We start from the raw sequence: 56,948 nt of genomic DNA, 5'->3' as shown, positions 1-56,948 counted from the left end.
CGCTCAAGCGGATCGACGACGGCCGCTACGGCCTCTGCGTGGACTGCGGCGCGTCCGTGCCGGAGGGCAGGCTGGAGGCCCGCCCGGAGGCCGCCCGGTGCGTGCAGTGCCAGTCGAGGAGGGAGCGCCGCCGCTGACGGCGGCCGGCGGGTGCACCCGCGCGGCGAGCCGCCCTCTGGGACGTTCCCGGGACCTCTTCAGGAACGTCCTCAGGGGCGGCGGGCGCTGGCCACCAGGTGGATGCCCACGGTGTCGTCGTCGTCCGGGTGGGCCTCGAGCTCGGTGCGGACCAGCCAGTTCAGCGCGCGCGAGTCGGAGGCGAGCACGTGGTCGACCGCCGAGGGGGACAGCACGGTCCGGGGCCGGATCCACTCGACCTCCAGCCCGGCCTCGGTGAGCAGCTCCCTCAGCTGGGTGCTGCTGAAGCACCGGGTGATGCTCCCGTCGGGCCAGGGCACGAGCATGACCTCGCCGGTCTGGCGGAGGTGGGCCCAGTAGTTCTGCTCGGCGAGGATCGCCATGCCCAGCACCAGCGAGTCGACGCAGACCAGCGCCCGGCCGCCGGGGCGCAGCACCCGGGCGATGTCGGCGACCGAGGACTCCGCCATGAGCTCCAGCGACATCGCCCGCTCCTCGGCGAGCACGGCGTCCACGCTGCCGTCGGGGAGGAAGCGCAGGTCGTCGGCGCGGACCTGGCGGACCCGGCCGGCGTCGCGGAGGACGGGGCCGGCCTCGGCCGCCAGCGCCCTGCGGAAGTCGATCACCTCGATCACCCGGTGCCCGGCCCGTGCCGCCTGCGCGGACCAGCGGCCCTGGCCGCGCGAGAGGTCGAGGACGGTGGACGGGGTCCGGGGCAGCCAGCGGCTCAGCTGCTCGGCGACGACCGCGCGGTAAAAGGTCCAGTACGGCCCGAGCGTTCCTGAGCCGTTCAGCTCTTCGGCCGGGATGGGCAGCACAAGCGGCTCCTGGCGTCGGGGTTCTCCGGTGGTCTGAAGCTACCTGCCGGTACGCATGTTTTTCCCCGTACCGGGTCGTTCGTCACCTTCTATCTTGCGGGAACAGACAGAAGTGCGGGCGTGTTGCCAACGAACAGCGCAGATCCTTTCGGGAGGTTGGCCAGCGAATGCTCGCCTTGATCGAAACCGTCGCCCGCCCCGGTGGCCGGTCGTTCCCTGACGAGCGGGTATTCTCCGCTCAGTACGGTGTCCCGCGCGAGCCGGACTCCGGAGATATTAAGGGGGTGGGTCCGGTCCCTGCGACAGACGCGGAGACTCTGGAGCAGCGGAGCCAGCGGTTCGAGAGGGACGTGCTGCCCTATCTCGACCAGCTCTACTCCGCCGCGCTCCGGATGACCAGGAACGCCGCCGACGCCGAGGACCTCCTCCAGGAGACCTTCGCGAAGGCCTTCGCGTCCTTCCACCAGTTCCAGGAGGGCACGAACCTCAAGGCCTGGCTCTACCGCATCCTCACCAACACCTTCATCAACAGCTACCGCAAGAAGCAGCGGGAGCCGAAGCAGTCGGGCGCCGAGGAGATCGAGGACTGGCAGCTGGCCAGGGCCGAGTCGCACACCTCGGCGGGGCTGAAGTCGGCCGAGATCGAGGCGCTCGAGCACCTTCCCGACAGTGACGTCAAGGACGCGCTGGCCGCCCTCCCGGAGGACTTCCGGATCGCGGTCTATCTCGCCGACGTCGAGGGCTTCCCCTACAAGGAGATCGCCGACATCATGGGGACCCCGATCGGGACCGTGATGTCGCGGCTCCACCGCGGACGCCGGCAGCTGCGGACGCAACTCGAGGACTACGCCCGGGAGCGTGGCCTGGTTCCTGCGGAGGGTGCACAGTGAGCTGTGGAGAGCACCACGACACCGACTGTCGTGAGGTCCTGGACAAGGTCTACACCTACCTCGACGGTGAGCTCGACGAGGGCAACTGCGTCGACATCCGCCAGCACCTGGACGAGTGCGGCCCCTGCCTGAAGGAGTACGGCCTGGAGCAGGTGGTCAAGCAGCTGGTGGCCAAGCACTGCGGCTGCGAGCAGGTCCCCGACGATCTGCGCGCCAAGGTCCTCAACAGGATCGACCAGGTCCGCAGCGAACTGAACACCTGACCTCTAGGATTCCCGTACGACAACGGCCGTACGGGCCGCACGGGGCGACGTCGGCGGATCCTCCTCTCCCGCGGTGAGGGGGCCTGGCCGCGCCCCGGCCGCGGCCCCGCGACGAGAACGGGGAGCGGCATGCGGATACTCGTCACCGGAGGGGCGGGGTTCATCGGGTCCAACCTGGTGGACCGGCTGCTGGAGGAGGGCCACGAGGTCGCCGTCGTGGACGACCTGTCCTCGGGGAGCCGGGCCAACCTGGCGGACGCGGTGCGCAGCCCCCGCTTCAGCCTGCACGAGATGGACGTCCGCGATCCCGCGCTGGCCGGCCTGGCCGAGGAGTTCCGGCCGGAGGCCGTCTGCCATCTCGCCGCCCAGATCAGCGTGCGCAAGAGCGTGGCGGACCCGGTCCACGACGCCCGGCTCAACGTGGAGGGCACGGTCTGCGTCCTGTCCGCGGCCCGGCGGGGCGGCACGCGCAAGGTCGTCTTCGCCTCCTCCGTCGCGGTGTACGGCAGGCCCGCGGTCATCCCGGTGCCCGCCGGCGCGGCCACCGACCCGCGCTCGCCGTACGCGGCCTCCAAACTGAGCGCCGAGGTCTACCTGGCGACCTTCAAGGCGCTGCACGGCATCGACTACACCACGCTCGTGCTCTCCAACGTCTACGGCCCCCGCCAGTCGCCGGAGGGCGAGGCCGGCGTCGTGGCGATCTTCACCGACGCGCTGCTCGGCGGGGCCCCCACCGTGGTGTACGGCGACGGCACGCAGACGCGCGACTACGTCTACGTCGACGACGTGGTGGACGGCTTCGTCCGGGCCTGCGGCGAGGCGGGCGGCGGCGGCCGCTTCAACCTCGGCACCGGGGTGCAGACCACCGACCGCGAGCTGCACGGCCTCGTCGCGGCGGCGGCCGGGGCGCCCGACCGGCCGGGCACCGCCCCCGCGCGCCTGGGCGACCTGCCCGCGATGGCGGTCGATCCGGCGCCCGCGGCCGAGGCCCTCGGCTGGCGGCCCCGGACGGATCTGGTCACCGGGCTGAAGAGCACCGTCGAGTGGGCGAGGAGCCGCCGGGCGGCCGGATAGACAAACTCCCCGTGCTGGGCTGGTTACGCTTTGCTTGCGATTGTCGGTCCATCCCGCCGGAACCGGCCCGCTTCTGTAGCCTGAGACACGAAATCAACGTGGAGGCAGCGCATGTCGAAGGAAACGGTCGTCCGGGCGCACCCGGGGATCTGCTGGACCTGAACACGCGCCCGTAGGACCCGTAGGGTGGCCGCATTGCGTGGACTGCCATGGTTTGCCAAGGTCTATCTCGTCGCCGTGATCGGGACGGCCTTCGGGCTGCTCGTCCACGGGGTGATGGAGAGCAGCCGGACCGAGCGGCTCGACTGGTCCACCCTTCTGGTGCTGGCCCTGCTGTTCCTGGTCTGCGAGTCGATGCCGACGCTGCTCAGCGTCCGGCAGGCCGCGGTCTCGGTCAGTTTCTCGGCCGCGCTCGCCGCGGTGGTGCTGGTGGGGCCGGAGGGCGCGGCGCTCGTCGGCATGACGGCCGTGCTCAGCGTGCGGCCGGGACTGCCGCTGGTGAAGCGGCTGTTCAACGGCGCCCAGTTCGCCATCTGCGGGTACGGCGCGGGCTGGGTCTACACCAGGCTCGGCGGCCCGGTCGCCGTGCCCGACGCGGCGGGGACCGACTTCAGTGACCTGATCGTGCCGTTCGCGGGGGCCGCGGCGGTGTTCGTCCCGCTGAACCTCGCCCTGATCGCGGTGGTCCTGGCGCTGACCGGCCAGGCCGACCAGGTGCCGCTGCGCGGGCTGGCCCAGTTCCTGGTCTCCTACCTGGGCTACGCGACCTTCGGCCTGCTGATCGCCGGGCTCTGGGCGACGGTCGCCTCGATCGCCGCGGTGCTGGTGCTGATCCCGCTCTTCGTCGCCCGCTGGGCCTTCGGCCAGTACCTCGCCCAGCAGCGCTCCTACGACGCCACGATCGCCGCGCTCTGCCAGGCGGTGGAGACCAAGGACTACTACACCCGCGGCCACTGCACCCGGGTCTCCCGGGCCTCCGGCATGATCGCCGAGGAGATCGGGATGGGCTCGGAGCGGCTGCGGGCGATCCGCTACGCGGGCATGCTGCACGACGTGGGCAAGCTGGGCGTGCCGACGAAGGTGCTGCAGAAGGAGGGCCCGCTCACCGAGGAGGAGTTCGCCGCCATCCAGCTCCACCCGATGCGCGGGCTGGAGATCGTGCGGGGCATCGACTTCCTGGACGAGGCCTTCGCCGGGATCATGCACCACCACGAGCGGCAGGACGGCAAGGGCTACCCGATGGGGCTGGCCGGGGACGAGATCCCGGAGTTCGCCCGGATCATCGCGGTGGCCGACGCCTTCGACGCGATGACCTCCGACCGCTCCTACCGCAACGCGCGTCCGGTCGAGGTGGCCGCCCAGGAGCTGCGCAAGGGCGCGGGCACCCAGTTCGACCCGGTCATGGTGGCCGCCTTCCTCAAGGCCCTGGAACGCCACGGGTGGGAGGCCCCGCGCCCGGTGGCGGTCCCGCCGGCCGGCGGCGCGGTGGAGACCACCACCAAGGACCACGACGACCCGACCAGCCCGATCCAGGTGGTCTCGGACGCGACTTCGGGGACGGAGCGGTAACGGGACCTCCCGTCCGCAGGCCGAGGTCCCCACGCTGGAGGTAATCGATGACCACGACGACCGGCACGGCCGTTCCGCACGCCCGCGCGTTCCGCCGGCTCGACTCCGGGCAGCTTCTGCTCATCTCCGCGGCCGGTCTGATGGCGGTGGCCGGGGTGGCGTACACGGCCGCGGCGGGGCTGCACCAGCCCGAGTTCGCGATCGGGTTCGGCGCGCTGATCGCGGCGGGGGAGCTGGCCAGGCTCACCATGCCGGGCAACCGGGAGGTGGCGCCGATCGGGGCCGCCGCGGCGCTCGGCTACACGCTCCTGCTCGACATGGGCGACACGCCGGCGACCCACTCGTCCCTGCAGGTCATCGCGGTGCTGGCGGTGGGGATGGCGGCCGGGGCGCTGCCGCACCTGGCGGTCGGGCGGCCGCCTCAGCTCGACGCGATGGCCCGGCGGCTGCTCACCGGAGCCCTGCTGGCCGTCGCCTACCGGCCGCTGGCCGGATCGCTGCAGGCGACGACCCTGCCGCCCGAGGGGAGCTGGACGCCCGCGCTGGGCGTGATGACCGGGCTGATCCTGGTGACGGTCCTGGTGGACGTGCTGCTGGCGGCCGTCATCCGGGCCGAGCAGGTGCGCGCCGCGTTCCGGGTGGCCGTCCGCGACGAGCTGCGGATGGCCGCGCCGCTGGGCGTCGCCGTGGCGGCCTCCGGCATCCTGCTCGCGCTCGCCTCGCACAGCATGGACATGGCGGCGCTGCTGGTCTTCGCCGCCCCGCTGCTGGTGACCCAGGTCGCCTTCCGCAAGTACGCCGGGATCCGCGCCACCTACCTGCAGACCGTCCGGGCGCTGGCCCAGGTCACCGAGGTCGCCGGATACGTGGAGCCGGGTCACTCGCGCCGGGTGAGCCGCCTGTCGGTCGCCGTCGGGCGGGAGCTGGGCATGGCGGAGCCGGAGCTGCTGGAGCTGGAGTACGCCGCGCTCATGCACGACATCGGCCAGCTCTCGCTCCGGGACCCGATCCCCGGCGGCGCGACCGTGCTCACCGACCCGGAGCAGGCTCGCCGGATCGCCGAGCTGGGCGCCGAGGTGATCCGGCAGACGGGCGTGCTGGACCGGGTGGCGGAGATCGTCCGCCGGCAGTGCGATCCCTGCGACCGGATGCCCCCGCTGTCGAGCCGCATCATCAAGGCCGCCAACGCCTACGACGACCTGGTGGGCGGCTCCACCGACCGGGACCGGGCCCACGCGGCGCTGGAGCGGCTCCGCCTCGGCAGCGGCGGGGAGTACGACCCGGACGCGGTGGAGGCGCTGGCGCGGATCGCCGGCCGCCTCGCGCGCTACTGAACCGGCCCGCTCCGGGCGTCTCCGCGAGGTGCCCGCCCGATCGCACCAAGTGATCAAAGCCTGGTCATACGGCTTGTCGCACAGGGGTTTCCGGTTCCGCGCATTGTAAGTTTCCTACAGCTTGCGCTGCTGTGATCAGTGCCGTCAGGGGAAAGGCCGGGTCGAGATCCCGGGCTTAGGGTGGAGCGGTCGAAAGGGGCCACTACGTGTTCGAGTCTGTCCTGGTCGCGAACCGCGGCGAAATCGCCCGGCGTGTCATCCGTACGGTCCGCCGTATGGGGGTGCGGGCCATCGCGGTGTACTCCGAGGCCGACGCGGACCTGCCGTTCGTGAAGGAGGCCGACGAGGCGGTCCTGCTGGGACCCGCCAACCCCCTGCAGAGCTACCTCGACGCGGACAAGGTGCTCGAGGCCGCCCGGGCGACGGGCGCGCAGGCGGTCCACCCGGGGTACGGCTTCTTCTCCGAGAACGCGGGCTTCGCCCGGGCGGTGGCCGAGGCGGGGCTGGTCTGGATCGGCCCCTCGCCCGAGGCGATCGAGCGGATGGGCGACAAGATCAACGCTCGCAACCTGATGGAGGCCGCGGGCGTGCCCGTCGCGGCCGGGACCAGGGAGCCGGTCACCGACCTGGAGCGGGCCGTGGCCGCCGCGGCGGAGATCGGCTACCCGGTCATGGTGAAGGCGGCGGGCGGCGGCGGCGGCATCGGCATGGGCGTCGCCCGTGACGAGGCGGAGCTGGCCCGGGCGTTCGAGACGGCGGCACGGGCCGCGGCGCGCTTCGGCGCGGCCGGCGGAGACGGCGCCTCGAACGGGCCGGCGATCCTGCTCGAGCGCTACATCGAGCGCGCCCGCCACGTCGAGGTGCAGATCCTCGGTTTCCCGGACGGCACGGTCGTCGCGCTGGGCGAGCGCGACTGCTCGGTGCAGCGCCGCCACCAGAAGGTCGTGGAGGAGACGCCCTCGCCCGGCATCACCCCGGCGCTGCGCGAGCGCATGCTGGCGGCGGCCGTACGGGCCGGTGAGGCCGTGGGATACCTCGGCGCCGGGACCGTGGAGTGCCTGGTCGACGCCGACGCGCAGGACTTCGTCTTCCTGGAGATGAACACCCGGCTCCAGGTGGAGCACCCGGTGACCGAGCTCGTCACGGGGGTGGACCTGGTGGAGCAGCAGCTGCGCATCGCCGCGGGAGAGGCGGAGCCCTTCTCCGTGGCGCCCTCCGGCCACGCGATCGAGTTCCGCGTCTACGCGGAGGACCCCAGGCGCTTCCTCCCCGGACCGGGGAAGATCGACGTTTGGGAGGAGCCGTCCGGGGAGGGGGTGCGGGTCGACTCCGGTTACGCCGCGGGCACCGCGGTCACGCCGTTCTACGACCCGCTCATGGCCAAGCTCTGCGTGTACGGCCGGACCCGGGACGAGGCCCTGGAGCGGGCCCGCAAGGCCGTCGCGGGCTTCCAGGTCGAGGGCCCGAAGAACAACCTGCCGTTCTGCGCGGAACTGCTGGAGCACCCCGAGTTCGCCGCCGGCGACTACGACACCGGGCTGGTGTCCCGGATGAGGGCCTGATCCGCCCCCGCGGGCGGAGGGTGCGCGAGGGCCCGCGGGACGGGCGCGCACGGCGCGGCGCGACCCGCGCGGACCGGAGCGAGCATGAAGACCGACAGCGAGAGTGAGGGAGTTTCCGGTGGCTGAAGTACGCGCGGAGATGGTGGCGAACGTCTGGAAGATCCTCGTCTCCGAGGGCGACACCGTGGCGGAGGGCGACACCCTGGTCATCCTGGAGTCGATGAAGATGGAGATCCCGGTCCTCGCGGAGGACGACGGAGTGGTGGCCCAGATCAAGGTCGCCGAGGGCGATGTCATCCAGGAGGGCGACCTCATCGCCGTCATCGAGTAACCGTCCGGGACCGTCCTGCCCGCGTGGTGGACCCGGGGCCGCCGGGTCTGCGCGGCCGGCGGCCCCGGTGAACGGCGGGCGGCCAGGACGCTTGCGAGGAGGCGGAGCGGTCAGCGGGCGGTTCCGGCGAGGAAGCGCTCGCGGTCCACGACCACGCGCTCGATCGTGCCGGTCGCGACGGTGGTCTCCCTGCTCCGGGCGGTGAAGCCGAAGACCAGACGGCGGCCGTCGACCTCGGTGAGCTCGGCGGCGATCTCGACGTGGGCGCCGATCGGGCTGGCCGCCAGGTGGTCGAGGGCGACCCGGGTGCCGACGGAGGTTCGGCCGGGCTCCAGGGCGTCCGCGATCGCCCGGACGGTCGCCTGCTCGGCGAGGGCGAGCAGGCGGGGCGTGCCCAGCACGGGGACGTCGCCGCTGCCGACCGCGATCGCGGTGTCCTCCTTCTCGACCATGATGAGGAGCCGGGCGCGCAGACCGGGAGCGAGCATCATGCGGGCCAGCATAAGGTCTGAGCCCCGGTCCCGCGCCGTCCTCCGGTCGCCGCGGGTGCGCGGGCGGCGGGTGCGCGGGCAGCGGGTGGCCGCGTTCGCCGGACGGCGCTCCCGGGCAGGTCCGGCACGTCCTTCCCGGACCGGGTCGCCGAACTTGACGTGCAAACTGTATAAATAAAACTGAAGCTTGGACTTTTGTGTCATGCTGCCGCTCGCGCCCCACGAGCGGATCAAGCGACGTGCAGCTCTTCGTTATGCTGCCGTAACGCTGCCGCGATGCAAATCCGCTTTGTTGAAGAGCCGGGGGCTGGGAGTGGAGAGGGTTACGGGGGAGCCATGGTGGCCCAAGGCACGACGCTGGCCGGGCGGTATCGCTTAGACACCCGCATCGGCGCCGGCGGCATGGGCGAGGTCTGGCGGGGCGAGGACACCGTCCTGGCCCGCACCGTCGCCGTGAAGGTGCTGCTCCCCGGGCGCACCGACGATCCCGGCTTCCTCGTGCGCTTCCAGGGCGAGGCGCGCGCGATGGCGACGATCAACCACCCCGGGGTCGTCGACGTCTACGACTACGGCGTCCACGAGGTGCCCGGCGCGGGGGCGACGGCGTACCTGGTGATGAAGTTCGTCGACGGCGAGCCGCTGGACCGGCTGCTCGGCAGGCTGGGCAGCATCGCCCCCGGCGCCGCGCTGGAGCTCATCGCCCAGGCGGCCTCGGCCCTGCAGGCCGTGCACGACCAGGGCATCGTCCACCGCGACATCAAGCCCGGCAACCTGCTGGTCCGCTCCGACGGCACGCTCGTGCTCACCGACTTCGGCATTGCCAGGGCGGACACGGCCAGTCGGCTGACCGACGCGGGCATGGTGCTCGGCACCGCCGCCTACTGCGCGCCGGAGCAGGCCGAGGGCGCGCCGGTCACCCCGGCGGTGGACATCTACGCGCTGGGCGTGGTCGCCTACGAGTGCCTGGCCGGGCAGCGCCCCTTCGACGGCGACAGCCCGGTCACGATCGCGCTCAAGCACATCCGCGAGGCCCCGCCGCCGCTCCCCGAGCACATCCCGCCCATGGTCCGCGCCCTGGTGGAGCGGGCGCTCTCCAAGGACCCGGCCCGGCGCTTCCCCAGCGCGGCGGCGATGAGCGACGCCGCGCGCCAGGCGGTGACCGGCCCGCAGACCGGAGCGAGCGCGGTCGCGCCGATCCAGGCCGGGCTCGCGCCCGCTCAGGGGGCCGTGACGCGCCGGGACGAGCCGATCCCGCAGACCGGCTGGAGCGCGGCCGCGCAGCCGACGTCCGGCTGGCAGGCGGAGACGGCGGCGCCCGGCGCGCAGACCGAGCTCTCCCCCGGCCGGCGGGGCCGCCGGGCCGCGCGGCGGCCCAGGCGCCGGGGCGCCCTGCTGGCCGCCTCCGCGGGCGCCGTGGTGCTCTGCTCCGCGGTGGCCGTGGTGACGATCAACGGGATGGCGGTCGGATCCGAGGAGCCGTTCAGGAACGATCCCGGGGCGAGCGCCTCCGCGGCGGCCCCCAGCTCGGCCAGGCCGACGAAGTCGCACGCCAAGGGCGACCGCAGGCTGCGGGTGACCCCCACCCCCGCCGAGGAGCGCCCGGTCGTCGTGGAACCCGCGTCCACGCCCACGCCCACGCCCACGGAGGAGGAGACCGCGCGGCCCAGCGCCACCCCCAGCACCGGGCGGCGGACCCCCACGCCGACCCCGAAGCCCTCCAGCCCGTCGCCGACCCCGGCGGTGAAGAGGAAGGTGCCGAAGGTCATGCACATGGAGCTCGCCGCGGCGCTTCAGCAGCTCAAGAACGCCGGGTTCAAGGCGCAGGTCCGGCAGGACGGCGGGCCCGACCCGGAGAAGTGCTGGATGGTCTCCCACCAGAATCCGCTGGCGGGAGACATGTGGGACCCCCGCAAGCCGGTCGAGCTCCTGGCCGACGCCGTACCGTGCTCGGGCGGCACGACGACGCCGACCCCCTCGCCGACGGTCAAGGTCACCAAGGGCTGAGCCGCTCCCCGGCCGTGTCCGGGAGCCGGGTCCCCGGCGGGGACCCGGCACGGGGCCGGTCAGACGCCGGTGGTGTTGCGGGGGTAGGCCACCGACGGGTCGGTGGCGATGTTCACCATGTACGGCACGCCGGAGTCGAACGCGCGGCGCAGCGCCGGACCGATCTGCGCCGGGTCCGTGACGAGCTCGCCGCCGCCGCCCAGGGCGGTCACCACCTGGTCGTAGCGGCACTGCGGCTGGAGCTCGGCGGCCACGTCGTAGCCGTAGAGCATCTGCATGGGGTGCTTCTCCAGCCCCCACATGCCGTTGTTGCCGCAGATCATCACGACCGGCAGGCGGTGCCGCACCAGGGTGTCGACGTCCATCAGGGAGAAGCCCGCGGCGCCGTCGCCGAGCAGCAGCACCACCTGGGAGGAGGGCCGGGCCAGCCGGGCGGCGATGGCGTAGCCCAGGCCGGTGCCCAGGCAGCCGTACGGGCCCGGGTCGAGCCAGTTGCCGGGCCGTTTGGGCTCGACGTACTTGCCCGCGAAGGAGACGAAGTCGCCGCCGTCGCCGATCACCACGGCGTCGTCGGCGAGCAGCCGGTTCAGCTCGCCGTAGACGCGCATCGGGTGGATCGGGTCGGCGTCGGCGGCCAGCAGCCCGGCGTCCTCGGCGATGGCCGCCGCGGCGGCCCCGGAGAGCCTCTCCAGCCACGGGGCGTAGGTCCGGGGGGAGACGCCCGCCTCGGCGCAGGCCGCGGACAGGCCCCAGAAGACCAGGGACAGGTCGCCGGCCGCCGCCCCGGAGGGCTTGACGTGGGTGGCGATCTGCGAGGGAGCGTCGGCCAGGTGCACCACCTTGGCCAGGGGAGCGCCCTCCTTGCCCCCGAACCAGCCGTAGCCGAGCCGGAAGTCCAGCGGGGCGCCCGCCACGATCACCAGGTCGGCCTGGGCGAAGGCCAGTCCCCGGGCGCGGGTGACCAGCAGCTCGTGCCCGGCGGGCAGGATGCCGCGGCCCTGGCCGTTGGGCACGACCGGCAGGCGGTACTCCTCGGCGAAGCCCCGGGCGACCTCCTCGGCGCGGTCCATCCACACGTCGGAGCCGAGCACCAGCACCGGGCGCTCGGCCTCGGCGAGCAGGCGGGCGATCTCGGCCAGGGCGTCCGCGTCGGGCTCCAGCGGCGAGGGGGTGAGCGTCTCGGTGTGGTGCTCGGGGGAGGGGGCGAACAGGTCGTCCATGTAGAAGTCGAGGAAGACCGGGCCCCGGTGCGGGGCGATGGCCGTGCGGAAGGCCATCTCGACGTCCTGCCCGACGGAGTCCGCGCCGGAGCCGGTGAAGGAGAGCTTGGTGACCGGTGCGAGCAGCGGCGGGTGGTCCATCTCCTGGAGCGCGCCGGAGCCCCAGCGCGAGCGCGGCGCCCGGCCGCCCATGACGACGACGGGGGAGCCGTTGAAGTGCGCGGTGGCCACCCCGCTGACGCCGTTGGTGATGCCGGGCCCGGCGGTGAGCACGGCGAGACCGGGTCTGCGGGTCAGCCGGGCGGTGGCCTCGGCGGCGAAGACCGCGCTCTGCTCGTGCCGCACGTCGAGGATGGACATGCCTTCGTGGACCGCCCCGTCGTAGAGCGGGAAGACGTGCCCGCCGGACAGGGTGAACATGGTCTCGATGCCGTAGGCCTTGGAGACGGCGACCGCGATGTCACCGGCGTGCTTGGGGGACTCCATACCGCGAAACCTACCAGTCGGTCACATAGTCGGACAGGGGAGTTGCCCGGGGGGCTTCACGGCCTTCTACCTCCCCAGATTCCCTCCCGTCACACCCTTCTCCGCCGACATCCGCTGAACGGATCGTGACACCCCCATTACCCGGCGCCGGAGCACCGGGCGGGCTACGGGGAGGGGGCGAGGGAGCGCCGGAAGGCGGAGGGGTCGAACGCGCCGCCCAGCATCGGGCTGAGCCCCGCCCGCGCCACGCGGGCGAAGGCCTCGCGGTCCAGCCCGCCGGCGTCCTCCGGGAGCACGCCCGCCAGCGGCCGGGCGGCCAGCATCTCCAGGTCGGGCACGTTGCACCGCTCGGCCGGCCCCGGCTCCGCCGGCCATGCGCCGATCACCACCCCTGCCAGGTCCAGGCCGCGGCCCGCCAGCGCCTCCAGCGTCAGCGCGGTGTGGTTCAGCGTGCCCAGCGCGGCCCTGGTCACCACCAGCACCGGCGCGTGCAGCATCCGCGCCAGGTCCGCGATCGTGAACCCCTCCTCGTCGAAGCGGACGAGCAGCCCGCCGGTGCCCTCCACCACGACCAGCCGGTGCGACTCGGTGAGCTCCCTGATCCGTACGGCGGCCTCGGCGAGGGAGACCGGGGGCAGCCCCGTCACGCGCGCGGCGGCGGCGGGGGAGAGCGGGTCGGGGAACCGGGCGAGCTCGAACGTGGTGCTCACCCCGGACAGGCGGATGACGTCGTCCAGATCCCCCGGCTCGTTCTCGCCTGTCCCGGTCTGGGCGGGTTTGACCACCGCGACCGAGGAGCCGCGTTCCAGCGCCAGCGCCGCCACGGCGGCCGTGACGACCGTCTTCCCCACCCCGGTGTCGGTCCCGGTGACCACGAGAATGCTCACGGGCCTCACCCTACGGGGAGGACGGCGGGCAGGCCGGTAGGGACGTCCCGGGGCGCCCGCGCCCCCCGCCTCGTCAGGAAGCGCTCGCCGGGGAGCCCTCGTCAGGGGCGGCGCAGGCGGGTGACGAACTTGTAGCGGTCGCCCCGGTAGAGGGACTGCGCCCACTCCACGGGGTTGCCGTCGGCGTCGAAGGCGTGCCGGGTGAGCAGCAGCATCGGCAGGCCGACGTCGACGCCCAGCACCTGGGCGTCGTACGGCGTCGCCAGCACGGTCTCGATGACCTCCTCGGCCTCCGTCAGCCGCACGTTGTAGGCGTTGTGCAGCGTCTCGTACAGCGAGGAGTGCACCTCCAGCTCCCGCCGGAGCCGGGGGAAGCGGCGGGCCGACAGGTGGGTGGTGTCGATCGACATGGGCTCGCCGTTGGCCAGGCGGAGCCGGTGGATGCGGAGCACCCGGCCGCCGGGGTTGATGGCCAGCCGGCGGGCCAGGGGCTCGTCGGCGGTGACGTAGCTGATGTCGAGGATCTTGGTGTCGGGCTCCAGGCCGACGGTCCGCAGGTCACCGGTGTAGGAGGTCAGCTGGAGGACCTGCGCGACCTTCGGCTGCGCGACGAACGTCCCCTTGCCCTGGATGCGGACCAGGCGGCCCTCGACCACGAGCTCCGACAGCGCCTGCCGCACGGTGGTCCGCGAGGTCTCGAAGCGGACCGCCAGGGTGCGCTCCGGCGGCAGCGCGCTGCCCGGCTGCAGGCTCTTGGTCAGCGCCAGGAGGCTCCGCTTGACGTCGTAGTACTTCGGGATCCGCGGGGACTCGTCGGTCATGGGAGCTCCTCGCCCGCCGGGGCGGAGCCCTCGCCGCCGGCCGTGCCGCGCCGGCCGGCCCGCTCGCCGTGTTCGCTCACATGCCCACCTTCGTCTCGGCAACGGCGGTGAGCGCACTCAGGGTCACCGCGAGATCATCGGAACTCAGATTGGCCCGCACGGTCAACCGCAGGCAAGAGCGGTGGACCGGCACCGAGCGCGGCCGGGGGCATCCGGCGCGCACTCCGTGTTCCGCACAGGTGGAGGCCGTCCGGAGTGCGGTCTCGGGACGGCCGAGGACGACGGGGACGGCCGCACCTGCCGGTTCGCGGGTCTCCAGACCGGGTTCGGCGGCCGCCGGGGCCGGCTCCTCCGCTCTGGTTCGCACACGTCCGGGCAGTTCGGGCTGATGGTGAAGGATAGCCGCCGCGGCAGGTGCGGCGGCAACGCGGGCCGGGACCGGCGGCACCGGAGGAGGGCGCGGGCGGCGGCCCACCGGAGCGCGGGCGTCTGTGCGGGCCTGCGGCGCGCCTCCGCTCCGGGCGCCGGAGGGCGTCACCGATGTGACCGTTCTCACAACCGCCCGTTCACCTTCCGGACCCGCCGCGTACACGAAGTCCGCCGGCCGATTCGCCTCCGGGCCGGGGGAGAACGCATGATGCACACGTGCCGACTCTTAGCGACCTGGCGGTCCGTCACACCGCGCTCGACCACGCGGACCTCGAGTGGATGCACTCGCTGGTCTCCGACTGGCAACTCCTGGCCGACCTGTCGTTCGCCGACCTCATCCTGTGGATCCCGCTCAAGGACGGATCGGGATGGGTCGCGATCGCGCAGATGCGGCCCACCACCGGACCGACCGTCTACCACGACGACGTCGTGGGAACGATCATCGCCAAGGGCGAGCGCCAGCTGATCGACACGGCCTGGGACGAGCGGAGGATCTGCCGGGAGGGCGACCCCGACTGGTCCACCGGGGTCCCGGTACGGGAGGAGACCATCCCGGTGCGGCGCACGTGCGGCGGGGAGCCGGAGTGCGGGGACGCCGGGCACCGCTACCTGGGGGTGATCCAGCGCTCGACGAACCTGTCCTCGGCGCGCACGCCCTCCAGGCTGGAGCTGACCTACCTGCAGAGCGCCTCCGACCTGGCGCAGATGGTGGCCGAGGGCCGCTTCCCGTTCTCCGGCGCGGAACCGATCCTGGTCCGCTCGCCGCGGGTCGGCGACGGCCTGCTCCGGCTCGACCGGGCGGGCCGGGTGACCTACGCCTCGCCGAACGCCCTGTCGGCCTACCGCCGGCTGGGCCTCACCGCCGACCTGGTCGGCGCGGAGCTGGGCCGTACGACCGCCACGCTCTGCTACGCGGACGAGCCCATCAACGAGAACCTCATGGTGGTGGCGAGCGGCAAGGAGCCCCGGGAGACCGAGGTGGAGTCGGGCGGCACGGTCGTGCAGCTGCGCGCGATCCCGCTGGTGGTGGGAGGCGGCCGGATCGGCGCGCTGGTGCTCATCCGCGACGTGACCGAGCTGCGCCGGCGCGAGCGCGAGCTGATGACCAAGGACGCCACCATCCGGGAGATCCACCACCGGGTGAAGAACAACCTGCAGACGGTGGCGGCGCTGCTGCGGCTGCAGGCCAGGCGGTTGCAGGTGCCGGAGGGGCGGGAGGCCCTGGAGGAGGCGGTGCGCCGGGTCGGGTCGATCGCGATCGTGCACGAGACGCTGTCCCACACGCCCGACGAGCAGGTGGACTTCGACGACATCGCCGACCGGGTGATCGCGATGGCGAGCGAGGTGTCGGCGCCGGAGGCGCAGGTGACGCCGCGCCGGATCGGCTCGTTCGGGGTGCTGCGCTCGGAGATCGCGACCCCGCTGGCGATGGTCCTCACCGAACTGCTGCAGAACGCCGTCCAGCACGGGCTGGCGCAGCGGCCGGGGCGGCTGGAGGTGACCGTGTCGCGGGGACCGGACCAGCTGGACGTGGTGGTCTCCGACACCGGCGCGGGCCTGCCCGAGGGGTTCGACCTGGAGGCGACCACGAGTCTCGGCCTGCAGATCGTGCGGACGCTGGTGGTGGGAGAGCTGTCCGGGCGCCTGTCCATCGCGCCGCGTCAGGGGGGCGGGACCGAGGTCACCCTGGTGATCCCGCTTCCCCGCTCCGACGCCTGGTCCGAGGGGATCGGCAGGGCGGGCCTGGTGTGACCCCCGTGCCGGGTCGCGGTCCCGTGGGGGTGCGCCGCGGGTCCCTTCCCGGCTCCTGGGCCCCGGGAAACGCTCCGGGACGGTGCCGGATGCTCCCGGGAGAGCAGTCCTTCCCATGGGCCGGCCCCCGGTGCCGTGTGTTTCCGGGGGCCGTGGGAGACTGCGGGAGGACTTCCGCGAGAGGGCCTGCAGGGCCTCCAGGCGGTCCTGGGGCCTTCCTGGGCCTTCGGGGTGGCTAGGCGGTGAGGCGGGCGCGGGCGCGGGCGGTGCGGCGCTTGAGGGCGCGGCGCTCGTCCTCGCTCAGGCCGCCCCAGACGCCGGCGTCCTGGCCGGACTCCAGGGCCCACTTCAGGCACGCTTCGCTCACGGTGCACGTGCGGCAGACCTGCTTGGCCTCTTCGATCTGCATCAGGGCCGGCCCGGTGTTGCCGATCGGGAAGAACAGCTCGGGGTCCACGTCACGGCAGGCAGCTCGGTGGCGCCAGTCCATGCGTCCACTCCTTCGTAAGAGGAGCCCCTTGCGCGGCTCCGTCGGTCGGCTCACTTTGTGAACGAATTCACTAACAGGCGCGAGCAGTGGCCCGGTCCAGGTTCGGTCCGGGTCGCTCACGGTGATCGCCGGTGGCCCAGGAGTGAGGGTCGCCACTCAAAGGTCCTACGTTCCGACGTCACTGCTGAGATTGTCAGCCGCCCAGGATGCGTGCAAGAGGTTTGAGCGAAGGTTTTCGTGGTGAGGAGTGTCGGATGCGTCACACAATGACGATCTGTAACCTGCTATGCCATTACTTGTAACGCATTGGGGATAGATCGGAAGGTCACCGTTTCGACCTCTCCGAGGTAGTCGCCGTCCAGCTGGAAGGCCACCGGGCGTTCGGCGGTGAGGGTGAACTCCTTCTCGTCGTGGAGTTGCACCAGGTGCCGGCCGGTGGGCAGGGTGTCGCGGGCGCCGATGATCTGGTTCAGCAGGGGGACCATCGTGGGCAGGCCGAGCCGCTGCAGTCCCAGCAGGTCCAGGCCGGTCTCGAAGCTCGCCCAGGGCGTCGGGCAGACCGGCCGGGGGCCGACGTAGGTCCAGGGCGAGGTGTTGGAGACGACCGCCATGAAGATGCCGGAGGCCGGCGGCACGCCGGGCCCGGTCAGGCGCATCGCGGCGTGACGCTTGTCGGTGGACAGATAGTGGCGCAGCGCGGTGTTCACGTAGCGGGTGGGCGTGGCCCTGCGCCCGGTGCCGCGCAGGCCCTCCACCGCCCGGATGACCTCGGCGTCGTAGCCGAGGCCGCTGCAGAAGGTGAAGTAGCGGCTCTGGCCGTCCCATACGGCCTGGCCGAGCCCGACCGTCCGGCGCCGGTCCGCGCCCACCGCCTCCAGCACCAGGCCCGTCGCCTCGACCGGATCGTTCGGCAGCCCGAGCGCCCGCGCGAAGACGTTCGCGCTCCCGCCGGGGATCACCAGCAGCGCGGGCCGCTCCGCCGCGACCTCGCCGTCCTCCGCCTCCAGCAGGCCGTTGACGGTCTCGTTGATCGTGCCGTCGCCGCCGAGCACCGCGACCACGTCGAACCCGTCCGCGTGGGCCGTGCGGGCCAGGTGGGCGGCGTGCCCCCGGTAGCCGGTCTCCTCGACGGTCAGGTCCATCGTCGCGCCCAGCGCCCTGATGAGCACGTCCCGCGTCCGGTGGTTCGTCGTGGTCGCCTTGGGGTTCACCAGCAGCATCGCGCGCATGGCGCCAGCGTATCCATCAATAACGGTACAGAGGCTCTGAAAGGGGGACCTATCGGAGTCAGCGGTAAGGTTGGCCTGTGCCGAACCGCCCGCCGACCCTCACCGTCGCCGCCGTCGTCGCCGCCCTGGAAGGGCTCACCGCGCTGCTGCTCGGCGGCTACGTCGGGGTCGAGACAGTGATCGGACAGCCGGACGACGTGCTGAGCTCGGTCTTCGTCGCCGGGTTCGGCCTCCTGGTGGGCGCGATCCTGCTCCGGGTGGCCTGGGGCCTGCTCCGGGCGGAGAAGTGGACCCGCAGCCCCGGCGTGCTGACCCAGATCTTCATGATCCCGGTCGTCGTCACGTTGTTCCAGTCCGGTCAGCCGGTCTTCGGCGCCGTCCTGGCCGCCGCGGTGGTGACCGGACTGGTCTCACTGCTCTCCCCGCCGACGACCCGGGTCCTGTACGGGGACACCAAGCCGTCGGACGGCGTCTAGGAGCGCGCGGGCGGTCACCGGGAGGGCCGCGGCGGCCCTGCCCCGGGCCGGACGGCGGCCCCGGACGGGGGGAGAGGGGCGACGGCGTCAGTCCTCGGCCGTCAGCCCCTCGCGGAGCTGGGTCAGCGTCCTGGCCAGCAGCCGGGAGACGTGCATCTGCGAGATGCCCAGCTCGGTGGCGATCTGCGACTGGGTCATGTTGCCGAAGAAGCGCAGCAGCAGGATGCGCTTCTCGCGGGGCGGGAGCCGCTCGAGCAGCGGCTTGAGGGACTCGCGGTACTCGACGCCCTCCAGGGAGTCGTCCACGATGCCGAGGGAGTCGGCCACCGCGGGCGCGTCGTCGTCACCGGAGTCGGGGGCGTCCAGGGAGACCGTGGAGTAGGCGTTGGCCGACTCCAGACCCTCGAGCACCTCCTCCTCGGTCATCTTCAGGTAGGCGGCCAGCTCGGCGACGGTGGGCGCCCGGCCCTCCCGCTGCGACAGCTCGCTGATCGCCTTGGTGAGCGAGAGCTTCAGCTCCTGCAGGCGGCGCGGCACACGGACCGCCCAGCCCTTGTCGCGGAAGTGCCGCTTGATCTCGCCCACGATGGTGGGCGTGGCGTAGGTGGAGAACTCCACCCCCCGGTCGAGGTCGAAGCGGTCGATGGACTTGATCAGTCCGATGGTGGCGACCTGGGTCAGGTCGTCCAGCCACTCGCCGCGGTTGCGGAACCGGCGGGCGAGGTACTCGACCAGGGGCAGGTGGAGCTCGACGAGCTCGTCACGGATGCGCTGGCGTCGCGGGTCGTCGGGGGTCAACTCCGCCAGTTCGCCGAAGAGCGTGCGCGCGCGCACCCGGTCGGGCACCGCGTGATCGCTGGTGGCCATGGCACGAGTCCTTTCCGTCACGCCGGCCTCGCCGCGCCTCGACGCTTGCGGAGCACGATGGCCATACGGTCGGGGGAGTCGGTCACGGCGTCCACGTCGTCCGCCAGGGCGGTGAGCACCATCCAGGCGAACTCATCGCGCTTGGGCGGGGAACTGCCCACCGTGCTGACCTCGACCCGGACCGCCATCTCCTGACCGGTCAGCTCGAACTCGGCCGTCAGGTCGGTGCCGGGAACGGCCTGGGTCAACAACATCGCACACGCCTCGTCGACCGCGATCCGGAGATCCTCGATCTCGTCCAGCGTGAAGTCCAGCCGGGCGGCCAGCCCTGCGGTGGCCGTACGTAACACGGACAGATATGCGCTCACAGCCGGCAGCCGGACGCTCACCACGTCACGGATCCCGCCCGCGTCGACCGCGGGCGCCTCGGTGTGCTCAGTCACGTTCCTCCTTGCAAGGTCGCTGACTGCAACCTACCGCCCCCGGGTGGCCGTTGGCCCGATCAGACGCGCGATCCGGATGATTTGGAACGGGAAAAAAGGACGTTCCGCGAGGTGGGAGGGGTGATGCGCCGACGCTCCCGGGGGTGCCGGCGCACCGTGCCCTGTCCGGCCCGAAGGGCCGGCCGCGGGTCCGGTCGCGCCGGCGGCCGGGCAGGCTCAGGCGGCCTTGGTCTCCCAGAAGATCTTGGAGATCTCCTCGATCTTGGCCAGCAGCTCGTCGGCCTTCGAGGCGTCCACCGTGCCCTTGGCGGCGGCGGCGCCGGCCAGCTTGGTGGCCTCCCAGAACAGCTGGTGCAGCTGGGGGTAGGCCTCCAGGTGCTGGGGCTTGAAGTAGTCGGTCCACAGCACCCACAGGTGGTGCTTCACGAGCTGGGCCCGCTCCTCCTTGATGATGAGCGCGCGCGTGCGGAAGACCGGGTCCTCGTTGGCGGCGTACTTCTCCATGATGGCCTTGACCGACTCGGCCTCGATACGGGCCTGGGCCGGGTCGTACACGCCGCAGGGCAGGTCGCAGTGGGCGGAGGCGACGTGCCTGGGGCGCAGGAGTCGTGCGAGCATCGGGAATCCTTCCTTGATGCTGAGATCAGCATGGTCCATCACCGACCTTACTCGCCCGCCGAGGGCCGCCGCAGAAGGGGGCTGACGCCCGTGAGAGTGCGTGTCGAAGGGGATTCCATGCTCCCCGCGCTCCGCCCCGGCGACTGGCTCTGGGTACGGCGCGGCGCCCCGGTCCGCCCCGGCGACCTGGTCCTGGCCCGCCTCCCCTCCGAGGAGTCCCGCCTGATCGTGAAACGGGCCGCCTGGCGCGACGGCGACGGCTGGTGGGTGGAGAGCGACAACCAGCGCGCCCCCGGCCGCAGGGACAGCTGGGACTTCGGCCCCGTCCCGGTGCTCGGCCGGGTGGTGGCGCGCTACCGGCCGCCGCTGTCCTGGCCGACCTTCTTCCGGGCGCGGTAGGCGGCGACGTTGGCCCGGCTGGCGCACCGCTCCGAGCAGTAGCGCCGGGACCGGTTGGAGGAGGTGTCGAGATAGGCCCGCCGGCACGGTGGCGACTGGCACAGCCCCAGCCGGTCGGCGCCCAGGTCGGTGACGATGGTGGCCAGGCCCATGACGGAGCCCACGACGTACTGGTCGGCGAAACGCCCGCCCTCGGTCAGGTGCAGGTGCCACGGCTCGTCGTCGTGCCGGGTGATCTGCGGGTGGACCGGATGCCGGCGGAGCAGGGCGTTGAGCCGCTCGACGACCTCCCGCTCCTGGCCGCCGGCCGCGGCCTCGAAGACCGCCACCAGCTCCTCGCGCAGGGCGCGCAGGACGTCGAGGTCCGCGCGGGTGAGGCGGGCGGCCTGCCGGGGGCGCCCGCTCTCCTGCAGGAGGACGCGCAGCCCCTCCAGGCCGGCGAGGCGGTCGGGACTGTTGACGAGCATCACGGCCAGCTCGGCGTAGGAGATCAGATCCACCGGGGGTTCCGTCGGGTGTCGGGGTAAGGGTCCGTCCAGGCTTCGGGCATTACGTGTGAGCAGTTTAACTCCGTGTCAACAAAAGTCTGCATCCCCTGTCACCTGCCCGAGTCTCATAATGTGGCACAATCGAGCAACGGGTGACCCCCGAACCCTCCAGGCGACCGTTCCCAGAGAGGCACGTCCCGAGCTGCTACCGAAGCCGGGCCAGAGCTTCCTGCGGCGCCTATGGAATCGTCCGTCTGACTAACTACAGGGGTCGCTGTGGCCATCTCGCACTCTCCCGTCTCCATCGAAGCCCTCGATCTGGATCCCGCCTTCGCCCTGCACCGCGGCGGCAAGATGGAGATCCGCTCGACCGTCCCGGTCCGCAACGCCGACGACCTGTCCCTCGCCTACACCCCGGGCGTGGCCAAGGTCTGCACCGCGATCGCCGAGGAGCCCGAGCTCGCCGCCGACTACACCTGGGTCTCGAACGTCGTCGCCGTCGTCTCCGACGGCACCGCCGTGCTCGGCCTCGGCGACATCGGCCCCGCGGCCGCCATGCCGGTCATGGAGGGCAAGGCCCTGCTGTTCAAGGAGTTCGCCGGCGTCGACGCCGTGCCGATCTGCCTCGACTGCACCGACACGGACGCCATCATCGAGACCGTGGTCCGGCTCGCCCCCTCCTTCGGCGGCATCAACCTGGAGGACATCAGCGCGCCGAGGTGCTTCGAGATCGAGGACCGGCTCCGCGAGCTCCTGGACATCCCCGTCTTCCACGACGACCAGCACGGCACCGCGATCGTCGCGCTGGCCGCCCTGAAGAACGCCGCCCGGCTGACCGGCCGCGACCTGGGCGACCTGCGGGCCGTGGTGGCGGGCGCTGGCGCCTCCGGCGTCGCGGTCAGCCGCATCCTGCTCAACGCGGGCATCGGCGACATCGCGGTCGCCGACTCCAGGGGGATCGTCTACGAGGGGCGCGAGGGCCTCAACCCGGTGAAGCAGGCCCTGGCCCGCGACACCAACAAGGCCGGCCTCCGCGGCACCACCGAGGAGGCGCTGGCCGGGGCCGACGTGTTCATCGGCCTGTCGGGCTCGACGACCTCCGAGGAGGCCATCGCCTCGATGGCGCCCGACGCGATCGTCTTCGCGCTCTCCAACCCGACCCCCGAGGTCCACCCCGAGGTCGCCAGGAAGCACGCGAGGGTGGTCGCCACCGGCCGGTCCGACTTCCCGAACCAGATCAACAACGTGCTGGCCTTCCCCGGCGTCTTCCGCGGCGCGCTCGACGTGCGGGCCACGACCATCACCGAGAACATGAAGGTCGCCGCCGCCGAGGCGCTGGCCGCCGTGGTCGGCGACGACGAGCTCTCGCCCGACTACGTGATCCCCAGCCCGTTCGACAAGCGCGTCGCCCCCGCGGTCATCGCCGCGGTCACCGCCCAGGCCCGCGCCGACGGGGTCGCCCGCCGCTGAGCGCGGCCACGCGGACCCTCCGCGCACCCGCGACCCGGCCGTACCCGGTCGCGACCCGGCGACCCGACGGCCCGAGCACGCCCTCCGCCCACCAGGCGGAGGGCGTGCTCTTTTTTTACCGGGAAATCACCGAGCCTTTACGGAACGTGATATAACAAGTCCCCTCCGTTACCTTTGCCCTCCCGGGCGGGGTACGCACGCGTACGGGCGTGCGCGGGGGGCGTCATTCGGATGCGCACGCGCCCCGCGCACGCCGTCCACCTCCGAGGCGAGGAGAGCGATGGCACACCGGACGAACCGGCCGTTCCAGGAGACCGGGATGCCCCGGACGGCCGCCCGGCCCGAGGTCGGGCAGGCGTTCCCCCGCACCTGGCACGAGGGGGTCGCGAGCGCCACGGCGCTGTGGCGGGCGGACGTGGAGCGCCGCAGGTTCCTGGTCGACTCCACCTTCGCCATCGGGGCCGGTTCGGTGGGAGCGGTGCGCTGGCTGACCCTCCCCGCGGAGGCGCGCCCCGTCGCGGGCGGCACCCGGCGGGTGGGCATGGCCGACATCGCCGCGATCCGGGAGGTCACCCGCTCCTTCGGCGAGCTGGACAACCGCTACGGCGGCGGCCGGATCCGCTCGGCGGTCGTGAAGTACCTCGACACCGCCGTCGCGCCGCTGCTCAACGACGGCTCCTACGCCGAGGCCACCGGGAAGGAGCTGGCCTCGGCCGCCGCGGAGCTGACCCGCCTGGCCGGCTGGATGGCCTACGACCTGGAGCACCACGGGGTGGCCCAGCGCTACCTGATCCAGGCGCTCCGGCTGGCCCGTGGGGCGGGTGACCACGGCCTCGGCGGGGAGATCCTCGCCGGGATGAGCCACCAGGCCGTCTACATCGGGCAGCCCGCCCACGCCCTCGACCTGGCCAGGGCCGCGCAGACGTCGGCCCGGCGGGCCGGGATCGCCTCCCTGCTGGCCGAGGCGCACGTGCTGGAGGCGCACGCGCACGCCGCGCGCGAGGACCGCGCCGGGTGCCGCGCCGCGCTCCACGCGGCGGAGCGGGCCTTCGAACGGCGCCGGGCCGGCGGCGAGCCCGCCTGGATCGCCTACTTCGATGAGGCCTACCTGTCGGCCAAGATGGCCCACTGCTTCCGCGACCTGGGTGACGGGCCGCGGGCCGTACGGCACGCGCGGCGGTCGCTGGAGATGGACGGGCGGTTCGTGCGCGGGCGGATGTTCAACCTGTCGCTGCTGGCGGCCGGCCTGCTGGAGTGCGGGGAGCTGGAGGAGGCCTGCACGGCGGCGGGGCAGGCGCTGGATCTGGCCGGTGGGCTGCAGTCGGCCCGGACCCGCTCCTACGTGGCCGATCTGCGCGCCCGGTTGAGGCCGCACGCGGCCGAGCCCGCGGTGGCGGAGCTGGAGGAGCGGATCAGGGAGCTCAGGGCCGCCTGAGCGGGACGGTCCCCGGCCGGGGCGGTGTTCCGGCGGGGGACCGAGGAGAGCCTCCGGGCAAACTGGGGTGTCCGGGCAGGGGAAAGGGGGCCCGGCGGAGAGCCGGGCCCCCTTCTCATCCGGGGCGCGAGGCGGAGCCTCGGGCGCGTCTCCTACTTGAGGAGCTCGCCCTTGTCGCCGACGATCCGCGCGTTGCGGACCTCGGTGGCCTTGCGGTAGATCCCGGCGGCGTCGCCGTCGATGTACGGCGAGCTGATGAAGTCCACCCGGTCGTTGCCGTCCTGGTCGAAGAAGGCGCTGGTCACACCGTTGACGTAGCCGACGCGCTTGGTGTTGGCGTACTTGATGATCCACGGGCCGCCGTCGGCGCCGCCGGTCATCGAGCAGCGCAGCGCCAGGTGGTCGTTGATCTTGTAGGCGTTGGAGGTGTAGGCGCGGGTGTTGGTCTTGCCGTAGCAGTACTTCATGGTCACGCCGGTGAACGGCTTGTCGCCGTCGGGGTGCGGGTCACCCGGGTAGCCGAAGGCGTGGACCGGCTGGCCGGCCTTCTGGTTCCAGGCGAAGCCCTGGCCGCCGACGTTGTCGCCGAGCCTGCCGACGTCCTTGACGAGGCTCTCGTAGACCACGTAGGTGGCCTTGTAGTACTTCCGGACCGTGCCGGGCTTGACCCACTTCTGGACGTAGTAGCGGGTGACGGTGTAGTTGCCGCCCTTGTCGGAGGGGGTGCCGAGGTAGGTCTCGGTCTCCGGGAAGTGGGCGGCGGCGGCCTTGAGGGCGGCCTTCTTCTCCTCCGCGGTCTTGGCGGCCTGGACCGCCTTGAAGGCGTCGAAGGCGGGCTTGGTGACGTGCGCTACCTCGGGCTCGCCGAACTTGTGGCCGTTGCCCTTGCCGGTCCTGGCCTTCCGGTAGGTCTCGGCGCCGACCTCGCCCCGCTCCAGCACGGCGCCGGGGTAGTCCGGGCCGACCGGCTGCGCGTCGGTGTTCCTGCCCTCGGTGAAGTAGTCGTCGAAGGTCGCCGGGTTCAGGCGGCCCTTGTCGTACTCGGCCTTGGTGACCTCGGCCGGCACGACCTTCTTCACGCCGGGGAACTTGTCGTACTCCGTCTTGGTGACGACCTTGCCCTTGTCGTCGCCGAGCTGGATGCCGTTGTAGACGGCCACGAACGCGTAGTCGTGGTCGAAGTCCTCGTAGACGGCGAAGTTGTAGTGGGTGAAGGCCGTCTGACCGACGTAGAGGCCCCAGGGGGCCTTGCCCTGGTAGTAACCGGGCACGAAGACCCACTTGTCCATGACATCGCGGTTGCCGTCGATGTCGTAGACGCAGTGACCGGCGGTGGCGACCAGGTTGCGGTAGGCCGACTGGATCGAGGTGGCCGAGCACCAGCGGTGCTCGCCCTTGCTGTCGAGGAAGAACACCTTGCCGACGGTCTTGGGCAGGTTGACGTTCTTCGCCTTGGCGGCCTTCTGCCCGCCGGTGGGGGCCACCGCGCCGGGCTTGCCGTCGGCCTCCACGCCGCCGCTCGCGGCGAGCTTGGTCCTGGTCACGGCCTTGGCGTCCCAGGTGTACTGCGTGGCCTTCTTCAGCGCGGCGCCGTTGGAGGCGAGCCAGAACCTGGCCGTGGAGAAGGCCACGGAGGTGGAGGCGGAGAGGGAGTCGTGGGCCGGCGCCGGGGCGGCCTGCGCGGGCGCCGCCGTGGCGGTGAGCCCGGCGACCGTGAGGCCGGCGGCGGTGAGGGCACCGCCGCGGACGAGGAATCGCTTTGCTCGGGGAATCACAGAGATCTCCATGTATCGGGAGTGCGCGCCCGGTCAGGTCACAGGCGTCACAGGAGGGTTCTGGAGACCCTACCGACTAGCGCCTTTACCTCACCAGGTGGGTTTTCTGGGAGTTCTGTTACTTTCCGCCGGATGTTTGTCAGACGGCCTCGGCCGGAAAAAGGCCGAGGGGCCCGGCAGAAGCCGGGCCCCTCGGGTGGAGCTGGGTGAGTCAGGGGTTTGGACCCCCTGACTCGGGGTTCCAGTAGCCGTGAGGCGACTAGAACTTGAGCGTGCCGGACCAGCTGTTGGCGGCGCGCTGGTAGATCTCGGCAGCCTCACCGTCGAAGTAGGCGGAGGTGCTGTAGTCGAGACGCTTGTTGCCGTCCTGGTCGATGAACAGGCTGGTAACACCGTTGACGTAGCCGAGACGCTTGGCGTTGCTGTACTTGATGAGCCACGGGGAGCCGTCGGCGCCCGGGGTCATCGAGCACTTCAGAGCGACCTGCTCCTCGACCTTGTAGGCCGGGATCTCGACGCTCTTGGCAGAGGTCTTGCCGTAGCACCACTTCGGCGTAACACCGGTGTAAACCTTGTTGCCGTCGGGGTGCGTCGCCGCCGGGTAACCGAAGACGAAGACGTTCTGCTGGGTCTTCTGGTTCCACGCGAAGCCCTGGCCACCGACGTTGTCGCCGAGACGGCCCACGTTCTTCACGTAGTCCTTGAAGATGTAGAAGTCGTTCTTGTAGAACTTCTTCACGGTGCCCGGCTTGATCCACGCCTGCACGTAGTAGTGCGTGATGGTGACGTTCGTCCGGTCGTCGAGCTTGACGGTGCCGGGGAAGTCAGCCGGGTTCTTCTGCTGGTTCTCGAGGTACTTCAGGCCCTCGGCGTAGGTGACGTGCTCAACCTCGGGCTCGCCGAACTTGTTGCCGTTGCCCTTGCCGACCGGAGCGTTCCGGTAGGTGGCCTGGGAGACCTCGACGCGCTCCACCACAGCACCCGGGTAGTCCGGGCCGACCAGCTGGGGCTTGCTGAACTTGCCCTCAGCGAAGTAGTCGTCCGCGGTGGCCGGGTTGAGGCGGCCCTTGCGGTACTCCTCGTGGGAGACCTCGGTGGGCTTGGCCTCCTTCTTGCCGGTCCACTTGGCGAAGTCGGCCGCGGAAACCTTCTCCGCGGTCCCGCCGCCGACCTGGATGCCGTCGTACACCGTGACGAACGCGTAGTCGCGGTCGAAGTCCTCGAAGACGGCGAGGTCGTAGTGCACCCACGCGGTCTTACCGACGTAGATGCCCCACGGCGTCTTGCCCTGGTAGTAACCGGGGACGAAGACCCACTTGTCCATGAGGGTACGGTTGCCGGCGACGTCGTAGACGCAGTGACCGGCGGTGGCGACCAGGTTGCGGTACTTGCCCTGGATGGAGGTGGCGGAGCACCAGCTGGGCTCGCCGTCCTTGGTCACGAAGAACACCTTGCCGATGGTCTTCGGCAGGTTGATGTTCTTGGCCTTGGCGGCGGTCTTCTTCTCCTCGCCGATGGGGGCAGCCTGGCCGGGCTTGCCGTCGATGGAGGGCTTGCCGCCCACGTCCATCTTGGCAGCGGTCTTGTGCTCCCAGGCGTAGGGCTTGGCGGTGGCGAAGTAGCTCGCCTCGCCGTTCTTCTGCTGCCACCACTTGGCGACCTCGACCGCCGCGGGGGCGTCCTTGACCATGGTGTCAGAGGCCCAGTCCGGGTTGGCCTGGGCGGTGCCGGCCAGACCGGCGGCCAGCAGACCGGTGGCGAGAACGGCGCCGCCGGCCGGGATGAGGATGCGCTTCAAGGGAAACTCCTTGGTCTGTCGTGGAACGCATCTTGCGTCCCATGCGTCAGTAAAGGGATAGCCAGAAACATACAGGCCCGATCTTGGAAAGTGGAAGCCACTTCGGGAGGGTCTGCGGGAACCCTCAGGCCCGATACCAATCCGTTACCTGATCAGAGGTTTGAGGCTCCTGTCAGCAAGGGCGGCGATATGGAGTGTTTTCGCAGATCACGGTGAGGGTGTGACGAGAGGTGCCGGAGCGGCGTGAGGGTCCGGTCACACCCGGTCATCGGCTCAATGTGACTCAGATCACATGGCAAAGATGGCACCGGACCGGGGTCTGCTACGTCTAAAGGAACTCAAAAGGGGCCCCGGCGGATCGCCGGGGCCCCTTCCGCGTGCCCTCCGAGCCCTCTGAAACCCCCTGCACGCCGTTCCGGCGGCCGGGCGGCCGGCCCTCACCCGGCCCGCTGGCTCGCCGCGTAACGGTAGACGACATAGGTCGACAGGGTGAAGTAGGGAGAGGAGATCAGGTCGGGGCGTCCGTTGACGTCGGTGTCCCAGGCGAAGCTGTTGACGCCGTTGAGGTAGCCCAGGGCGCGCTTGTCGTCGTAGCCGATCAGCCAGGGGCCGCCGCTGGCCCCGGCGGTGAACCCGCACCTGAGCGCGACGCCGTGCTCGACCAGGTAGGTCGGGGCGGTCCGCCTGCCGGTGCGCCCGTCGCACCACTTGACCTCCTGGCCGTCGAACGGCTTGGTGCCGTCGCGGTAGGCGTCGGCCGGGTAGCCGAAGGCGAAGGTGTACCTCCCGGTGTCGCGCTTGACCACCAGCCCCTGCCCGCCGACGTTGTCCTCCAGGCTGCCCACGGCCTCCATCACGTAGGAGCCGGCGGTCCTGCCCGCCTTCCAGCGGAACCCGTCGTGCACGGAGACGAAGGCGTAGTCGTAGTCGTAGTCGCCCCGGCCGACGAAGCTCTCGTGCAGGTTGAGGGAGTGGCCCACGTAGATCCCGTAGGGGGCGTGGCCCTTGTCGTAGCCGGGGATGAAGATCCAGTACTCGGCGGCCCTGGCCTGCTTGGCGTCGTAGGCGCAGTGCGCCGCGGTCGCCACGAGGTTCCGGTTGGGAGAGGCCACCGAGGAGGCGGAGCACCAGTAGTCCTTGTCGCCGATCCGGAAGAACACCTTCCCGACGGTGATGGGGGTGGTGCCCTTGTCCGGTGAGCGCTTCCTCGGCACGGTGGGCTCGATGAGCGGAGACGAGCCGGTGGAGGCCGCCGGGGTCTTCGCGGTGGCCGGGGCGCCCTGCCCGCCGGAGGCGGGGGCGGCGGCCGGGGTGGCCGCGACGGTGGGCGTGGGGGAGGCCGGGGGCGGGGCGGCGCTGTCGCTCGGCTTGACCTGGGGGAGCGCCGGGGTGCCGTTCTGGGTCTGCGCGAGCCGTGCCGGGCTCCAGTACTCGGCGATCCGCTTCATGTCGGCGGCGCTCCGGGTCAGCTTGATGGACGTGATGCCGTTCGGCACCCCGTCGTACGGCGTCGCCAGGGCGCTCCCGGAGAAGGCGGGCAACGCGGTCACACAGGCGGCGAGCAGGGCGCCGAGTGTGGTCGCGAGCCGCCTGACGCGGGGGGACATGAGGGGCGTTCCTTTCGAGACGGAGCCCGGCCTGGGCATTTAGTGGGTCATTTTTCCAGATCAAATGGGTTTTGGGCAGCTATGTGTGTCCAACGGCTCTACCACGCCGCCCTCCCAGGGTGCTCGCCGCGGCGTAAGAGGTCCGTCAAGACGGGGGAGGGGGCCCGGTGCCGCCGGGCTCCCTCCCCCGCGCGCACCGGCGGCTCAGCGCGGGAGCCTGCCGGTCCAGAGGTTGGCTGCGTGCCGGTAGATGCCGTAGGTCTCACCGTTGAAGTAGGGGGTGGTGACCTGGTCGTAGCGGTCGTTGCCGTCGCTGTCGAGCGTGAGGCTCACCACGCCGTTGAGGTAGCCCGTCCGCTTGCTGTTCTTGTACTGCAGCAGGAAGGGGCCGCCGCTGGCGCCGGGGGTGAAGGCGCATCTGACGGCCTGGTGCTCCTGGGCGTTGTACTTCGCCACGACGGGGGCGGCGGAGGTCTTGCCGTAGCACCACTTCATGGTGTGCCCGCTGTAGGGCCGGTTGCCGTCCAGGTGGGCGTAGGACGGGTAGCCGAAGGTGAAGACCTTCTTGCCGAGCTTCTGGTTCCAGCTGAAGCCCTGGCCGCCGACGTTGTCGCCGAGCCGGCCGATGTGGGCCACCTCCGTGACGTAGTGGCGGAAGACGAAGTACTTCGCGGTCGAGGTCTTCGCGATGTACTTCACCACGGAGTAGTGGGTGACGAGGTAGTTGCCGCGCGCGTCGACGTGCTTGTGGCCGGGGCCCTTGTAGGCGTCGTACTCCGCCTTGGTGACGTGCTCGACGCGGGTCTCCAGCTTGGAGCCGCTCCTCGGCCAGCGGGCCTGGTCCAGCGTGGCGCCGCGGAAGGTGACCTTGTCGTCCTTCAGGCCGTAGACCCGGCCGGGGACGCGGCTCCAGGCGTCCTTCGTCGTCTCGACCGCGACGGCGACGGCGCCCTTGTACTGCGGGCCGACCTGGTCGGAGGAGTCGACGCCCTCGACCTTGCCGAGGCCGCCCTTCTTCGTCCACTCGTCGTAGGTCGCGCGGTCGACCGCCCTGACCTCCTCGCGGCCCATCCCGCCCTTGTCGACGTGGGCCTTGTAGGCCTTGTAGTCGACCAGGCGCTCGGGCAGCTGCTTGACGCCGTCGTAGACGTTGACGAAGGCGTAGTCGTAGTCGTAGTCCTCGTAGACGGTGAAGTCGTCGTGGGTGTTGACCTTCGCGCCGACGTAGATGCCCCAGGGCGCCTTGCCCTGGTGGTAGCCCGGGATGAACACGAAGTTGTCGTAGGGCTTGTTCGTGTCGGTGTCGTAGACGCAGTGGCCCGCGGTGGCGACCAGGTTGCGGAACTTCGACTGCACCGAGGTGCCGGAGCACCAGCGCTCCTGGCCCTTGTGGTCGACGAAGAAGACCTTGCCCACGGTGATCGGCAGGTTCACGTTCTTCGAGCGGCCCGCGGACTTGCCGCCCTCGCCGGTCGGCGCGACGGTGCCGGGCCGGCCGTCGGCGGCGCCCTTGGCGGAGCCGAGCTTGCGCAGCCGGCCGGAGGCGGTGGAGTCGGACACGTAGGTCTTCGCCGACTTCAGCCTGGAGGGGGTCCAGTAGCCCGCGATGGTCTTCGCGTTGCCGGACGGGGTGAGGGTCGTGGTCTTGGCGTCGGGGTCGGCCGAGGCCGGCGAGGTCGCCGTGGCGGTGCCGGTGAGAGTGGCGCCGGCCATGGAGGTGGCCACGAGAGCACCTCCCAGGGGGAGGGCGAGGTGCTTGACTCGGGGGTTCAAAGTAGCTCCTTCTGTGTCATGGGCGCTCGGGATGCCCACGCGTACGTAAAGAGACAAGAGGAGACCGTACTCAGCGAGGATCGTGTAAAGGGGTAGTAATCCGGCATCGGTATGGTCCGTTACTGCTTCGTTATTTAATGGTGGGAACCAAAAGATCCTGATCGGCGTCGGATAATGCCCATATCTCCGGCATCCCGGAGGGCCCGCTGTACGGCCGCGCTGAACTGCGGAGACGCGGAGCCGCCCGGGGGCGGGGAACGCTCCCTCCCCGGAGGGCTGGAACCTTCCATCTCCCCGGACTCCGCCGCCCCGGGGCAACCCATCCGCCTGCGGCGCCCGCCCCGCCGTCAACCCCGGTGCGGCCCGTGCAGGGGAAGGGGAGGGGCGCGGCTGCGCGCGTCCGGCGGCCGTGCGCATGGTTCGGCGGCCGTGTGCGAGGAGGGCCCCGGTCCGTCGGGGACCGGGGCCCTGGAGGGCGGCGGCCGGCCGAATGGCCTGGCGGCCGGCCGCCGCCCCCCGTGCGGTGTCACGCGTGCGGTGTCACGTGTGCCGTGAGGGCGTCACGAGGTCCAGCGGTTGGCCGCGACCTTGTAGACCTGGTAGGTCTCGCCGTTGAAGTACGGCGAGGAGATCCGGTCGTAGCGGTCGTTCTTGTCGGTGTCCCAGGCGACGCTGTTGACGCCGGACAGGTAGCCGGTCCGCGTGGAGCTCTTGTACTTCAGCAGGAACGGCCCGCCGCTCGCGCCCGCGGTGAAGGCGCACTTGAAGCCGACGTGCTCCTGGATGTTGTACTGCGGCGCGGCCGGCATGGCGCCGGTCGTGCCGTAGCACCACTTCATCGTGCGGCCGGTGTACGGCTTGTCGCCGTCCGGGTGCGCGCCGGCCGGGTAGCCGAAGGAGAAGACCTTGTTCTTGACCTTCTGGTTCCAGGCGAAGCCCTGGCCGCCGACGTTGTCGCCGAGCCGGCCGACCTTCTTGATGACGGGCTTCCACTTGCCGCCCGTGCCCTTCTCCCAGTTCACCTTGAACCCGGAGTGGACGTTGACGAAGGCGTAGTCGTAGTCGTAGTCCTCCTTCACCACGAAGTCGTCGTGCGCGTTGAACCACTTGGCGGCGTAGATGCCGTACGGGTTCTTGCCGTCCCACGCCTGGTCGCCGTCCCAGTAGGACGGGATGAAGATCCAGTTGTCGTAGAACCGGTTGGTCTTGACGTCGTAGACGCAGTGCGCCGAGGTGGCGACCACGTTGCGGTACTTGCCCTGGACCGAGGTGCCGGAGCAGTACTTCCAGCTCTTCGGGTCCCTGGGGTTGGCGCCGGGCAGGGTGAAGAAGGCCCGGCCGACCGTGTTGGGCAGGTTGACCTGCTTGCTCTTGGTGCCCTTGCCCTGCGGGCCGATCGGCGGGACGGATCCGGCCTTGCCGTCGGGGCCGGCGGCCGGGGAGGCCTTGCCGCCCCTGACGCTGAGCTCGAGGGAGCCGGTCGCGTCGGTCGCCTGGCGCATGCGCTCCGGCGACCAGAACGAGGTCGCCTCGGCGGGGGTCTCCGACGCGGCGGAGGAGACCACGTCCTTCGGCGCCGTGAAGGAGGACGCCGTGGTGGAGGCCGTGGTGGAGGCCGTGGCGCCCCCGGCCGTGCCCGCGGTGGCGCTCGCGCCGGCGGAGGTGGCGCCCATCGCTCCGGCGACCAGGAGGAGGCCGGTGAGGGGGACGGTGAGGCGCCGTGCTCGGGAATTCAATGGAGCTCCTTTCGTCTTCGGCGGCGGGCGGGACGTCCCGCCGCCGGGGAAAGCGATCGGAACGCTACTGAACGGGTCGCGAGTTGGGCGATGAATTGACGAGAAAAAGCATGGGACGGTTCCGTCCGATGCGATCCCGTTATTGAAATGCTTTTTCGTTATCATTTAACGAATAAGTATCTCCGCAGCTCAGCGCGGCTGCGGCGAGTTCTGCGAGGTGTCTTCCGTATCATCGGCATCATTCATCGGCGGAGGTTTCCCGAGTAACTCGGCGCACTTCCGCACTATCAAACCGAACGGCGTTCTGGTTGGATGTGGCGCATGAGCGTGGACCCTCGAACCCCTTGCCTCGTCGGCGTCGCCCAGCACACCGTCCGCGACCAGCCGGGCCCGGAGCCGCTGGACCTGTGGGAGCTGGTGGCCCGCGAGGCCGCCGCCGACGCCGGAGCCCCCGGCCTGCTGGAGCGCCTCGACTCGATCCAGATCGTCTACACCGAGTCATGGCAGTACGACGACCCCGTCGCCAGGCTCGCCGAGCGGCTCGGAGCGCGGCCCCGCCACCATGCCTACTCCTCGGTGAGCGGCACGGCCCCGCAGACGCTCCTCGGCGCGGCCGCCGCCGCCATCGCCGCCGGGGAGATGGACGCCGCCCTGGTCACCGGCGGTGAGGCGCTCGCCACCCGCCGGGCGCTGCGCCGGGCAGGGGAGAAGCCCGCGTGGAGCCACCGCGCCCACCCCAGGCCCCCCTACGGCTGGGAGCGCCCGCCGCACCCGGCCGAGATCGCCCACGAGTTCTTCATGCCGGTGCACACCTATCCGGTCATGGAGAGCGCGCGCCGGGCCGCCGCCGGGGAGTCCATCGAGGACGAGATGCGGGACCGGGGACGGATGATGGCCCCGATGAGCCGGGTGGCGGCAGCCAACCCCCACGCCTGGCACCGGCGGTCCTGGACCGCCGAGGAGCTGGTCACCCCCGGCCCGGACAACCGGTTCGTCGGCTGGCCGTACACCAAGCGGACCGTCGCCTTCATGGACGTCGACCAGGCCGCCGCGCTGATCATTGTGAGCTCCGGCCTCGCCGACCGGCTCGGCGTCCCCGCCGAGCGCCGGACCTACCTGCGGGGCTGGGCCTACGCCGAGGACCCCTGGGAGGTGGCCGCCCGGCCGGTGCTGGGCGAGTCACCCGCGATGGCGGCCGCCGCGCGGCACGCCCTCGACCGGGCCGGCGCCGGGCTGGACGAGATCGGCGCGCTCGACGTCTACAGCTGCTTCGCGGTCGCCCTCCGTGCGGCCTGCGCCGCGACGGGCCTGGACCCGCTCGACGGGCGGGGACTGACGGTCACCGGCGGCCTGCCGTACGCCGGGGCGCCGGTCAGCGTCTACGTGCTGCACTCCACCGCGGCGATGGCCGCACGGCTGCGCGAGCAGCCGGGGCACGGCCTGGTCACCGGGGTCGGCATGCACCTGACCAAGCACAGCTGGGCCGTCTGGTCCACCGAGCCGGGCGGAGCCTTCCGCCAGGGCGGCCCGGGACTCGGCGCGCTGCGTGTAGCGGGCGAGCCGGTGCACGTCACCGAGCCCGTGCCGCTGGCCGGCACCTACGCGGGGCCGGCGACCGTCGCCGGGTACACCGTCGCGCACGGCCGGGACGGCGCGGCCGAGCGCGGCGTCCTCGTCGTGGACCTGCCCGGCGGGGGCCGCGCGCACGCCGTGGTCCGCGAGCCCGCCCTCGTCGCCGAGGCCGAGGCCGCCGAACTCGTCGGCCGGCGGGTCGAACTGGCCGGTGACGGGCCGGTGAACGTGGCGACCTGGTGACGGGCGCGGGGATCCGGCCGGCGGGGGGACGGCCGGCCGGATCGGGCGGACCGCGCCGGGTCCGCGCGGCCGGGCCCGGACCCCGCGGGCGGCCCGCGGGACCGGCCCCGGCCGGATCCGGTGGGCCCGGTGCGGGGTGGGGTCGCGGGCGGGAGGGGACGGGAGCGTAGGGTGCGGCCATGTTCGCCGTAACCGCAACGCAGACCGATCCCGACAACCCTCTCGCCGGGCTGACGCTCGGCGAGCACCCGGAACCGAAGGTCCCCGACGGCTGGACCACCGTCACGGTGAAGGCCGCCGCCCTCAACCACCACGACCTGTGGACCCTCAAGGGCGTGGGCATCCGCCAGGAGCGGCTGCCCATCGTGCTCGGCTGCGACGCCGCAGGGCTCGACGAGGACGGCAACGAGGTCATCGTGCACTCGGTGATCGGCACCGGGGCCGACGAGACGCTCGACCCGGGGCGCTCCCTGCTCTCGGAGACGCACGACGGCACCTTCGCCGAGCGGGTCGCCGTACCCCGGCGCAACCTGGTGCCCAAGCCCGCCGCGCTGAGTTTCGAGGAGGCGGCCTGCCTGCCCACCGCGTGGCTGACCGCCTACCGGATGCTGTTCGACAAGGCGGGTCTGGAGCCCGGCTCGACGGTGCTGGTCCAGGGAGCCGGCGGCGGCGTGGCCACCGCGCTGATCGCGCTGGGCCGGGCCGGCGGCTACCGGGTCTGGGCCACCAGCCGGTCGGAGGCCAAGCGGGAGCGGGCCCTGGAGCTCGGCGCCGACCAGGTCTTCGAGCCCGGCGCCCGGCTGCCCGAGCGGGTGGACGCGGTCATGGAGACCGTGGGCCAGGCCACCTGGGACCACTCGCTCAAGTCACTGCGGCCCGGCGGCCGGATCGTGGTCTCCGGGGCGACCAGCGGCGCGGTGCCCCCGGCCGACCTGAACCGGGTCTTCTTCCTGCAGCTGTCCGTGGTCGGCTCGACGATGGGGACGCGGGACCAGCTCGCCCGGCTGGCCCGGTTCCTGGAGCAGACCGGCCTCCGGCCGGTGATCGACCGGACGCTCCCGCTGGCCGAGGCCCGCGAGGGCTTCGCGGCCATGCACGAGGGAGAGCTCTTCGGGAAGATCGTCTTCACGCTCTGAGCGGGGACCGTCCCCGGTCCCGGGGCGGGCCGCGGCGCGTTCCCGTGGACGCGGGAGCGGCGGCCCCGCCCTCAGCAGGGGCGGGGCGGACCGCATCAGGTGGATCACCGCAGGGCGTCGCGGATCCGGCGGGCGGCGTCGTAGAGCGCGTCCTGCGCGGTGGCCAGGGTCTCCTCGGTCACCTGCCCGCCGGCCGCGGCCCCCCGGACCTCCTCGACGAACTCGGCCAGCATCTGCCCGAGCCGGGCGTCCACGTCGGGTGAGCCGTGCCCGGTGAAGCCGGTGGCCCAGACGCGCTCCCACTCGTGCTTCCAGCGGTCGGCCTCCCGCTGCCAGTCGCGGGTCCACTCGTGCTTCCAGCGGTCGCCGCCGTGCTTCCACTCGTCCTTGAAGCGCCGCCACTCGGCCTTCTGCTCCCGCCTGGCGCGCCGGAACTCCTCCTTGGCCTCGCGCTCCTCGTGCTTGGCGCTCTGCCGCACGTCGCGGGCCATCTGCGCCAGCTCCTCGCGCAGGGACTTGACCGTCTCGCGCACGTCCTCCTTGACCTCGCGGGCGATGTCGCGGACGGAATCGGAGATCTCCTGCTCCAGCTCGGCCAGCTCGTCCATCCGCGCCTCCAGCTCGGCGCGACCCGCCTCGGTGAGGGTGAAGACCTTCTTGCCGTCGACGACCTCGTGGGTGACCAGGCCCTCCTCCTCCAGCCGGGCCAGGCGCGGGTAGATCGTGCCGGGCGAGGGGGAGTAGACGCCGAGGAAGCGGTCCTGGAGCAGCCGGATCACCTCGTACCCGTGGCGCGGGCTCTCCTGGAGCAGCTTGAGCAGGTAGAGCCGGAGCCGGCCGTGGCCGAAGACGGGGCTCATGACGCCTCCCCGTCCGCTCGCCGGGCTCGGCGGAGGGCCCCGTGCGGGACGCCGCCCGCGCCGGGCCGGATCGTGACGGTCATGCCTGGTCTCCCTTCAGGAGCGTGATCTCGCCGGAGACGGCGGTGGCCGCGAGGGAGGCCATGCCTCCGCCGAGCCGGCCGGTGACGCTCTTCACGCCCGGCTGGAGAACCTGGCCGAGCTCGGGGAACGCGGTGCTGATCCGGCCGGAGGTGGAGCGGAGAGCGACATCGGTCTGCACGGTGCGCGGGAGCCGCACCACGATCTCGCCGGAGACGCTGTTCAGCGTGACGTGCCCGGTCGGCGGGAGCTCCAGGTCGGCGGTGATCCGGCCGGAGACGGTGGTGGCCTTCAGCCGGCGGGGCGTGCCCTGGGCGACGGTCAGGTCACCCGAGACGCTCTTGAAGGACAGGTCGCCCACCAGGCCGCGGCTCTCCACCGCGCCGGAGACGGTGTCGGCGTGGATCTCGCCGCTCACCCCGTCGAGCACGATCTCACCGGAAACGCTCCTGACCGCGGTGCGGCCCTCGAAGCCGGCGACGACGGCCGAGGCGGAGACCACCCCGGCGTTGACCGGGCACTCCTTCGGCACGGTCAGCGTCAGCACGCTCTCCCGCCGGCCGGGGCGGAGCCAGTTGAGCAGGTTGTTCCAGGTGAGGTCCTCGTAGGCGATGGTGAGCGTGCCGTCGTCGTCGTGCGTCACGATCAGCGGCCGGTCGCCGACCTCGGTGACCTCCAGGGTGGGCGGGCCGTCGCTCGCCAGCACCGCCAGCCTGCCCGCCACGATCCGCACGTTCAGCACGGTCACCGGCTCGAACGTGAGCTGCCCGGGTTTGTCGATGGTCCATTCGCTCATGTCTGCGACCTCCTCGTGCAACACACGATATGTCGCGTCGTGCCGAGGGTCAAGATATATCTCGTCTTGGCCGGGAGTGCCTCGCGGTCATCCCGCCGGGAGGCGCCCCGCCGCCCGGGCGGCGGGGCCGCGCGAGGAGGTCACTCCTCCTCGTCGTCGTCCAGCCGGGCCAGCCAGGTGGCCAGCCGGTCCACCGGGATCTCGAAGTCCGGGTTCAGGTCCACGAACTCCCGCAGCCGCTCGGCCAGCCAGGTCATGCTGACCTCCTCCTCGCCGCGGCGGGTGACGAGCTCCTCGATGCCCCGGTCGGTGAAGTACATCGCGATTTCCTCCTCGATCGCGGAAGGTCCCCCACAGGCGCGCTGTGAGGGACCTTCCGCAGTGATCACCGGACATGGTCCGGGGACCCGCGGGTCCCCGGTGGCCGTACTGCTAGCCGTAGATCTCCGACAGGATCTGGCGCAGCTCCGCCTCGTGCGTGGAGTGCGATCCGGTGGCCGGGGACGAGTTGGCCTTGCGGGAGACCCGCTTGATCGGCCGGCCGCCGAACACCCGCGGGTTCTCCGCCATCTTGAGCGCCAGGAACGGCCACGGGCCCATGTTGGCCGGCTCGTCCTGCGCCCAGACCAGCTCGACGTCGCCGTAGCGGTCCAGCTCCGCCGCGAGCGGGTTCGCCGGGAACGGGTAGAGCCGCTCCAGCCGGACGATCGCCACGTCGTTGCGGCCCTGCGCGTCACGGGCCGCGGCCAGGTCGTAGTAGATCTTGCCGGAGCAGAGCACGACCGTGCGCACGCCCGCCGGGTCCACCGTGCTGTCACCGATGACCGGCTTGAATGAGCCCGAGGTGAAGTCGGAGACCGCCGAGACCGCCGCCTTGTGCCGGAGCAGCGACTTGGGCGTGAAGACGATCAGCGGGCGGTGCCGGTTCGACTTCGTCTGCCAGCGCAGCAGGTGGAAGTAGTTCGCCGGGAGCGTCGGCTGGGCCACGGTCATGTTGTCCTGGGCGCACATCTGCAGGAAGCGCTCGATGCGGCCGGAGGAGTGGTCCGGGCCCTGACCCTCGTAGCCGTGCGGCAGCAGCAGGGTCACGCCGGAGCGCTGGCCCCACTTCTGCTCGCCCGCGGTGATGTACTCGTCGATGACGGACTGGGCGCCGTTGACGAAGTCGCCGAACTGCGCCTCCCAGCAGACCAGGGCCTCGGGGCGCTCCACGCTGTAGCCGTACTCGAAGCCGAGCGCGGCGTACTCGCTGAGCAGCGAGTCGTAGACGTAGAACTTCGTGGTGCCCTGGTTGAACGTCTTGAGCGGGGTGTGCTCCTCGCCGGTGACGCGGTCCACCAGCACCGCGTGCCGCTGGGTGAAGGTGCCGCGCCGGGAGTCCTGGCCGACCAGGCGGACCGGGTGGCCGTCGATCAGCAGCGAGCCGAAGGCCAGGGTCTCGCCCATGCCCCAGTCGATGCGGTCCTCGGCCACCATCTGGCCGCGGCGCTGGATCACCGGGAGCAGGCGCGGGTGGACGGTGAAGCCCTCCGGCAGGTTGAGCTGGGTGTCGACGATCCGCTTGACCGTCTCCTCGGTGACGGCCGTCGGCGTGTCCTCGTGGGACCAGGGGATGGCCTCCAGGTCCGCCGGGCGGGCCAGCTCGCCGGCCTGCTCCTTGCTCGCCGCGCGGGTCTCGGCGAAGGCGTTCTCCAGCTTGGCCTGGTAGTCGCGGAGCGCGCTCTCGGCCTCCTCCACCGTGATGTCGCCCCGGCCGATCAGCGCCTCGGTGTAGAGCTTGCGGGTGGACCGCTTGGCGTCGATCAGGTCGTACATCAGCGGCTGGGTGAAGCCGGGGTTGTCGGCCTCGTTGTGGCCGCGCCGCCGGTAGCAGATGAGGTCGATCACCACGTCCTTGCGGAACGTCTGGCGGTACTCGAAGGCCAGGCGGCCGACCCGGACCACGGCCTCGGGGTCGTCCCCGTTGACGTGGAAGATCGGGGCCTGGATCATCCGCGCGACGTCGGTGGCGTACACGCTGGAGCGGGAGCTGGCCGGGCTGGTGGTGAAGCCGACCTGGTTGTTGACCACGATGTGCACCGTGCCGCCGGTGCGGTAGCCGCGCAGCTGCGAGAGGTTCAGCGTCTCGGCCACCACGCCCTGGCCGGCGAAGGCCGCGTCGCCGTGGACGAGCAGCGGCAGGACGGTGAAGCCCTCCTCGCCGCGCTCCAGCAGGTCCTGCTTGGCGCGGACGATGCCCTCCAGGACCGGGTCGACCGTCTCCAGGTGGGACGGGTTGGCCACGATCGAGGCCTTGATCTTGGAGCCGTCGGGGCCGACGAAGTCGCCGCTGGCGCCCAGGTGGTACTTCACGTCACCGGAGCCGTGCGAGGTCCGCGGGTCGAGGTTGCCCTCGAACTCGCCGAAGATCTGGCCGTAGGACTTGCCCACGATGTTGGCCAGCGCGTTGAGGCGGCCGCGGTGGGCCATGCCGATGACGGCCTCGTCGAGGTCCTCCTCGGCGGCGGCGGAGAGCACCGAGTCCATCAGCGGGATCAGCGACTCGCCGCCCTCCAGCGAGAAGCGCTTCTGGCCGACGAACTTGGTCTGCAGGAACGTCTCGAACGCCTCGGCGGTGTTGAGCCGCTCCAGGATGCGCAGCTGCTCCTCGCGCTCGGGCTTGGAGTGCGGGCGCTCCACCCGCTCCTGGATCCAGGCCCGCTCCTCGGGGTTCTGGATGTGCATGTACTCCACGCCGATGGTGCGGCAGTAGGAGTCGCGCAGCACGCCGAGGATGTCGCGGAGCTTCATCAGCGGCTTGCCGCCGAAGCCGCCGGTGGCGAACTCGCGCTCCAGGTCCCACAGGGTCAGCCCGTGCGACTTGATGTCGAGGTCGGGGTGCTTGCGCTGCTTGTACTCCAGCGGGTCGGTGTCGGCCATCAGGTGGCCGCGGACCCGGTAGGCGTGGATCAGCTCGAGCACGCGGGCGGACTTGGCCACGTCGTCGTCGTGCGTGGTCGAGATGTCCTGGACCCAGCGGACCGGCTCGTAGGGGATGCGGAGCGACTCGAAGACCTCGTCGTAGAAGCCCTCCTCGCCCAGCAGGAGCCGGTGGACCTGGCGCAGGAAGTCGCCCGACTGGGCACCCTGGATGATCCGGTGGTCGTAGGTGCTGGTGAGGGTCATGACCTTGCTCACCGCGAGGCGGGAGAGGGTCTCGGGGGAGGCGCCCTGGTACTCGGCGGGGTACTCCATCGCGCCGACGCCGATGATCGTGCCCTGGCCCGGCATCAGGCGCGGAACCGAGTGCACGGTGCCGATGGTGCCCGGGTTGGTCAGCGAGATCGTGGTGCCGGCGAAGTCCTCGACGGTGAGCTTGCCCGCCCTGGCCTTGCGCACGACCTCCTCGTACGCCGTCCAGAACTGGCGGAAGTTCATCTCCTCGCAGGCCTTGATCGACGGGACCAGGAGCTGGCGGGTGCCGCCCTTGGAGACGTCGATGGCCAGCCCCAGGTTGACGTGCTCGGGCTTGACCAGCGCCGGCTTGCCGTCGACCTCGGCGTAGGAGTGGTTCATCTCCGGCAGGGCCGCCAGGGCCCGCACGACCGCGAAACCGATCAGGTGCGTGAACGACACCTTGCCGCCGCGGCCGCGGGACAGGTGGTTGTTGATCACGATGCGGTTGTCGATGAGCAGCTTCGCGGGAACGGCGCGCACACTGGTGGCCGTCGGCACGACGAGGCTGGCCTCCATGTTCTGCGCGGTCCTGGCGGCCGCGCCACGGAGTCGGACTTCCTCGGCGCCGGCGGGCAACTGCGTCTCCTGCTTGGGCTTGGCCGCCGGGGCCGCCGGGGCCTTCGGGGCTGGGGGGGTGGGGGTGGTCGTCGCGGCGGCCGGGGTCACCGGAGCCGTGGCGGGGGTCGGGGGAGCGGCGGTGGCCGCTCCCGGGGTCGCGGCTCTGCCGGACCCGGAGTCGGGGGTGTAGTCAGCGAAGAAGTTCCACCAGGCACGGTCCACGGACTCGGGATCCTGGAGGTACTTCTGATACAGCTCGTCGACAAGCCATTCGTTCTGACCAAAGGCTGCCAGCGGGTTTGTCCGCGACGACTCAGACGACACGGCGGAAATCGCCCTCTTCCGCAGATCGGCGTTGATGTGAGAGAACCTGTCCAAGGCTACTCGCCCAGGTCCGGCCTTGCGTCCTTCCGGGCGCAAGGCCTCATCCGATCCTCCCATGACTACTCAAATTGGTCACGTCTGGGGGGTATGGCCGGAAGGTGTGGGACTGGTCACTGCGTGCCGTCCCGGAGGACGGAGGCCGCCGACGCGGATCTCCGCCGGTCGTCGTGCCGTCAGGCCGTCACGCCGGCAGGCTGCTGTGCCGTCAGGCCTTCTCCTCGGGCGCCGCGGTGACGATCCGCGTCTCGACGTGCAGCCCGGGTGTGATCTCCTCCAGCAGGACGGTCAGCTCGTCGCCCGCCGCCCGGAGCTCCTCCGGCGACATCGGCTCCAGCCGCTCCAGCAGGAACAGCGCGTCCACGGTCTCCTCGGTGATCCGGGTGCGCACGCACTGCCGCCAGTTCCACCTGCGGCAGGTGACGCCCCGGTCGTCCCGCCAGACGACCTCGCCGATCTCCGGGTGGTCGATCGCGGGCTCGCCCTTCTCGACGACCTCGAACGGCTCGTCGCCCGCCGCCCGGACCAGCCGGGCCGTGCCCTCGTAGCGGGCCAGGTCCTCGCCGCCGATCGGCAGGCCGTGGCCGACGCTGACCGCGTTGTAGGCGTCCACGACCAGGTTGATCTCCGGCAGCGGCATCCGCCGCACCAGCGCGTCCACCGAAGGCCTGGTCCGCTGCGGCTTGGCGCCGAAGGCCCGGTACGCCTCCCGCCAGGCCTCGACTCTGGGGTCGTCCACCGCCACCGCCCGGTCGGCCGCCTCGGCCAGCCACGCCCGGGACCGGTCGTCGCTCGGCCCGTTGCGCAGGCCGTACACGGCCATGGCCAGCACCGCGAAGTCCGGCCTGAGTTCGGCGACGGACCTGTCCACCCAGATGTCCTCGATCACGCAGGCCAGTTTAGGGCGCGTCCGTCGCCGGTGAGGTCCGCTCCGGCGGGGCCGGCGGCCGCCGGCGAGGTCCGTTCCGGTGGGTCCCGCGGCTTCCCGGCGGGGGATGGGCGGGGGACGGCACGGGGAAGGGGGCCGGGAGCCCGGAGGAGAGGCCCGTGAGGGGGGAGGGAGCGCGGGAGAGGACCGGGACGGCCGCCGGAGGAGTGCGGCCGCCCCGGTGTCCCCCGGACCGGCGGCCCGCGGGCTCAGGCCGCCGGATCCGGGGGCTCCCCGGGGAGGAGCCCCCGGGGAGGCTTACCGGGTGGCCCGGACGAGGGCCCCGTTGAGGACGAACCGCTCGGGCCGGGGGTTGGGGCCGCCGGCCTCGGCGCCGATGAAGCCGAAGGTGACCGAGGCGCCGGGCTTGATGACCCGGTTGTAGCGCTCGCTCTTCGCCGTCACGACCGCCCCGTCCTGGGACAGCTCGGCGCTCCAGTGCCGGCGCACCTTCTGGCCGCCGAGGAAGGACCAGCGCAGCGTCCAGCCCTCGATCGCCTTCTTACCGGTGTTGGTGATGGTGACCTGGGTGTTGAAGCCCTCCGGCCACTGGCCGTGGTTGGTGTAGGTCACCTTGACGTCGCCGGCCGGGCGGGGATCGGCGAGGAAGGACGCGATCCACGACAGCGGCGAGTTCCAGTTGATGGTCAGCTCGTTGGTGGACCAGGACTCGATGTCGTCGAGGTAGCAGAACTGCGGCTTGCACCCCTGGAGCTTGGCCTGGGCGACCGGGTCCTGGATGGCGGAGTTGGGGCCGCCGGACAGGGTGCCCTTCGGCGGGTTGGGCAGGGACGGGTCGAGCTGGCGGGCGTACCAGCGGCTGTGCTGGTTCTTCGAGGCGACCTCGCCGTAGCCGGTCACGTAGGACTGGTTGAGCGCGTTGCGGCCGAGGATGTAGTCCATGCCCTCCAGCACGCCCCGGCGGTACTTCGCCTCGCCGCTGATGTCGTGGGCGACGGCCATCACGACCATGTTGTTCAGGATCAGGTTGTTGGAGCCCCAGTCGAAGTCCGGCGGGTTGTACGGCAGGCCGTACGGGTGGGCCCGCTGCACCGCCAGGTACTTGTCGGCGCCCTCCAGCACCGAGGCGCGCACCCGGGCGCGGTCCGGCAGGCCGTTGGGCACGGCCGCGAGCTGGAGCCTGCCGAGCTGGGCGGTGTTGCCCCAGTCGAAGCCCCGTTCGCGCCAGATGTCGGCGGTGTGGTGGGGGGAGGCGAGGACGAAGTCCTTGAACTCCTTCTCCCCGGTGGTGATGTACAGCTCGGCGGCCGCCCAGTAGAACTCGTCGGTCACGTCGTTGTCGTTGTAGGCGCCGCCGCCCACGCCGTCGGCCGGGTCGGCGTAGCGGGCCGGGTCGGCCTTGGCCGCGGCCCAGGCCCGCTTGGCGGCCTCCAGGTTCCTGGCGGCGAACTCGGCGTCGTAGGGTGCGAAGAGCCGGGCGGCCTGGGCGGCGGTGGCCGCCAGGTTGAGGGTGGCGGCGGTGGAGACCGGGTGCAGCTCGCGCTTCTGCGGGTCCAGGTGGGGCAGGAGCGGCAGGCCGGTCCAGGCCGCGTCGTGGATCTTGTGGTGGACCATGCCGGCGTGCGGCCTGCCCTGGGGGACCTGCATCCGCAGCAGGAACTCCTGCTCCCAGCGGGCCTCGTCGAGGATGTCGGGCACGCCGTTGCCGCTCTCGGGGATGTCCAGGTCGCCGTCGCGGTGCGTGCCGTCGGCCTTGGCGCGCTCGAAGGCCGACATGACCTGGTGGACGGAGATGCCGCCGTTGACGACGTACTTGCCGTGGTCGCCGGCGTCGTACCAGCCGCCCCGCACGTCGAGCGTGTAGTCGCAGACGCCCGCCTGGCACGGGACCTCGGTGTCCCCCTGGTTGGGGGCGGCGCCGAGGTGGCCGGCGGGCCTGCCGTACCCGGGGCGCAGGTCGTCGCGGATCTCGATGCCGCTGCGCTGGGTGTAGTAGAACTTCAGCGCGTCGGTCCGCAGCTCGCCGTACAGGCCGGCGTCGATGTCGAACGGGCGGCTGGTCTCGCCGTCGGCGGTGAGGGTGTAGCCGGTGCCGGCGGCCTCGGCCGAACCGAAGTCGATCGAGTGCACGTTCTGGCCGGAGCTGGCGTCCACGCCGCGCGGCACGGTCTCACCCTCGGCGACGGTCTTGCCGTCGCGCTCCAGCTTCCAGGCGACGGGCTCGGTCTTCTCGGTGACCAGGGTGGCGTTCTTCGGGCCGTCGGGCAGGTAGCCGACCATGTTCACCCGGACGCGGGGACCGGTGTCGGGGACGTAGACCTCGGGCTCGGCCCCGCCCTTGAGCGAGACGTCGTCCACGCAGAACCTCCAGGGGGTCTCGCTGCCGCCGACCTGGAACACCACCTGGGCGTTCGGCAGGTCCACGGGTGAGGTGAACGTGTAGGAGTAGTCGTTGCCCGACACGCTCAGCTCCGGGTTGACCGCCAGGAACTGGGTCCACGGGTCGACGGGGAGCTGGATGAGGGCCTTGGCGACCCGGCCTGGGGAGGCCGTGCCGTGGAAGGAGAACGCGTAGGTCTCGTCCTTGACCAGGGCGATGTCGTTCTGGCCGATGATGACGTCCCACGGGTTGGCCGTGCCGCCGGGGATGTCGGCGCAGAGCCGGCCGTCGTCGAGTCCGAGCGCGGTGTTGGCGGTGCTCCACCAGGGCGCCGTGCCGGTGTCGAAGGTGCCGTTGACGATCTGCTCCGGTCCTTCGGCGGGCTCCGGCTCCGCGGCGGCGGGGGAGGGGGCCAGGGCCAGCGCGGTGGCGGCCAGGGCGGTGGAGAGGGAGAGGGCGAGCCAGGCGGGTGGTCTGATCACAGGGGGTCCTTCTCGGAAGGGTGACACGACCGTGTGGGAGCGCTCCCACGGGTAGGACGCACTGATTGTTTCCAGCGCGTTTCCGCCCCGTCAACGGCCCGGCGCGCGGCTCGCCCGGCTGACCGGCCCGATGTCCGTTTTGCCCGATGAAACTTTCATTCCCGGTCAGGGCGGCTTCCCGGTCAGGGCGGCCGCGCGGCCGGGGCGGGTCCCGGATCCGCAGGGCGGCGCGGGCCGCGGTCAGGGGGCGGTCCAGTCGATGTCGGGGCCCTGCGGCACGATCCCGGTCGGGTTGATGTTGGTCTGCGTCACGTAGTAGTGCCGCTTGATGTGGTCGAAGTCGGTGGTGTCGCGGAAGGCCGGGATCGCGTACAGGCGGCGGGCGTAGGCCCACAGCGCCGGATGGTCGACCAGGCGCCGGATCCCGCACTTGAAGTGGGCGTGGTAGACCGCGTCGAAGCGGGCGAGCGTGGTGTAGGTCCGCACGTCGCTCTCGGTCAGCGCCTCGCCGTGCAGGTACGGCCGGCCGTCCGACAGCCGCTCCTCCAGCAGGCCGAGCGTGGCGAAGACGCCCGTGACCGCCTCGTCGTAGGCCTCCTGGGAGGTGGCGAAGCCCGCCTTGTAGACGCCGTTGTTGAGCCCGTGGAAGACCGTGTCGTTCAGGGCGTCGATCTCCTCGCGGAGCGCGGCCGGGTACAGGTCGGGAGCGCCTTCGGCGTGCCAGGGCGCGAAGGCGGTCTCCAGGGTGAGCGTGATCTGCGGGTAGTCGTTGGTGACCAGCCGCTCCGCCGTACGGTCCCAGACGCAGGGCACGGTGTAGCGGCCCTGGTAGCCGGGGTCGGTGGCGAGGTAGAGCTCGGAGAGGAACTCGGCGCCGGTGACCGGGTCGCCTCCGGGCACGCGCCAGCCGCGCTCGTCCCTGATCGGGTCCACGATCGTCACGCCGATGACGTCCTGGAGGCCGAGCAGCTCGCGGACGATGAGCGCGCGCTGCGCCCACGGGCAGGCGTAGGAGGCGTAGATCTGGTAGCGGCCGGGCTCGGGCGGGTGCGGGCCGCCCTCCTCGATCAGGTCGGTGAACCGGTTGGCCTGGCGGACGAAGCGTCCGTCGGTGGCAGTCTCACGTTTGAGGTCCATATCTCGACCGTATGGGAGTCCGGGAGCGCGGTCGCCGGGACCTGGAGTAGAACATAGTTCGGTGCTGAGGGCAGAATCAGTACCGACGAAGGGAGTCGGGATGAGCATGGTGACGCCGGCCAGCGAGGCGCAGCGGGAGGCGTGGCGGAGCGGGACGCTCCCGGAGGTGGAGCGGGTCCGGCCCGGCCTGTGGTCGATCCCGGTGCCGCTGCCCATCCCCCTGCGCTACGTGCTGGTCTACGCCCTCGAGCTGCCCGACGGGGTCGCGCTGATCGACGCGGGCTGGAACACCGAGGAGGCGTACGGCGCGCTGGCCGCCGGCCTGAGGGCCGCCGGCTACGAGATGACCGACGTCAAGGCGGTCCTGGTCACCCACATCCACCCCGACCACTACGGCCTGGCCGGGCGGATCCGCGAGGTCTCCGGCGCCTGGATCGGACTCCACCCGGCGGACGCCGCGCTGATCCACGGCCGCTACGACGAGGTGGCGGTCGAGGCGCTGGTGGAGCGGGAACGAGGGCTGCTGGAGCGCTCCGGGGTGCCGGAGATGACCCGGGAGGAGCTGGCCGGGGCCTCGCTGATGATCCGGCACTACGTGAGCATGGCCGGGCCCGACCGGCTGATCGAGGACGGCGACCGCGTCGGCCTGCCGGGCTGGGACCTGCGCGCGATCTGGACGCCCGGCCACTCGCCGGGGCACCTGTGCTTCGCCGAGCCGGGGCGGCGGCTGCTGTTCTCCGGGGACCACGTGCTGGCGAGGATCACGCCGATCGTGGCGGTGCACCCGCAGTCCGCGCCCAACCCGCTGGCCGACTACCTCGACTCCCTGGAGGCGGTGGGCAAGCTCGACGTGGACGAGGTGCTGCCCGCGCACGAGTACCGGTTCCTGGAGCTGGCCGAGCGGGTCGGCTACGTGGCGGCCCACCACGCCGAGCGGCTGGCCGAGATCGAGACGGTGGTCGCCGGGGCGGACGGCATCACCTGCTGGGAGGCGGCCACCCGGCTGACCTGGTCGCGGCCGTGGGAGACCATCCCGGCGCACATGCGGCGGGCGGCCAACAACGAGACCCTGGCGCACCTGGTCTGGCTGGAGGAGCGGGGGCGGCTCCGCCGCGGCGGGAGCACGCCCGAGCGCTGGTACCCGGCGTGATCCCGGTCCGCCGCCTTCCGGGCGGGTGCGCGGGCGCCGGGTCCGGCGCCCGGTGCGGTCCGCGGAGGCCGCCCGTGTGATCCGCCGGATCGCCCGGCGCGGCGGTGGCGGCCACCGCGCCGGGCGGGGCCGCCGGACTATTTTCATGGAAAACCAGTAGAGAATGTTGACTTGCTGGGGGAGGGTGCGTACTTTCATGGGCATGGGCCTCTACCTGACCCGGTGCGCGCACGTGGACTTCTGCCGCGTCGCCAGCGCGCAGTGTCTTTGATCACGAGCTGACGCGACCCCCGTCTCCGGCACGGCCACCGATGCCCGTGCCCTCCCCGTGACGTGAACCTCCCGGCGTGCGACGCCCGGCGCGAGCATGCCCAGATTCCGCAAGGACCGACTTTCCGTGATCAGAACCAGACATGTCCTTCTCTCCGTACTGCTGACAGGCGCCCTGACCGCCTGCTCCTCCGCCTCCGGAGCCACCGGGAACGGCGGGGAGGCCACCGAGATCCGCTACCAGGGCTGGGTCGGCACCGTCACCTACCCCGAGCTCGCCGAGAGCCTCGGCTACCTCGGCGACCTCGAACTGAAGTGGGTCGGCAACACGATCTCCGGCCCGCAGGACATCCAGGCCACCGCGACCGGTCAGGTGGACGCCGGCGGCGCCTTCAACGGCGCGATCGTCAAGCTCAGGGCGAGCGGTGCCCGGGTCAAGGCGGTGGCCGGCTACTACGGCATCGACGAGGAGAGGTACACCGGCTTCTACGTGCTGGACGGCAGCCCCATCAAGACGGCGCGCGACCTGATCGGCAAGAAGATCGGCGTCAACACGCTCGGTGCGCACAGCGAGGCCGTCACCAAGGAGTACCTCAAGCGGGGCGGCCTCACCCCCGAGGAGGCCGACAAGGTCGAGCTGGTCGTCGTGCCGCCGGTCAACACCGAGCAGGCGCTGCGGCAGAAGCAGATCGACGTCGCCTCGCTCAGCGACATCCTCCGCGAGAAGGCGCTGTCCCGCGGCGGGATCCACCCCCTCTACACCGACTTCGAGCTCTTCGGGCCGTTCACCGCGGGCAGCTTCGTGCTCCGCGAGGACTTCATCGAGGAGAACCCGGCCACCACGAGGAAGTTCGTGGAGGGCTTCGCGAAGGCGGTCGAGTGGACGCAGACGCGTCCCCGGGAGGAGGTGATCGCCAAGTACAAGGAGATCATCACCAAGCGCGGGCGGAACGAGGACGTCTCGGCCATCGACTTCTGGAAGAGCAGCGGGGTGGCCGGCAAGGGCGGACTGATCGATCCCAAGGAGTTCCAGACCTGGGCCGACTGGCTGGAGCGCGAGGGCGACATCAGGCCGGGCCAGGTCGAGGTGGCCGACATCTACACCAACGAGTTCAACCCCTTCGGCGCCGGGAGCGCCTCGTGAACCGGGGCTCCGGCCCGCGGCACGTCCGGACGACCCAGGAGGAACGATGACCGCCACCCCGGCTCTGGCCCGGACGAACACTCAGACGGACACCCCGACGGACACCCCGACGGACACCCGGACGGAGGCGCGGCGGGAGACCGCGCCGGAGAGCGGAAGGGGGACCCGGGCGAAGATCGACGTCCGCGGCGTCGGCAAGGTCTTCCGGATCCGCGGGACCGACCGGCCGTTCACCGCGGTCGACGGCGTCGACCTGGAGGTGCGGGACGGGGAGTTCCTCACCCTGGTCGGCCCGAGCGGCTGCGGGAAGTCCACCCTGCTCGACCTGATCGCCGGCCTCACCACCCCGACCGGCGGGGAGATCCTCATCGACGGCAGGACCGTCACCGGCCCCGGCCTGGACCGCGGCATCGTCTTCCAGCAGTACGCCCTGTTCCCCTGGCGCACGGCCCTGGCCAACATCGAGTTCGGGCTGGAGGCGAAGGCCGTACCGAAGAAGGAGCGCAGGGAGCGGGCGCGGCACTACCTCGACCTGGTCGGGCTGACCGGGTTCGAGCACCGCCACCCGCACGAGCTGTCCGGCGGCATGCGCCAGCGGGTGGCGATCGCCCGCAGCCTCGCGTTCGACCCGGACGTGCTGCTGATGGACGAGCCGTTCGCCGCGCTCGACGCGCAGACCCGGGAGTCGCTCCAGGAGGAGCTGCTGCGCATCTGGGAGAAGACGAACAAGACCATCGTGTTCATCACCCACGGCATCGACGAGGCCGTCTACCTCGGTCAGCGGGTCGCGGTGATGACCTCCCGGCCGGGCCGGATCAAGAAGGTCATCGACATCGAGTTCGACTCGCGTGCGGGCGACCTGCGCGCGGACGCGCGCTTCGGCGCCTACCGCCACGAGATCTGGACCCTGCTGCGCGACGAGGTCGCGGCGGCTCAGGAACAGGAGCGGACCATTGGCTGACACACTCGCCGCCGTTCCCGGCGGCTCCGGAACCCGGGCCCCCGGCGCGGAGTCCCGGCGGGAGGAGCCCGGCCCCGGCACCCGGGCCGCCGCCCCGGAGCCCCGCGGGGAGGAGCCCGGCGCCGGGACCGCGCCCCCCGGGCCCGTCCGGGGGGACGCGCCCACCGCCGACGACCGGGCCACGAACTTCTTCAGGGTCGCCGCCGGGGCGCGCTCCTCGGCGCTGCCGCGGCTGACGCTGCTGCTGCGGCGGACCACGGCCCTGGCCCTGCTGGCCGCGCTCTGGGAGACGCTGCCCCGGATCGGCGCGGTGGACCGGGTGTTCGCCCCGCCGCTGTCGGAGGTCCTCGTCGCCTGGTACGACCTGCTGGCCGGCGGGCAGCTCGCCGAGCACTTCCAGGCGTCCCTGATCAGGTCGCTGTCGGGCTTCGGCCTGGCCATCGCGCTGGTCATCCCGCTCGGCCTGGCGATCGCCTGGTACCGGCCGGTCGCCGAGTTCCTCAGCCCGGTGCTGGAGCTGTTCCGCAACACCTCGGCCGTGGCGCTGCTGCCCGTCTTCATCCTGATCTTCGGCCTGGGAGAGCCATCGAAGATCATCTTTGTGTTCTACGCCTGCGCCTGGCCGATCCTGCTCAACACCATCAGCGGGGTGCAGACGGTGGAGCCGCTGCTGGTCAAGTCGGCCCGGTCCATGGGCCTCGGCCCGCTCCGGCTCTTCCAGAAGGTCATCCTGCCCGCCGCGGTGCCGGCTGTCTTCACCGGTGTCCGGCTGGCCGGCACCTACGCGATCCTCGTGCTGCTCTTCGCCGAGATGGTCGGCGCCAAGGCCGGCCTCGGCTACCTCATCCAGGACGCCCAGTTCAGCTTCCGCATCCCCGACATGTACGCCGGGATCATCACCATCTCCGTGCTCGGCCTGCTCTTCAACCTGCTGCTCGTCACCGTGGAGCGCCGCTTCTCGACGTGGAGGACCACCTCATGACCATCCCGAAGCCCGCCCGCAAGCTCCGGCTGAACGCCTTCCTCATGGGCGTCGGCCACCACGAGGCCGCCTGGCGCCACCCGCGCACCGAGCCGGCCCGCGTCACCGACGTCCGGCACTACCAGCACCTGGCCCGCACCGCCGAGCGGGGCAAGCTCGACTCGGTCTTCCTCGCCGACGGCCTGGCCCTGCACGGCGACGTCCGGCACAACGCGCTCGGCGGCCTCGAACCGCTCACCCTGCTGTCCGCGCTGGCCGCGGTGACCGACCACATCGGCCTGATCGCGACCGCCTCCACCACCTACAACGAGCCGTTCCACCTGGCCCGGAAGTTCGCCTCGCTGGACCACATCAGCGGCGGCCGGGCCGGCTGGAACATCGTCACCTCCGCCGGCGAGGCCGAGGCGCACAACTTCGGCGTCGAGCGCCCCTCCCACGCCGACCGCTACGCCAGGGCGGCGGAGTTCGTCGAGGTCGCCACCGCGCTCTGGGACAGCTGGGAGGACGACGCGATCCTGGCCGACCGCCGCGCCGGCGAGTACGCCGACACCGGCAAGATCCACACCCTCGACCACGACGGCGCCCACTTCCGGGTGCGCGGCCCGCTCAACACCTCCCGCCCCCCGCAGGGCCACCCGGTGCTGGTGCAGGCCGGCTCGTCGGAGGACGGCAAGGAGTTCGCCGCCCGCTTCGCCGAGGCGGTCTTCACCGCCCAGCAGACCCTCGCCGAGGGCCGGGAGTTCTACGCCGACCTCAAGGGCCGCCTGGCCCGGTACGGGCGGCTCGCCGACGAGTTGCTCGTCCTGCCCGGCATCTCCCCGATCATCGGCTCCACCGAGCGCGAGGCGCTCCGGCTGGAGAAGGAGCTCGACGAGCTGATCATCCCGGCGTACGGCGTGCGGCAGCTGTCCTACCTGATCGGCGTCGACCTGAGCGACCACCCGCTCGACGCGCCGCTGCCGGAGCTCCCGCGCACGACCGAGGGCCAGCAGAGCCGCCTGAAGCTGGTCAGCGACCTGGCGGAGCGGGAGCGGCTGACCCTCCGGGAGCTGATCGGCCGGCTGGCCGGCGGCCGGGGCCACCGGGTGGTCGCCGGCACCCCCGAGCAGATCGCCGACCAGATCGAGGAGTGGTTCACCGGCGGGGCGGCCGACGGCTTCAACATCATGCCGCCCCTCCTGCCGAGCGGCCTGGAGGACTTCGTCGACCACGTCGTCCCCGTGCTGCAGGCCCGCGGGCTGTTCCGCACCGAGTACGAGGGCCGGACCCTCCGGGAGAACTTCGGGCTGGCGCGCCCCGCCTCCCGGCAGGCGCGGCCGGCGGCGGTGGCCTCGTGAGCGGCATCGTGACCCTGGTGGGCAACCCGCGCGGCGGGTCGCGCACGTACGACGCGGCGGTCAGGGCCGCCGGGACGGTCGCCGGTCTCCTCGGCCGCGACGGGGCGGGCGAGGTCGTGGACCTGGCGGGGCTGGCGCCGCTCCTGCTCAAGCCAGGGGCGTCGTCGGCCGTGGAGATCGCCCTCGAGCAGGTCGCCGAGGCGGAGGTGCTGGTGGTCGCCGGCCCGACCTACAAGGGCACCTACACCGGACTGCTCAAGGTCTTCCTCGACCGGCTGCCGGGCGGGGCGCTGGCCGGGACCGTGGCCCTCCCGCTGCTGGTGATGGGGGACGCCAGGCACGCGCCGGCGGTGGAGGTGCACCTGCGCCCGCTCCTGGTCGAGCTGGGCGCGACGGTCCCCACTCCGGGCCTGGCTCTGCTGGAGTCGCACCTCGCCGACCTCGACGGGCACCTCGGCCCCTGGGCCGCCCGGGTGGCCCCGCAGGTGGCCGCCGCCCTGAGGGAAGGAGCACGCGCATGACCGACACGCTGCCGGAGCAGGCGGTCGACGGCGAGCGGTTCCGCGAAGCGCTCGCCGTCCACGCGGCCGGGGTCGTCGTGGTGACCGCGCAGACCGAGGGCCTCCCGGTCGGCCTGACGGCCACCTCGTTCTCCTCGGTGAGCCTGGCGCCGCCGCTGGTCTCCTTCTACGTGGCCCTCTCCTCGACCACCTGGCCCTGGCTGCGCCGTGCCGACCGCTTCGCGGTCAACGTGCTCGCCGGGGACCAGGCCGAGGTCGCGGCCCGGTTCGCCCGCAGGGGCGCCGACCGCTTCGCCCCTCCCACCCGGTGGCGGCCCGGCCCCGAGGGGGTGCCGCTGCTGGACGGCGCCGCGGCCCAGCTGGTCTGCACGCCGTACTCCGCCACGGAGATCGGTGACCACGTGCTCGTCGTCGGCCTGGTGACCGAGACGCGGATCGGGACGCGGTCCCGCCCGCTCCTCTACCAGCAGGGCCGCTTCGGCCGGTTCACCCCGCACCCCTGAGGGTTCCGCCCGCGGGCGCCCGGGCATCCGGACGCCCGCGCACGTCCTGGTCGAGGGGGCCCGGTCCCGGACCTCCTCCACGCGGCGGGGCCGCCACCGGCGTCCGGTGGCGGCCCCGCGCTGCTGGGGAGAGAAAGGGGATCAGCCGGTGCGGAGGGTCAGGCCGTAGACCGACAGGATCTCGTTGACCGGCTGGTGGTAGGTGGTGCCACCGGTGCGGCAGTTGCCGGAGCCGCCCGAGGTCACGCCCTGGGCCTGGCTGCCGGAGATGAACGAGCCGCCGGAGTCGCCGGGCTCGGCGCAGACGCTGGTGCGGGTCAGGCCGCTGACCGTGCCCTGCGAGTAGCGGACGCTGGTGTTGTGCTGCTGGACGGTGCCGCAGCGCCAGCCGGTGGTCGAGCCGGAGCGGCAGATGGAGGCGCCGACCACGGCCTGGGTGGAGCCGCGGACGGTGACGTTGGCGCCGCCGGAGCCCCGCACCCACGGCTGCGGGGTGTGGCCGGGGGTGGCGACCCACGCGTAGTCGTTGCCGGGGAAGGAGGAGCCCTGGAAGGTGCCGGACGGGTTGCTGGTGGTGGCGCCGGTCCGGCCGCAGTGCCCGGCGGTGACGAAGCCGGGGGTGCTGCCGCGGGTGACGGAGAAGCCGATGCTGCAGCGGCTGGAGCCGATGTAGTAGGCCGCGCCGCCGATGAGGTTGATCAGGGGCTGCGGCTGCTCGGCGGTGACCTCCACCCGGAAGGCGCCGGCCTCGACGCCCGCGGCGGAGGCGAGGGCCTCGCCCGCGGCCTGGTCGGCGGCCTGGATGACGACGGTGTTGGTGGGGACGTCGACGTACCAGAGGGACGCTCCGGCCTTGGCCTCGTCCGAGGCCTGGTCGAGCCGGTCCTTGACGGAGTTGAGCTGCTCCAGCGACCGGCTGACGATCTTCGCGACGGCGCCCTGGGCCATGATCGCCGAGACCTTGGTGGAGTCGGTGGTGGCGACCGTGAGCTGGGAGCCGTCGGCGTTGAGCCAGGAGCCGGCGTAGCTGCCGCCGAGGGAGGAGCTCAGCTTGGTGTCCGCCTTGGCGGCGCGCTCCTCGTTGGCGAGGCGGGCGACGGCCTGCGCCTCGGTGATGCCGAGGTCGCGCTGCATGGCCTCGAGCATCGAGGTCTCGGGTGCGGACGGCGAGGGAGCGGACTGGGCGGAGGCGGTGGCGGTGGTGCCGGCCAGGACCAGCGCTGTGATGGCGGTCCCGGCGAGCAGGGAACGTCGACTCAACATTTTCACTCCTTGTGAGGGGTGATGTAAATGTAGGGGCCGGGGGTGGCCGCTGAGACGTAGCAAAGAATCCCTATCGCGGTGTTATGGGAGCCGCGCCGGCCCGCACCTGCCGCGCCCCCTCAGCGGCGGCCGGACTTGGAGCCGCTCCCGCCGCCGCTCCGGGCGCGGAAGCGCGGGCCGCTGAAGCCGGAGCCGCTGGAGTCGCTGTAGCCGGAGCCGCCGGAGTCGCCGGAGTCGGAGCCGCCGGAGTCGGTACCGTCCTCCCCGGTGAACTCGTCCTCGACGTCGGTGTACTCGTCGTCGAGACCGTCCTCGTGGTCGGTCGCCGCGCCGGCCCCGGAGCCGCCTTTCCTGGCGGCACGGTAGGTGTCGCCGTACGGCTGGCGGAACGAGCCTTTCTCCGCCCGCTTCCCCACCGCGGGGGCGTGCCGGTCGAGTCTTATGTAGTACCAGGTGAAACCGGTCCGCTCGTCCTCGCACCGGGCGTCGGAGAACCGGATCCTGTCGCTTCTCCGCACGCAGATCTCGAAACGGTCCTTCAGATCGGAGAAGGAGACGGCGGAGCCCTTTCCGCCCGCGGCCCGTGCGCGCAGGACCTGTCCGGGCGGCTTCTCGAACGTCCCGCCCCGGGCCGTCCCGCCATGCCCCGGGACGCGTCCCTCCTCCGGCAGGAAGTACCAGGCGTAGCCGCGTCCGGCGTCGTCGCACCGCTGGTAGCCCGCGCGCACATGGCTGCTCCGCCACACGCATATCTCGATGTACCGCCGCTTCCTGCTCGTCCGCACCGCGGCCGGAGCGGCTTCGGGCGTCCGCGTGGGAGCGGCCGCCGCAGGAGCGGGGCTCCGGACGCCGGAAGGGGGCGCACCGCCGTTCCGGACATCGGAGCCGGAGGCGGTGCAGGCGGTCAGGGCGAGAACGCAGGAGAGAACCGGGGCGAGGAGGATCGGCGCGGTTTTCAAGGCACCCCTGTGGTGATCGGCGATCTGGTCCGAAGGGATGAACGCGGGCGTTCCCGCAGAGGTTCCAAGATCAGAGAAATCGCGTTTCCGGTCTTTGTGTGAATGTTTTCCGGATGGCCCCTTCAGGGAGGGCGTTCCCCCGGAGGCCTCCGCTCCGCGCCGTTCCGTCCGCGCCGCTCCGCCCGCACCGGCCCGGCGGGCCGCCTCAGGTGAGGCGGACGGTGCCGCGCCCGGTGACGAGGGGGAGGTCGAGGAGGGTCAGGATGCCCGGCGGGGCGGCGCAGACGGCGGCGACGGCGTTGACGGCGCGGGCGGCGGCCCCGGCCAGCCCGTGCGAGACGTCGTCGACGCTGACCATCAGCTGGGGAACGCCCTGCAGGTGGATGGCGAAGCCGGGCCGGGGCCAGCGGCCGACCTTGGCGGCGTCGGCCTTGTAGACGCACTCCACGGTCATGAAGGGACGGCCCCGGACCAGGCCGGAGAAGGTCCAGTGGGAGGCGCACACCGTGCCCGGGCGGACCACGCCGGCGGCGATCTCGAACTCCTCGGTGGCGAGCTCGAACTCGTCGATCTCCTCGACCTCGTCGAGGGCGACGCCGAGCGCCGAGGCGACCAGTTGCACGCTCTCGGCGAAGAGCGCCCGCTGGAAGGCGCGGAACGGCCGTACGGCGGTCGCGTAGTCCTTGGCGGAGAGGGTGAATCCGACCAGGTCGACCACGGTCTGCCGGGACGGGTGGCCGCGGAAGTCGGAGGACTCGCGGACGTAGACGTGGTCGATCCGGCTCGAGAGCCCGCTGAGCGCCAGGGGGAGCAGGTCGCTCATGAAGCCCGGGTTGATGCCGGTGCCGTGCAGGGATGTCCCGCCCGTCCGGCAGGCGGCCTCCAGGCGCTCCACCAGGCCGGGGCCGTAGCGCTGGGGGTAGACGAACCCGGTGGTGGTGATGACGTTCTTGCCCGAGGAGAGCAGGGCGCAGATCGTCTCCACGTCGGTCGTGGGGTCGCCGCCGAAGTAGGCCGCGGGCAGCGGCATGTGCAGCACGCAGTCGGCGTCCAGGGCGAGGATCCGGTCGACGTCGTCGGTGCAGGCCACCCCGGTCGGGGGCAGGCCGACGATCTCTCCGGCGTCCCGGCCGGACTTGTCGGGGTCGTAGACCAGCACCCCGGCCAGCTCGAACTCGGGCCGGACGATCAGGTCGCGCAGGGAGTAGCGGCCGAGGGCGCCGGTGGCCCACTGGACCACGCGGAGGGGCGGAGATGCGGACATGCGGGCCTCCAGCCCGGGAGTCGTGGGGCGGGGCCGTGCCATGAGTGCGTCGCTGTCGACCCACGCCAGGTGCGGGCCCGAAACTTTAGCAGAATTTCACCCGCATGTTCACTGTCCGCGACGTTCCGACACGCGGATGTGTCCTTCCGGTCCGCCCTGTCCTCACCGGCCCCTCACCGGCCCCTCGTCG

49 protein-coding genes (1 of these 49 only partly in view) are annotated in these 56,948 nt (G+C 71.8%); 23 read left to right on the top strand and 26 right to left on the bottom strand.

Annotation, left to right across the window (positions count from 1 at the left end):
* A protein-coding gene (locus ACFOWE_RS24270; RefSeq protein WP_377291595.1) for a TraR/DksA family transcriptional regulator crosses the window boundary here: on the top strand, positions 1–137 show its 3' portion. It extends 196 nt beyond the left edge of the window; the window shows 137 of its 333 coding nt (coding positions 197–333); its start codon lies beyond the left edge, outside the window; it ends in the stop codon at positions 135–137.
* Between the two features lie 72 nt (positions 138–209).
* On the opposite strand, the gene ACFOWE_RS24265 is transcribed toward ACFOWE_RS24270, so the two are convergent.
* Positions 210–956, bottom strand: coding sequence for a class I SAM-dependent methyltransferase (locus tag ACFOWE_RS24265; protein ID WP_377291593.1), 747 nt, complete (start codon positions 954–956; stop codon positions 210–212).
* 284 nt (positions 957–1,240) lie between these two features.
* On the opposite strand from ACFOWE_RS24265, the gene ACFOWE_RS24260 reads away from it, so the two are divergent.
* From ACFOWE_RS24260 to ACFOWE_RS24230, 7 genes are all read left to right on the top strand, one after another.
* Positions 1,241–1,846, top strand: a complete 606-nt coding sequence (locus tag ACFOWE_RS24260) for a sigma-70 family RNA polymerase sigma factor (RefSeq protein ID WP_377291591.1) — start codon at positions 1,241–1,243, stop codon at positions 1,844–1,846.
* Positions 1,843–2,109: a mycothiol system anti-sigma-R factor gene (gene rsrA / locus ACFOWE_RS24255; RefSeq protein ID WP_377291589.1), complete on the top strand. Its 267-nt coding sequence runs from the start codon at positions 1,843–1,845 to the stop codon at positions 2,107–2,109. Before ACFOWE_RS24260 ends, rsrA begins: the two co-directional genes overlap by 4 nt.
* 129 nt (positions 2,110–2,238) lie before the next feature.
* Positions 2,239–3,183 (top strand): NAD-dependent epimerase/dehydratase family protein, encoded by a 945-nt coding sequence (locus tag ACFOWE_RS24250; protein ID WP_377291587.1) that lies wholly within the window; start codon positions 2,239–2,241, stop codon positions 3,181–3,183.
* A 195-nt stretch (positions 3,184–3,378) separates the two neighbouring features.
* Positions 3,379–4,752 (top strand): HD-GYP domain-containing protein, encoded by a 1,374-nt coding sequence (locus tag ACFOWE_RS24245; protein ID WP_377291585.1) that lies wholly within the window; start codon positions 3,379–3,381, stop codon positions 4,750–4,752.
* 47 nt (positions 4,753–4,799) lie between these two features.
* Entirely contained in the window at positions 4,800–6,086 is a 1,287-nt protein-coding gene (locus ACFOWE_RS24240; protein WP_377291583.1) for an HD-GYP domain-containing protein, read from the top strand.
* Between the two features lie 206 nt (positions 6,087–6,292).
* Positions 6,293–7,648: an acetyl-CoA carboxylase biotin carboxylase subunit gene (locus ACFOWE_RS24235; RefSeq protein WP_377291581.1), complete on the top strand. Its 1,356-nt coding sequence runs from the start codon at positions 6,293–6,295 to the stop codon at positions 7,646–7,648.
* A gap of 118 nt (positions 7,649–7,766) precedes the next feature.
* On the top strand, positions 7,767–7,979 hold the full coding sequence (locus tag ACFOWE_RS24230) for a biotin/lipoyl-binding carrier protein (protein ID WP_377291579.1): 213 nt from the start codon (positions 7,767–7,769) through the stop codon (positions 7,977–7,979).
* A gap of 110 nt (positions 7,980–8,089) precedes the next feature.
* Here the strand turns inward: ACFOWE_RS24230 and ACFOWE_RS24225 are convergent, their stop codons facing one another.
* Positions 8,090–8,470 carry a thioesterase family protein gene (locus ACFOWE_RS24225; RefSeq protein ID WP_377291577.1) on the bottom strand — a complete coding sequence of 127 codons (381 nt, stop codon included), beginning with the start codon at positions 8,468–8,470 and terminating at the stop codon, positions 8,090–8,092.
* 336 nt (positions 8,471–8,806) lie between these two features.
* Here ACFOWE_RS24225 and ACFOWE_RS24220 point away from each other — a divergent pair, with 336 nt between their 5' ends.
* Positions 8,807–10,474 (top strand): serine/threonine-protein kinase, encoded by a 1,668-nt coding sequence (locus tag ACFOWE_RS24220; RefSeq protein WP_377291575.1) that lies wholly within the window; start codon positions 8,807–8,809, stop codon positions 10,472–10,474.
* A 59-nt stretch (positions 10,475–10,533) separates the two neighbouring features.
* On the opposite strand, the gene ACFOWE_RS24215 is transcribed toward ACFOWE_RS24220, so the two are convergent.
* From ACFOWE_RS24215 to ACFOWE_RS24205, 3 genes are all read right to left on the bottom strand, one after another.
* Positions 10,534–12,180, bottom strand: a complete 1,647-nt coding sequence (locus ACFOWE_RS24215) for an acetolactate synthase (protein WP_377291573.1) — start codon at positions 12,178–12,180, stop codon at positions 10,534–10,536.
* A 164-nt stretch (positions 12,181–12,344) separates the two neighbouring features.
* The gene (bioD, locus tag ACFOWE_RS24210; protein ID WP_377291571.1) at positions 12,345–13,067 is read right to left on the bottom strand and encodes a dethiobiotin synthase; all 723 of its coding nucleotides are present in this window, start codon (positions 13,065–13,067) and stop codon (positions 12,345–12,347) included.
* A 101-nt stretch (positions 13,068–13,168) separates the two neighbouring features.
* Positions 13,169–13,888 carry a GntR family transcriptional regulator gene (locus ACFOWE_RS24205; protein WP_377291569.1) on the bottom strand — a complete coding sequence of 240 codons (720 nt, stop codon included), beginning with the start codon at positions 13,886–13,888 and terminating at the stop codon, positions 13,169–13,171.
* A 645-nt stretch (positions 13,889–14,533) separates the two neighbouring features.
* Between ACFOWE_RS24205 and ACFOWE_RS24200 the strand changes: the two genes are divergently transcribed.
* Complete coding sequence (locus tag ACFOWE_RS24200) at positions 14,534–16,069, top strand: sensor histidine kinase (protein WP_377291567.1); 1,536 nt, start codon at positions 14,534–14,536, stop codon at positions 16,067–16,069.
* Positions 16,070–16,304: 235 nt separating this feature from the next.
* Here the strand turns inward: ACFOWE_RS24200 and ACFOWE_RS24195 are convergent, their stop codons facing one another.
* Complete coding sequence (locus tag ACFOWE_RS24195) at positions 16,305–16,559, bottom strand: WhiB family transcriptional regulator (protein WP_377291565.1); 255 nt, start codon at positions 16,557–16,559, stop codon at positions 16,305–16,307.
* A gap of 284 nt (positions 16,560–16,843) precedes the next feature.
* Positions 16,844–17,788: a diacylglycerol/lipid kinase family protein gene (locus tag ACFOWE_RS24190; RefSeq protein WP_377291563.1), complete on the bottom strand. Its 945-nt coding sequence runs from the start codon at positions 17,786–17,788 to the stop codon at positions 16,844–16,846.
* 77 nt (positions 17,789–17,865) lie between these two features.
* Here ACFOWE_RS24190 and ACFOWE_RS24185 point away from each other — a divergent pair, with 77 nt between their 5' ends.
* On the top strand, positions 17,866–18,264 hold the full coding sequence (locus ACFOWE_RS24185) for a hypothetical protein (protein WP_377291561.1): 399 nt from the start codon (positions 17,866–17,868) through the stop codon (positions 18,262–18,264).
* An 87-nt stretch (positions 18,265–18,351) separates the two neighbouring features.
* Here the strand turns inward: ACFOWE_RS24185 and ACFOWE_RS24180 are convergent, their stop codons facing one another.
* The 3 genes from ACFOWE_RS24180 to sodN form a co-directional block, all read right to left on the bottom strand.
* Positions 18,352–19,131, bottom strand: a complete 780-nt coding sequence (locus tag ACFOWE_RS24180; protein ID WP_344864725.1) for an RNA polymerase sigma factor SigF — start codon at positions 19,129–19,131, stop codon at positions 18,352–18,354.
* Between the two features lie 17 nt (positions 19,132–19,148).
* Positions 19,149–19,574 (bottom strand): anti-sigma factor, encoded by a 426-nt coding sequence (locus ACFOWE_RS24175; protein WP_377291559.1) that lies wholly within the window; start codon positions 19,572–19,574, stop codon positions 19,149–19,151.
* A gap of 216 nt (positions 19,575–19,790) precedes the next feature.
* Positions 19,791–20,192 (bottom strand): superoxide dismutase, Ni, encoded by a 402-nt coding sequence (sodN, locus tag ACFOWE_RS24170; protein ID WP_344864729.1) that lies wholly within the window; start codon positions 20,190–20,192, stop codon positions 19,791–19,793.
* Between the two features lie 30 nt (positions 20,193–20,222).
* Here sodN and ACFOWE_RS24165 point away from each other — a divergent pair, with 30 nt between their 5' ends.
* Positions 20,223–20,591, top strand: a complete 369-nt coding sequence (locus ACFOWE_RS24165; RefSeq protein ID WP_377291557.1) for a S24 family peptidase — start codon at positions 20,223–20,225, stop codon at positions 20,589–20,591.
* Here the strand turns inward: ACFOWE_RS24165 and ACFOWE_RS24160 are convergent.
* Positions 20,546–21,091, bottom strand: a complete 546-nt coding sequence (locus tag ACFOWE_RS24160) for a CGNR zinc finger domain-containing protein (RefSeq protein WP_377291555.1) — start codon at positions 21,089–21,091, stop codon at positions 20,546–20,548. The genes ACFOWE_RS24165 and ACFOWE_RS24160 overlap by 46 nt on opposite strands.
* Before the next feature lie 270 nt (positions 21,092–21,361).
* Between ACFOWE_RS24160 and ACFOWE_RS24155 the strand changes: the two genes are divergently transcribed.
* On the top strand, positions 21,362–22,549 hold the full coding sequence (locus ACFOWE_RS24155) for an NAD(P)-dependent malic enzyme (RefSeq protein ID WP_377291628.1): 1,188 nt from the start codon (positions 21,362–21,364) through the stop codon (positions 22,547–22,549).
* A gap of 280 nt (positions 22,550–22,829) precedes the next feature.
* Positions 22,830–23,984, top strand: coding sequence for a hypothetical protein (locus ACFOWE_RS24150; protein ID WP_377291553.1), 1,155 nt, complete (start codon positions 22,830–22,832; stop codon positions 23,982–23,984).
* A gap of 152 nt (positions 23,985–24,136) precedes the next feature.
* Here ACFOWE_RS24150 and ACFOWE_RS24145 read toward each other — a convergent pair whose 3' ends face one another.
* The 5 genes from ACFOWE_RS24145 to ACFOWE_RS24125 form a co-directional block, all read right to left on the bottom strand.
* Positions 24,137–25,759 carry a hypothetical protein gene (locus ACFOWE_RS24145; RefSeq protein WP_377291551.1) on the bottom strand — a complete coding sequence of 541 codons (1,623 nt, stop codon included), beginning with the start codon at positions 25,757–25,759 and terminating at the stop codon, positions 24,137–24,139.
* Positions 25,760–26,018: 259 nt separating this feature from the next.
* The gene (locus tag ACFOWE_RS24140) at positions 26,019–27,557 is read right to left on the bottom strand and encodes a hypothetical protein (RefSeq protein WP_377291549.1); all 1,539 of its coding nucleotides are present in this window, start codon (positions 27,555–27,557) and stop codon (positions 26,019–26,021) included.
* 437 nt (positions 27,558–27,994) lie between these two features.
* Positions 27,995–29,164 (bottom strand): trypsin-like serine peptidase, encoded by a 1,170-nt coding sequence (locus tag ACFOWE_RS24135; protein WP_377291547.1) that lies wholly within the window; start codon positions 29,162–29,164, stop codon positions 27,995–27,997.
* Positions 29,165–29,368: 204 nt separating this feature from the next.
* Positions 29,369–30,937, bottom strand: a complete 1,569-nt coding sequence (locus tag ACFOWE_RS24130) for a trypsin-like serine peptidase (RefSeq protein WP_377291545.1) — start codon at positions 30,935–30,937, stop codon at positions 29,369–29,371.
* 560 nt (positions 30,938–31,497) lie between these two features.
* Positions 31,498–32,673 carry a trypsin-like serine peptidase gene (locus tag ACFOWE_RS24125; protein WP_377291543.1) on the bottom strand — a complete coding sequence of 392 codons (1,176 nt, stop codon included), beginning with the start codon at positions 32,671–32,673 and terminating at the stop codon, positions 31,498–31,500.
* 321 nt (positions 32,674–32,994) lie between these two features.
* On the opposite strand from ACFOWE_RS24125, the gene ACFOWE_RS24120 reads away from it, so the two are divergent.
* Both ACFOWE_RS24120 and ACFOWE_RS24115 read left to right on the top strand, forming a co-directional pair.
* The gene (locus tag ACFOWE_RS24120; RefSeq protein ID WP_377291541.1) at positions 32,995–34,488 is read left to right on the top strand and encodes an acetyl-CoA synthetase; all 1,494 of its coding nucleotides are present in this window, start codon (positions 32,995–32,997) and stop codon (positions 34,486–34,488) included.
* A 179-nt stretch (positions 34,489–34,667) separates the two neighbouring features.
* The gene (locus ACFOWE_RS24115) at positions 34,668–35,624 is read left to right on the top strand and encodes a zinc-binding dehydrogenase (protein WP_377291539.1); all 957 of its coding nucleotides are present in this window, start codon (positions 34,668–34,670) and stop codon (positions 35,622–35,624) included.
* A 104-nt stretch (positions 35,625–35,728) separates the two neighbouring features.
* On the opposite strand, the gene ACFOWE_RS24110 is transcribed toward ACFOWE_RS24115, so the two are convergent.
* The 7 genes from ACFOWE_RS24110 to ACFOWE_RS24080 all read right to left on the bottom strand — a co-directional run bounded on the left by ACFOWE_RS24110 (position 35,729) and on the right by ACFOWE_RS24080 (position 46,404).
* On the bottom strand, positions 35,729–36,484 hold the full coding sequence (locus ACFOWE_RS24110; protein ID WP_377291537.1) for a PadR family transcriptional regulator: 756 nt from the start codon (positions 36,482–36,484) through the stop codon (positions 35,729–35,731).
* A gap of 79 nt (positions 36,485–36,563) precedes the next feature.
* Positions 36,564–37,361 (bottom strand): DUF4097 family beta strand repeat-containing protein, encoded by a 798-nt coding sequence (locus tag ACFOWE_RS24105; RefSeq protein ID WP_377291535.1) that lies wholly within the window; start codon positions 37,359–37,361, stop codon positions 36,564–36,566.
* A gap of 140 nt (positions 37,362–37,501) precedes the next feature.
* The gene (locus ACFOWE_RS24100; protein ID WP_377291533.1) at positions 37,502–37,681 is read right to left on the bottom strand and encodes a DUF6104 family protein; all 180 of its coding nucleotides are present in this window, start codon (positions 37,679–37,681) and stop codon (positions 37,502–37,504) included.
* 112 nt (positions 37,682–37,793) lie between these two features.
* A complete protein-coding gene (locus ACFOWE_RS24095) occupies positions 37,794–41,459 on the bottom strand; it encodes a multifunctional oxoglutarate decarboxylase/oxoglutarate dehydrogenase thiamine pyrophosphate-binding subunit/dihydrolipoyllysine-residue succinyltransferase subunit (protein WP_377291626.1) in 3,666 nt (1,221 codons plus the stop codon).
* Positions 41,460–41,724: 265 nt separating this feature from the next.
* A complete protein-coding gene (locus ACFOWE_RS24090) occupies positions 41,725–42,405 on the bottom strand; it encodes a B3/B4 domain-containing protein (RefSeq protein WP_377291531.1) in 681 nt (226 codons plus the stop codon).
* Between the two features lie 297 nt (positions 42,406–42,702).
* Complete coding sequence (locus tag ACFOWE_RS24085; protein WP_377291529.1) at positions 42,703–45,267, bottom strand: glycoside hydrolase family 9 protein; 2,565 nt, start codon at positions 45,265–45,267, stop codon at positions 42,703–42,705.
* Between the two features lie 240 nt (positions 45,268–45,507).
* Entirely contained in the window at positions 45,508–46,404 is an 897-nt protein-coding gene (locus tag ACFOWE_RS24080) for a glutathione S-transferase family protein (protein WP_377291527.1), read from the bottom strand.
* A 100-nt stretch (positions 46,405–46,504) separates the two neighbouring features.
* Between ACFOWE_RS24080 and ACFOWE_RS24075 the strand changes: the two genes are divergently transcribed.
* From ACFOWE_RS24075 to ACFOWE_RS24045, 7 genes are all read left to right on the top strand, one after another.
* The gene (locus ACFOWE_RS24075; RefSeq protein ID WP_377291525.1) at positions 46,505–47,554 is read left to right on the top strand and encodes an MBL fold metallo-hydrolase; all 1,050 of its coding nucleotides are present in this window, start codon (positions 46,505–46,507) and stop codon (positions 47,552–47,554) included.
* A 397-nt stretch (positions 47,555–47,951) separates the two neighbouring features.
* Positions 47,952–48,968, top strand: a complete 1,017-nt coding sequence (locus ACFOWE_RS24070; protein WP_377291523.1) for an ABC transporter substrate-binding protein — start codon at positions 47,952–47,954, stop codon at positions 48,966–48,968.
* Between the two features lie 46 nt (positions 48,969–49,014).
* Positions 49,015–49,929 (top strand): ABC transporter ATP-binding protein, encoded by a 915-nt coding sequence (locus tag ACFOWE_RS24065; protein WP_377291521.1) that lies wholly within the window; start codon positions 49,015–49,017, stop codon positions 49,927–49,929.
* Positions 49,922–50,911 carry an ABC transporter permease gene (locus ACFOWE_RS24060; protein ID WP_377291519.1) on the top strand — a complete coding sequence of 330 codons (990 nt, stop codon included), beginning with the start codon at positions 49,922–49,924 and terminating at the stop codon, positions 50,909–50,911. Before ACFOWE_RS24065 ends, ACFOWE_RS24060 begins: the two co-directional genes overlap by 8 nt.
* Complete coding sequence (locus tag ACFOWE_RS24055; RefSeq protein WP_377291517.1) at positions 50,908–52,248, top strand: LLM class flavin-dependent oxidoreductase; 1,341 nt, start codon at positions 50,908–50,910, stop codon at positions 52,246–52,248. The genes ACFOWE_RS24060 and ACFOWE_RS24055 overlap by 4 nt, the downstream gene beginning before the upstream one ends.
* Entirely contained in the window at positions 52,245–52,769 is a 525-nt protein-coding gene (locus tag ACFOWE_RS24050; RefSeq protein WP_377291515.1) for an NADPH-dependent FMN reductase, read from the top strand. The genes ACFOWE_RS24055 and ACFOWE_RS24050 overlap by 4 nt, the downstream gene beginning before the upstream one ends.
* On the top strand, positions 52,766–53,272 hold the full coding sequence (locus ACFOWE_RS24045) for a flavin reductase family protein (protein ID WP_377291513.1): 507 nt from the start codon (positions 52,766–52,768) through the stop codon (positions 53,270–53,272). Before ACFOWE_RS24050 ends, ACFOWE_RS24045 begins: the two co-directional genes overlap by 4 nt.
* Before the next feature lie 141 nt (positions 53,273–53,413).
* On the opposite strand, the gene ACFOWE_RS24040 is transcribed toward ACFOWE_RS24045, so the two are convergent.
* From ACFOWE_RS24040 to ACFOWE_RS24030, 3 genes are all read right to left on the bottom strand, one after another.
* Complete coding sequence (locus ACFOWE_RS24040) at positions 53,414–54,535, bottom strand: S1 family peptidase (protein WP_377291511.1); 1,122 nt, start codon at positions 54,533–54,535, stop codon at positions 53,414–53,416.
* A 119-nt stretch (positions 54,536–54,654) separates the two neighbouring features.
* Positions 54,655–55,263, bottom strand: coding sequence for a hypothetical protein (locus ACFOWE_RS24035; protein WP_377291509.1), 609 nt, complete (start codon positions 55,261–55,263; stop codon positions 54,655–54,657).
* Between the two features lie 436 nt (positions 55,264–55,699).
* Complete coding sequence (locus ACFOWE_RS24030; RefSeq protein ID WP_377291507.1) at positions 55,700–56,758, bottom strand: NAD(P)H-dependent amine dehydrogenase family protein; 1,059 nt, start codon at positions 56,756–56,758, stop codon at positions 55,700–55,702.
* Between the last annotated feature and the right edge of the window lie 190 nt (positions 56,759–56,948).

It is taken from the genome of Planomonospora corallina (assembly GCF_042650625.1).
Taxonomy (GTDB): Bacteria; Actinomycetota; Actinomycetes; order Streptosporangiales; family Streptosporangiaceae; genus Planomonospora_B; species Planomonospora_B corallina.
This window is presented reverse-complemented; position numbering and strand designations above follow the sequence as displayed.

What these genes read in the sequence shown, in the direction of transcription:
- ACFOWE_RS24250 (WP_377291587.1), top strand. Translation starts at nt 2,239, where the DNA reads ATGCGGATACTCGTCACCGGAGGGGCGGGGTTCATCGGGTCCAACCTG.
- ACFOWE_RS24240 (WP_377291583.1), top strand. Translation starts at nt 4,800, where the DNA reads ATGACCACGACGACCGGCACGGCCGTTCCGCACGCCCGCGCGTTCCGC.
- ACFOWE_RS24225 (WP_377291577.1), bottom strand. Translation starts at nt 8,470, where the DNA reads ATGATGCTCGCTCCCGGTCTGCGCGCCCGGCTCCTCATCATGGTCGAG.
- ACFOWE_RS24220 (WP_377291575.1), top strand. Translation starts at nt 8,807, where the DNA reads ATGGTGGCCCAAGGCACGACGCTGGCCGGGCGGTATCGCTTAGACACC.
- ACFOWE_RS24215 (WP_377291573.1), bottom strand. Translation starts at nt 12,180, where the DNA reads ATGGAGTCCCCCAAGCACGCCGGTGACATCGCGGTCGCCGTCTCCAAG.
- ACFOWE_RS24205 (WP_377291569.1), bottom strand. Translation starts at nt 13,888, where the DNA reads ATGACCGACGAGTCCCCGCGGATCCCGAAGTACTACGACGTCAAGCGG.
- ACFOWE_RS24195 (WP_377291565.1), bottom strand. Translation starts at nt 16,559, where the DNA reads ATGGACTGGCGCCACCGAGCTGCCTGCCGTGACGTGGACCCCGAGCTG.
- ACFOWE_RS24190 (WP_377291563.1), bottom strand. Translation starts at nt 17,788, where the DNA reads ATGCGCGCGATGCTGCTGGTGAACCCCAAGGCGACCACGACGAACCAC.
- ACFOWE_RS24180 (WP_344864725.1), bottom strand. Translation starts at nt 19,131, where the DNA reads ATGGCCACCAGCGATCACGCGGTGCCCGACCGGGTGCGCGCGCGCACG.
- sodN (WP_344864729.1), bottom strand. Translation starts at nt 20,192, where the DNA reads ATGCTCGCACGACTCCTGCGCCCCAGGCACGTCGCCTCCGCCCACTGC.
- ACFOWE_RS24165 (WP_377291557.1), top strand. Translation starts at nt 20,223, where the DNA reads ATGGTCCATCACCGACCTTACTCGCCCGCCGAGGGCCGCCGCAGAAGG.
- ACFOWE_RS24150 (WP_377291553.1), top strand. Translation starts at nt 22,830, where the DNA reads ATGGCACACCGGACGAACCGGCCGTTCCAGGAGACCGGGATGCCCCGG.
- ACFOWE_RS24135 (WP_377291547.1), bottom strand. Translation starts at nt 29,164, where the DNA reads ATGTCCCCCCGCGTCAGGCGGCTCGCGACCACACTCGGCGCCCTGCTC.
- ACFOWE_RS24120 (WP_377291541.1), top strand. Translation starts at nt 32,995, where the DNA reads ATGAGCGTGGACCCTCGAACCCCTTGCCTCGTCGGCGTCGCCCAGCAC.
- ACFOWE_RS24115 (WP_377291539.1), top strand. Translation starts at nt 34,668, where the DNA reads ATGTTCGCCGTAACCGCAACGCAGACCGATCCCGACAACCCTCTCGCC.
- ACFOWE_RS24110 (WP_377291537.1), bottom strand. Translation starts at nt 36,484, where the DNA reads ATGAGCCCCGTCTTCGGCCACGGCCGGCTCCGGCTCTACCTGCTCAAG.
- ACFOWE_RS24105 (WP_377291535.1), bottom strand. Translation starts at nt 37,361, where the DNA reads ATGAGCGAATGGACCATCGACAAACCCGGGCAGCTCACGTTCGAGCCG.
- ACFOWE_RS24100 (WP_377291533.1), bottom strand. Translation starts at nt 37,681, where the DNA reads ATGTACTTCACCGACCGGGGCATCGAGGAGCTCGTCACCCGCCGCGGC.
- ACFOWE_RS24080 (WP_377291527.1), bottom strand. Translation starts at nt 46,404, where the DNA reads ATGGACCTCAAACGTGAGACTGCCACCGACGGACGCTTCGTCCGCCAG.
- ACFOWE_RS24075 (WP_377291525.1), top strand. Translation starts at nt 46,505, where the DNA reads ATGAGCATGGTGACGCCGGCCAGCGAGGCGCAGCGGGAGGCGTGGCGG.
- ACFOWE_RS24065 (WP_377291521.1), top strand. Translation starts at nt 49,015, where the DNA reads ATGACCGCCACCCCGGCTCTGGCCCGGACGAACACTCAGACGGACACC.
- ACFOWE_RS24055 (WP_377291517.1), top strand. Translation starts at nt 50,908, where the DNA reads ATGACCATCCCGAAGCCCGCCCGCAAGCTCCGGCTGAACGCCTTCCTC.
- ACFOWE_RS24045 (WP_377291513.1), top strand. Translation starts at nt 52,766, where the DNA reads ATGACCGACACGCTGCCGGAGCAGGCGGTCGACGGCGAGCGGTTCCGC.
- ACFOWE_RS24040 (WP_377291511.1), bottom strand. Translation starts at nt 54,535, where the DNA reads ATGTTGAGTCGACGTTCCCTGCTCGCCGGGACCGCCATCACAGCGCTG.
- ACFOWE_RS24030 (WP_377291507.1), bottom strand. Translation starts at nt 56,758, where the DNA reads ATGTCCGCATCTCCGCCCCTCCGCGTGGTCCAGTGGGCCACCGGCGCC.